Source organism: Lederbergia lenta NBRC 16444, from assembly GCF_001591545.1.
Lineage (GTDB): Bacteria > Bacillota > Bacilli > Bacillales > Bacillaceae_C > Lederbergia > Lederbergia lenta.
In genome coordinates this window covers 1,268,768-1,326,438 of the sequence record NZ_BCVC01000001.1, presented here as the reverse complement: position 1 = coordinate 1,326,438, position 57,671 = coordinate 1,268,768, and the positions used below count along the sequence as shown (strand labels likewise).

Genomic DNA, 57,671 nt, shown 5'->3' with positions numbered 1-57,671 from the left:
GCCATTTGCAATCAGTTCTATGCCATATAACGCTAAATTGACTCTATCAAAGTTCTCCACATTTAGTGATCCTTCAATTTTTGTCATCGTTGGTGTTGCTATAATTGATTTGAATGTAATCTTTCCTTTGTCCACTTGTAATGTCTTTTTGATCGACTGCTTAATCTCCGTTTGCATTGCTTTGTTTGGGTTATAAGGGATTGAAATACTTTCTTCTATAACTTGATTGTCTTGTTCATTTTGCCAAAGGTGTATTGTTAATTTCTTCGAAAATGGATTAACGGGCTCAAAAGACATTGTACCTTTTACCTCCGTATGATCCTCATTTATTACATACGAGCCACTTTCCTTATGTGAGTTTGTCAAAAAACTAGTAATTCTTGATGGGTTAAAAAGCTCTCCAACATCATCTACTATCCCATTTGGATTCGTTAAAGTGTAATACGTCACCAATTGATTCGCATCTGTCATTATTCCGTTTATGATCAGATCCGTTCCGTCTTCTAGCTCCACCTTTTTTTCTACAATTTGCCCCATCCCTTGGTCATTTAGTTCTTTTAAAGTACCATGGATTACTTCATCAAATCCAAGTAGTTTCTTGCCATAAAAGGCGAGCGCGTTATATTGATAGCCAACAACGACTATAAAAAATAGAGCGATCACTGCTAACTTCCACATTGGTGTAATTCGTTTCGTTCTACTTGGAGAAGTACTATTTAGTGCACTCCTTAATCTATCCTCTAATTCTTCTGGTGCTGTAATGGCGTCTATGCGTTTTTTCTCTTCCATTAATCGTTTCTCGATGTTATTCATTAACATCACCTCTCGTATAATGAACTCTTAGCTTTCTCAAACCTTGAAAGATCCTAGATTTTACGGTCCCGATCGAAACATTTGTTATATTTGCGATCGTTTGATAATCAAGATCATGAAAGTACTTTAATGAAATTGCTTCTTTTTGATGCTCATTTACGTGTACTAATAATGCCTGGATATCCATTCGTTGGTCACTATTAATATAAGGATCACTCATCAACCCCTGATCTGCTTCACTCCCCCAATCATCTAATAACACAAGCTTTTTTTGCTTACGAAGCAAGGTTTTGCACCGATTTACCAAAATAGTTTTACTCCAACTATAAAAAGCCTCTTCTCTCTTTAGTTGATTAATCTTCTCATATACAATAACAACCATTTCCTCCATCACATCCAGCGCATCATGCGAATTACCCATATAGGTGAAAGCAAGCTTATAATAGGCATCTTTTTCAGCCATAATTAATTGTAATAATGCTTCTTTATTTCCCCTTTTTGCCTTTTTCACTAATCGAATTACATTCATGCCTCCACCTCTCTCCCCTATAAGAGTCTTGACTGCGATAAAAAGTTCATTTTATTTTTAAAATATAATATTAGTTTAAAAACATATAAAAAACCGTACCTACATGAATAGATACGGTTCTAAGTGCGTATTAGACTGCTTTTGTTTTCTTGATTTGCTTACTTCTAAGCTGACCACAAGCAGCATCAATATCTGTTCCTTGTTCATGACGAACACCACAGTGGATGCCTTTTTTCATTAAGGTATCGTAAAACGCGAGAATCGCATTTTTTTCACTTCTTTGGTATTGTCCATGTTCATCAACTGGATTATAAGGAATCAAGTTTACATAAGCAAGATGTCGTCTCTTATGGAGAAGTTTAGCAAGTTGCTGTGCCTCTTCTACATGATCGTTCACATCTTTTAATAAAATATATTCAATCGTAATTCGTCGATTTGTCTTTTCAGTGTAATAATCAACTGCTTCCATTAATTTAGCGATCGGATAGGCTCTGTTGATTTTCATCACTTTCGTGCGCAGCTCATCGTTTGGAGCATGTAAAGATAGGGCTAAATTAATACGCATATCTTCATCAGCGAATTTGTACATTTTTGGTACGATACCGCTCGTTGATACGGTAATATGTCTTGCACCAATAGCCAGTCCTTTCGGATCGTTCACGACGCGTAGAAAATTCATCAAGTTATCGTAATTGTCGAATGGTTCTCCAATTCCCATTACGACTATATTACTTACCCGCTCTCCATCTCCTCTTTCATCGAGATGCTGTTGTACCTTCATAATTTGTTCTACAATTTCACCGCCATTTAAATCGCGGTTCTTTTTCAGTAATCCACTTGCACAGAAACTACATCCGATATTACAACCTACTTGTGTCGTCACACAGACGGATAGACCATAATTAAAGCTCATTAACACTGTTTCAATCAAATTACCATCTTGCATTTTGAATAAAAATTTAATGGTACCATCTTCAGACTCTTGCTTTACAGATTGCTCCAAAGTTTGAATAACAAAATGGTCTTCTAATATTTGCAAACACTCTTTATTAATATTTTTCATTTCGGAAAAGTTTGTTACACGTTTTTTATATAGCCAGTCCCAAAGTTGATCAGCGCGGTATTTTTTCTGACCTTGTTCTAACAAAAATTCCGTCAGTTGATCTTTCGTTAAACCATATATCGATTTTTTCATTTTTATAATCCTCATTTCAAAAAAATACAATTTAATTATTATACTACTAGAATAAGGATAATGAAACAACCGGTTTAATTATTTTTCATTAAAGACAATGCTTGAACACCAGACATTAAATATTTTCGCAAGCTTCAAGTGCCAACCTGTCAATGGAAGAAGTTTGTAGAGAACGGCTTAAAACAGCAAAAAATTCGTCAATTTCTGAAGTGGTAGTCTGTTTATGTATAGATATTCTAATAAATCGTCTTGTGTCGTCTGCCTCATAACCAATAGCCGCCATTGCAGATGCAGCTTCCCCAAATCCTATCTTACACGCTGTGCCTGTTGATATCGCAATTTGTTCCCGATTACATTCAAGCATCATCCATTGTCCTTCGATATTAGGTAGCAAAAATCCGTATATAAATGGTGATCTTTCTTCCTTTTTACCTGTCAATTGAAGTGGATATTCTAATGTGCTCATGCGTTCCTCTATATATTGTTCTATTCTTTTTGCATGCATGTAAGATGTTTCTTGTTCTTCGACTGCCAGTTTACAAGCGATTGTTGCCGCCGCTATACTTGGCACATCTACCGTACCTGCCCGAAAACTTGATTGGTGTGTCGTCCCTTCATATAGAGCTTGCCAATGTACAGATGGATCAACATACGCAACCCCTACTCCCTTTGGTCCAAAGCATTTATGCGCGGAGAAGACTGCTGATGTCACGTTCATTTCCTCTACATGAATTGGTAATTTACCAAGCGCTTGAACCGCATCACAGTGAAAAGGAACGCCAACCGACTTTGCCCAATTAGCAAGTGTTTGTATTGGTTGTATAGCACCCATTTCAGAATTAACATACTGAATGACGACAAGTGCCGTCTCCCTGTTTACTATTTTTTTATATTGTTCAACAGAAACGATCCCTTTTTCATCTACTGGGAGATAATGAATAAAGTATCCTTCCTTCTCCAGTTCATTCATTGTGTTTAACACAGAAGCATGTTCCATTTTTATGGTCACAATTTCCTTTAGGTGCATCGGTCTTCCTCTAAGTACTGAACGAATCCCCAATTGATTCGCTTCAGATGCATTTCCCGTAAAATATATCCCTTCTTGACGAGCTCCAATCAGACTCGCGATCATCTGACGACATGATTGGAATAAATCATGTGCATTCGTACCTACATCATGTAAACTCTGCGTATTTCCCCAACATTTATGAGCTGCTTCTGTATAAGCTAACAACGTTTCCTGACGAGGTGGCGTGGTGGCAGCGTAATCCAAATAAATCATCTCAAACTCCCTCCTGCTAAAAAAATATCTTGTTTTAAGTGTAACTATATGGTATTAATAGTGTCAAGATGTATGTAAAGTCATATGTAAAGTAAGGTGTAAACCATGAAGGATTTTTCTGTAAAATTATTTGATGTAATCATTGTCGGTGGTGGAATTGCGGGGAAAATGCTAGCACACAGACTTCCAGCATCGATGAGTATTGCATGTATCACCAAGGAAAAACATGTTAGTAATTCCATTATCGCCCAAGGTGGGATTGCAGCCGCTATTGCTCCTGACGATCATCCCGTGTCCCATTTCGAAGACACCATTGCAGCAGCTAATGCACATGCAGATATCGACCGAGTGAATCTACTCGTGACGGAAGGATCAAAATCTGTGCAAGCGTTGATCGAGGAAGGTTTGTTATTTGATCGTGATCCATTTGGGAATTGGTCTTTCGGCCAAGAAGCTGCACATTCAAAACGAAGAATTCTGCATGCAGGTGGAGATGCAACAGGTAAAGGTATCATGGATTTTTTGGAAGCGAAAACAGATGACAAATTGTCACTTCTCACAAATCTGGTAGTTGTAGAGTTAATCATGATTGATGGTAAGTGTGCTGGTGTTATCGTGTTAGATTCTGTTAGAAAAAAGTCACGTATTTATGGAAAGCATATTGTTTTAGCAACTGGTGGAATTGGTCAGTTATATGAAAATACGTCAAATGCTGTTATCGCATCAGGAGATGGCATTTCACTTGCTTACCATGCGGGAGCTTTACTTGCTGATTTAGAATTCGTGCAATTTCATCCTACGATACTACAGCTTAGCGGAAAATCAGAAGGGTTAATTTCTGAAGCAGTACGTGGGGAAGGTGCCCTGCTGATCGATGAAGATGGCAGACGGATCATGGAAGGCGTTCATCCATCATTAGAGCTTGCTCCCCGTGACATTGTCGCACGTGCCATTGAAGAAAATTATCAAAAGCAGAAAAAAGTGTTTTTAAATGCTCAATCAATCACAGGGTTCAGTGATAAGTTCCCAACGATTTATCGAAACTGTCTTCACCATTCCATTGATCCGCTCACAGAAAATATTCCGGTACGACCAGGCGCTCATTTTCATATGGGTGGGATTCGGACAAATGAGTGGAGTGAAACGAGCATCCCTTATTTATATGCGATTGGTGAAACAGCTTGTACAGGTGTACATGGCGCAAATCGACTAGCAAGTAATTCATTACTAGAATCACTCGTTTTTGCCGAGCGGGCTGCGCAGATGATTCAATCAAAAATAAATAGTAGTTATCATATTGTTAATGATGAACCATTCCAAGAGCGAACGCTATCTTCTCTTCCTTCCATTGAGGAAATGAAAAAAATGATGACGACTTTTGCGGGTATCATCCGTGATCAAGCTGGTTTAGAAAGATTACTAGATAGATTAAGACCTAGTTTTGAACAATTATCAGCAACCAATTTTTCCGATCTAGCTTTCCCTATGCTGAAGATTGCTCATTTTTTAACAAGTTCTTATTTAATTGCTCAATCTGCTTTATTACGCACAGAAAGCAGAGGTGCTCATTATCGATCAGATGTTGAAAATCCGGATGATAAATGGAGTGGAAAAGTAATCATTATTAGTAAAGATGGTTGCTATCAAACTAATCGACGTACAAACAATTATCAAGAAAAAGAGGTATCCGTCAAATGAATTCAATCAAAATAAAGAAAACGTTGGAACATTTTTTACTTGAAGATATTGGGGATCGCGATCTATCTGCGACAATATTCTCCCCTTCGCAACAAAGTAATGCGTTGATTCGAGTGAAGGAAGCTGGTGTAATTAGTGGGCTCTCCCTTCTATCATTTGGCTATGGGCTCCTTGATCCGAGAATAAAGGTGGTGCTTGGAAAACAAGATGGAGATTTGGTTGAAGCTGGAGATCTTATTGCGGAGATTAGCGGGCCAACAAGTGTATTGCTGTCTGGTGAGCGCGTGTTATTAAATTTATTGCAACGCATGAGTGGAATTGCCACATTAACAAGCCAATGTGTCACAGCATTAGAAGGTTCATCAACCAAAATCACTGATACACGTAAAACAACTCCTGGTCTACGTATCTTTGAGAAATATGCAGTCCGTTGTGGAGGTGGCTATAATCATCGCAATGGCTTATATGATGCTGTGATGTTAAAGGATAACCATATTGCTGCTTCCGGTTCGATTCTGGAAGCTGTGAAAGCAGTAAGAGAACATGTTGGCCATATGACTGCAATCGAAGTGGAAGTAGAAACGAAAGAACAGCTGCTGGAAGCAATTGAAGCGAAACCACATGTAATTATGTTAGATAATCAAATTCCAGAAACAATCTCAGAATGGGTACAGCTTGTTCCTGATTTTATTCATACAGAAGCTTCGGGAGGAATTACAATCGACGAGTTATATGCATATGGTCAAACTGGCGTTGACTATATTTCACTCGGCATGCTAACACATTCCGTAAAAAGTTTAGATATTAGTTTAAACCTATCGATTTCTCAGAAAGAGGTGGAAGTATAGTGACTACAATGCTTGAACAATTAATATTGACCGATGCCATGCCCGAAAGTTATTTGCAAGCAAATATGGATGAATTATACGAAAGAGCACGGGCAGCCAAAACCAAGCTAGGTTCCCGTTTGTTTATTCTCGGCCATCATTATCAGAAAGATGAAGTGATTCAGTTTGCTGACGCAACGGGGGATTCGTTACAATTAGCACAAGTGGCTGCACAACAATCCGCTGATTATCTCGTCTTCTGTGGTGTACATTTCATGGCAGAAACAGCTGATATTTTATCGACGGAAAAACAAGCAGTGGTGCTCCCTGATATGCGTGCTGGTTGCTCGATGGCAGATATGGCTGATATTGATCAGACAGAGCGAGCTTGGAGTGAGTTACAACGTGTATTTGGAGAAACAATTATTCCACTGACATATGTGAATTCAACGGCAGCGATTAAAGCCTTTGTCGGCAGATATGGTGGCGCAACAGTGACGTCTTCCAATGCGGAAAAAATGGTGCGCTGGGCTTTGACGCAAAAAGAAAGATTGCTATTTTTACCTGACCAACATCTTGGTAGGAATACTACGGTAAAACTGGGGATTAAATTAGAGGAAATGGCCATTTGGGATCCTATTCGTAATCAGTTAGAGCTAAACTGCCCAGCTGATGATGTGAAAGTGATCTTGTGGAAAGGACATTGCTCTGTTCATATGAATTTTTTACCGAAGCATATTGAGAATTTGCGTATGAAAGAACCTGATCGTCGAATTCTTGTTCACCCTGAATGTACGTATGAAGTAGTGCACGCCTCTGATGATGCTGGGTCAACGAAATATATTATCGATACGATTGCTGCTTCTACACCTGGCTCTAAATGGGCAATTGGTACAGAAATGAATCTCGTGAATCGCTTGATTAAAGATTATCCTGATCGTGATATTGTTTCGTTAAATCCATATATGTGCCCTTGTTTAACGATGAATCGGATTGACTTACCACATTTAACATGGGTGCTCGAGTCACTTGTGGAAGGAAGAGTCCCGAACCAGATTACAGTGGATACGAAGAGGACTAAGGAAGCGAAAATGGCATTGGAGAAAATGTTGTAAGTGAGCGAGTTAACTAATGAGATAATATGAAACTTAGATTATAGCTAGATTACTTTTCTATGTAGTCTAGCTATATGAATTAATTTTATAGTAGAGAAACTCATATGAAAGGAAATCCGAACAAAGTTATCCCTGCGGAATCATCGTTGATTTCCGCTTCAGGATGGCGCTTTCCGGGGGGCGTGCGGTGAGGTTGCTTTTTTAATTGAGCATAATAATCTACGATCGTATTTTTATTTTTTTGTACGCAAGGAATAAAACTATTCATCTCTTTTTTTAAAACTATTCAAAATCATATATCCTAATATAACACCGGATATAGTCACTATTGTTTGAGTTTCCATAAGTTTAACCCTATAACTATGTGGAAGAATATTTGTTGTTAATGTTGTATTCAATATATAATAACTAAATGAGATGAAAAGAAACGGAAGACTGGTCGAAAAGAGTTTAACCCAGTCAAAGGAAAAACGATTTTTATGAAATAAATTGATTGCTATACGTGGTAAATGAATGGCCATCCCTGCGAGAATAGGAAATAAAATAGTAAAAAGCATATAAGGTACAACTATTCCAGTTTCATTTTGATATTTATATAACATTAATTCAACATCCATTCCCACATATAATAACAGAATAATAGCTAATGACCGTATAAAATATTTCATGAATCGACGTTTGATCACTCCTTTCGCCTCCTTCCTTTTATGCATTTGGTTTTATCGTACTGAACTTTGCAATATTCTATTCGGAAAACTCTCACAACATTAACGGATGATCATCTATCTCCCCCCAATCGCGCATATGATAACTAGACGATTCACAATTGATTTTGGTTCTATTTAATATCAAAATACTTTTTAATATTAGTTTACTATTTTCTAACAGCACATTATTTACCTCCCATAGTACAATTAGATGGAGGTATTAAAAAATGCTAAATGAAAGGTGAGTATTATGTGCGTTAATTCTGAATGTTTAGGATGTAACTTAGCTAATAAAAATGCGCAAGTTAATGTGGTTTATGAGAACGATTTCGTTTGTTGTATTTTAGACCATGATCCATTTAATGAAGGCCATGTGATGATACTCCCGAAAGAGCATGTGGAAGATATGGACGAACTAGACGCGGATACCGCAAATGCTATCATACAGGCATCAAGGCTCATTTCAAGAGCTATAAAAGCACTGTATAAACCGGATGGGATAACAATATGCCAAAATGGAGGAATATTTAGTGAATTAAACCATTTTCATATGCACGTTGTGCCAAGGTACAGGGATCAATCATTTGCTGCCTTTTATTTGGATGATGATTTGAACAATGAAGCAATTAAGTATAATTTAAAAGAAACACAAACAGAACTACTGAGGCATATCAGAGGAATAAAGTAAGTGGTATACTTCAAATAAGAAAAGGATCAATGAGATGAATAAGCTTTTTAATATATTATTTCTGTTTTCAAACCACTTTTCTCTATATTTAACTCATAATAAAGCCACTCCTATAATAGAAGTGGCTGAAAACTCGTTTTATATTAATGTGTTTCTCCCTGTTCGTTACGACGATTCGGTGGAGTACCACTGTCTACTTTTCTCGGATAGTCTGTCCATCCTTCAGAAACTGCACCACCCTCTGCAATCATTCTCTCTATTGCCAATTTTACACGAAGCTGTTTATCATTTAACTCTTCTTCCTTTTGATAATTGTTATTCACAATAATCAACTCCTTAATTTTATTTACCCTATTTTTGTTCATTTAAACTATCCTTACTCCATTTGTTAAAAGCTACTGTGTTAAAATAAATAGGTAATCACGAAAAATTTATCTATAAACATAAAAGAACTTTTTAATCTATATAAAAATTGGGAGAGATTCCTATGGCAAATATTAGTGATATAGCAAGGATGGCTGGTGTATCTGTTTCGACAGTATCAAGGGTTTTAAACAATCATAAATATGTATCAGAAGAAAAGAGAGCAGCAGTTCAAAAAATAATGAATGAAATGAACTATACGCCCAATAAAAATGCAGTCGATTTAATCCGTGGTGAAACTAAAATGATTGGCGTAATCATTCCTTATAATAATAACCAAGCATTTGATCAAATGTTACATGGTGTGCTTAATAAGTCTGTAGAAAGAGATTACTCTATTACTGTACTGCCTACTAAATATAATAAAGCGAAAGAAATAGAATATCTTGCTATGCTTAAAAATAAATTGCTTGATGGGATCATTATTACCTCTAGATCAAATAATTGGGAGAAAATCATCCCTTATACGAATTACGGATCTGTCGTTTCTTGTGAATATACTGACCATCCCGACATAGGCTGCTCTTATATCGATAGATATGCTTCCTACCTTGATGTTTTTCAATATATCAAAAGTAAAGGCCATGTAAACGTAGCTTTTACTACAGCCAGGGGTATAGAGAGTATTAGCACGCAACAAACGATAGGTGCTTATAAGGAGATCTTCGGAGAAATCAATTCAGGTTATCACATATCGCATTGTTATAGTATGGATGATGGATATGACGCTGGACAAAAGCTTCTAAGTTTAAGAGAGAGACCAACAGCCATATACGCAAATGGCGATGAAGTTGCTGGTGGTATTTATCAATATGCCCGCTCTATCGATTATGAAATACCGAAAGACGTAGCTATTATAGGACAAGAAAATCAACCAATTGGTATAGGACTTGGCCTTTCTTCTATCGATCATCAGTTAATTAAGGTTGGCGAACAAGCTTTTGACCTAGCCGTTAACAAATCAAAACAAAAAATGAAAATCCCTTATCATATAATTCATCGTTTATCCATTTAGCTATTGACCTGAAATCCATTTCATCCCCTACCATATTATTAGAAGATAAATTATAGGGAGGATGGATTTTATGTATCGTACTTTTATCTTTGATTTAGATGGAACAATTATTGATTCTGAAATGATTGGGCTTTACGCTTTACAGGCAACATTAAAGGAAAAAGGTATTAACAAAAGCATTGATGAACTTCATTTTTCTGTTGGTATTCCAGGTTTAAGAACGTTGGAGATATTAAATATAGCAGATATTCCAACGACACTTGAATCATGGCTTGAAAAGGAAAAGCCACTTATGAAAAACGTTCCTCTATTTGAGAATATTATCGAAGTAATTGCTCAACTTCCTAAAGCTGGAATCGTAACATCTCAAACTGCCGCAGAGATGAATAATAGTTTTTATTTATTAAATATTGATCATTATTTTTCATCTATTGTTTGTGCTTGTGATACAGAAAAACATAAGCCAAATCCAGAGCCTTTGCAATTAGGATTAAAAAGGTTAGGTTGTAAGGCGCACGAAGCTATTTATATTGGCGATTCAAAATACGATATGGCATGTGCTCAATCAGCTGGAGTCGACTTTGGTTTAGCTTTTTGGGGAGCAAAAACATTAACTGGATTTGAAGGTGCAGATTATATCTTTGAAACGCCTAATGATATTCTAAAATTGATAACTAACAATAAACTAGATCACAAGGTTTGAAAGATCCTGTAAATCAAAAATACGCAAGAAATTCAAAGAATCCATTTTGCAAAAGATTGCGCAAAATGGATTCTTGAGTTTCGAAGAAAAATAGTTTATTATAAGAATTTTTGATTATTCTATGGTATGTTTGTTGTACATTAACACCCGATTATTCAACATGTCGAAACCTTATTCGTCCATGTATAATAAACAAATCTTAATTTTTTGCCATTCATTTCAAATTCTTTATCACTGGTTTCGATATGCTGAAATCCGTTTTTCTCTAATATTTTTTGGGACGCTATGTTATTAGTTGTTGTTTTCGCTTTAATCTGCATGATGTCTTGATCTATTACTGTTTCTAATAATAAACTCAAGGCTTTATTTGCAACACCTTTTCCGGTATGTACTTGCCCCACTCTATAGCCTAGATAACCGATTCTTTGAGATATATTAATATCAATTAGATTTATTCTTCCGAGAATAGAATCATTTTCATCCTTAATTAAATAGAAATATGAACTTCCTTCAGCTTGTTCATCTAGTAACTCTTCAACCCTTTTTCTGAAAATTTCAGGTTTAAAATAGTCGTCTCCACGGGTCGGTACCATTTCTTCGAAAAAAATTCTGTTAGTAAGTTCAAACTTATACAAGTCCTCAGCATCTGTGATCTGCAATTTTTCAATTAATATATCCATGCATATTATCCACCAATCAAATTTATAATCCCTACATTATAAATTATAACAGACACTCTCTCTAAATCTAATCTCCCTTCAACGTTATCTAGATTTACTCTAAATACTTCCGAAACGCCACTGCTGCATCGTAAGGATTTTTTGACTTCATGATCGCCGATACGACCGCTACACCTGCAATCTTATTATTTGGCAGTAATTTCATATTATCAAGTCCAATGCCACCAATAGCTACAACTGGGATCGACACTGCTTCTGCAATTTTTTCTAAATCCCCTTTTGGCAGTAATGAAGCATCTGCTTTTGATTTCGTTGTGAAAACAGAGCCAACGCCAATATATGAAGCTCCATTTTTTTCTGCTTCTTTCGCTTCTTCCATTGTTGAAGTTGATATTCCAACTATCATCGATGATGGTAACATTTTTCTAATTGCTACAAGTGGGAGATCGTCTTGTCCAACATGAACACCTGCTGCCCCAACCGCTAAAGCAATATCAACACGGTCATTAATAATGAGTGGAACATCATAGCGATCGAGCAAAGCTTTTACACTTTTTGCTTTTTCATAAAAGCATTTGCCTGTACTCCTTTTCTCACGAAGTTGGACAATCGTCACCCCTCCTTTAACAGCCTCTTCAATGATTGGGAGTAATTTTTCTAAAGGGACAGATTCCTCTGTTACCAAATTCAAAGCATATGTATTCCTCATTTAAAACGCACACCTTTCTCCCAAACGGCTTCATTCATTAAAAAAATTTCATCCATTAGCTTACTTCGGTAAGTTCCAATGCCATCATTAGCCTGTAGCGAGTTTTTAGCATTTTCTCCCGCTAAGCTCATAACAGACATTCCAGCAATAGCGGCTGAAAACCAATCATCTGTAATTCCTGCAAAGCAAGCTATCAATGAAGCTGTCATACAACCGGTTCCCGTTATTCTCGTTAACCAAATATCGCCATTTTCTATTTGCACACTACTTATCCCGTTTGATATGACATCGGTTTCTCCACTAATTACGGTTACGGCTTGTAACTTATCTGCTGCTTCTAAAGCTAGTTTCTCTTTTGAAATAGATAGTTCTCCAGCATCTACACCACGAGTGATCGCTTTTCCACCAATCAAAGCATATACTTCCGTCGCATTCCCTCTTATAATATTAACTTTCACTTTATTAAGGAAATTGCTAGCTCTTTCTGTCCGAAAAGGAGTTGCACCAACGCCAACAGGATCAAATATGACGGGTATCCCTTTCGTATTAGCAGCCTGACCAGCTATAACCATTGCCTCATACATCTGATCATCAATTGTTCCAAAATTAATCACTAGCGCATCTGCTAGCTGAACCATGTCAGCAACTTCCTCTATACTCGTTGACATGACAGGTGATCCACCTATTGCCAGAGTGGCATTTGCACAATCATTGATCGTCACATTGTTTGTCAGATGATGAACAAGAGGCCCATGACCTTTTATATTTGAAAATAAACCGATGATCACATCTTTATTCATGTATATTATCCTCCTTATTCACGAAACGGAAAAATTAATTCTAATTTCTATTGTTAAATAGATGATAGTTTAGCATGCTTATATAATTCATAAAAATGATGTACTGGTCCATGACCGTGACCAATATCAAGACTATGTGCAATCGCAGTAGTGATATAGTCTTTAGCCATGCGAATCGCTTCAAACGATGCGGCACCTTTTGCTAAATTTGCTGCAATCGCCGATGATAATGTACATCCGGTCCCATGCGTATTTTGGGTATGAATTCTTTTTCCATTCAACCAATAAAAGTCCGTCCCATCGAAATATAAATCATTTGGATCTCCGTTTAGATGGCCGCCTTTCAATAAAACTGACTTCGCACCCATCTCCCTCATCTTCATACATGCATGTTCCATATCGGCTTCTGTCTTTATTTGGCTATTTGTTAAAACTTCCGCTTCAGGAATATTGGGAGTAATGATTGTAGCCAACGGGATCATTTTATCTTTTAATGCTAAGATTGCTTCCTCCTGTAGCAAATGATGACCTGCCTTCGACACCATGACAGGATCCAAAACAATGAATCTAGGTTTATATATTTCAAAGGCCTGAGCAATAATCTCCACTGTATCTGATGATGAAAGCATCCCAATTTTTACGGCATCGACTTGAATGTCATCAAATACCGCTTCGATTTGATCTTTAATGATGGAGGTCTTTATGTTTTGTACTGAGCGAACTTCGGTTGTGTTTTGGGCAGTAATAGCAGTGATTACCGACATCCCGTATACCCCCTGAGCTGCAAATGCTTTTAAGTCTGCTTGAATTCCTGCTCCACCACCAGAATCAGATCCGGCGATTGTTAGTGCTGTTTTCAAAAGATATTCCCCCTATCGCATTATTTTTCATCATTACTTTAAGAAGCGCGTAACCCAATAAAGCTCCGGTAAAAGAACTGATCGTAAATGCCGGAATGAGACCAAGCAACGTTGCTTCTTTGCCTAATATTAAAATGGCGATCGGATACGTTGCCATCGCACCTAGTATGCCAGTCCCGATCACTTCACCAAGCGCTGCGTAAATTAATTTCTTTGTTTTTGCATACATAAATGCCGCAAATAAGGCGCCGATCATACTGCCTGGATAGGCGAAAAGACTACCGGTCCCAAGCATATTCCTTAGTGTGGAGGAGATAAGTGCTTGTGCAAGTGCATACCATGGCCCAAGTAATACCGCTGATAACACACTAGCAAAATGCTGAATCGGAAATATTTTCGCGAAACCTATAGGGATATAAATAAATCCACTTGTAAATGTTGTAATGGCCGCTATTAATGCAGTAACGGTGAGCTTTTTTGTTTTCTGCATTTTTTCATTCCTTTCTCATTGAAGTTGTTTATGCCCTACCGAACTGTACTTCTAATTATTGTTTTGCTTTGGGACAATATTTTTGACGAGTTCATCGGTATCTACTTGTTCCGTGATAATATTCATGTCGTATAGCCAATCTGCTACACTTTTCCAAGATGCTTCTTCTTGAAAACCAAATGGTAGATCTGCCTCCTCCATAAGGGGTAATAAAATGTGTAAACCTTCCATTTCCGCCTCTTCGTCTAAAGGAAAACTATCATTTTCATGATCTAACAATACTTGTAGTCCTTCTTCAGGATTTTTCTTTACCGTTTCCTGTCCTTTGGTGACTGCACGCCAAAATCTTTCAATCGCTGCTTGCTTCTTTTCTAGTGTTTTTTCTCCAGTTACGACGATGAGCTCGTATGTATCTGGCACACCGTACTCAGAAGGATCCGTTACCTTTACGTCATACCCTTCTTTATTGAGCAGGACTAACTCATGATTAACATATGCACCAACAATCGCATCTACGCGATCTGTAGACAAAGCAGGCATCAAATCCCAGCCTACATCTGCAAATTTAACTTTGCTTATATCCCCGCCGTCTTTTTCTACCATTGTTGCAATGATAGCCTCACTTACCGATGATGATGGATAACCAACTAGTTTTCCCTCTAAATCTTTCGGTCTAGTAATTCCACTTGCTTGTTTATACATCATCCCATCTAATGAATGCCTTACGAGTGTTGCCACCGATACGATAGGAATATCTTCCGCTTTTGCGACTAATACCTCTGTTTGATAGCTAATAGCCAAATCAACTTTTCCAGTCGCAGCAAGCTTTAATGGATCATTTGTATCTGCGGGCATTTCTATATCGACATTAAGTCCTTCTTCCGCAAAAAAGCCTTTTTCGTCCGCAACATAAATAGCTGAGTGTACTGCATTCGGATACCAATCAAGCATAATACTAATATCTTCAAGCTCACTCTCTCCTTCACTATTACTACTTTTTGCATTTTGCGAACAGCCAACCAACATGCACACAACAGATATGATGAGTAATCGGTGTATCCATTTGTTTCTAATCATTTGATATCCAACTCCATATATTTTTTGATAAATACAAACTCATGCTTCATTTTTCCAATGTAATACTCGCTTTTCAATCGATGAAACAAGTGTGAATAATAAAATGCCAAGGACAGTAAGAATGGTGATAGCAGCAAAAACCCCTTCCGCATTTAAATTTCCGGACATCCGCCGACTGTAATAACCAAGGCCTTCACTCGCTCCTAACCATTCTCCAATCGTCGCTCCAACTAGGGCAAAAACAATGGCTAATTTTAAGCCGGAGAAAAAGGATGGAAGTGCCATCGGAATATGTAATTTTAATAAAGTCTGCCGTCTAGTTGCACCCATAGAGCGTAATAATTCGCTGTACTCACTTTCACTAGATTTAAGCCCATCATATGTTCCAACTACAATTGGAAAAAAAGAGATGAGAAAAGTAACAGCAACTTTGCTCCATATTGTATAACCAAACCAAAGGACGAAAATAGGTGACAACGCAATAATCGGAATCATTTGTGAAATTAATACAGCTGGATACAATACTTTTTCTATTATTTTTGAATAAAACATTGCGATCGCTACCGAAATACCAAAGACAAGGGAAATGGTAAATCCCACTAAAAACTCAAGCATCGTCGCACGAAGATGTTCGAATAATAAAGCTTTCCAATGAGTAATTATCATTACTATTACACTAGAAGGCGCTGGTATGATAAAAGCTGGAATGACTTTCGTGTGAACAAGCCATTCGATAAACAAGAGTACCAATACAGCCATTAGCATAAATAGTGCGTACGTTCTAAACCAATTTTTCACATGTATCATAGGCAATCTTTTTCTCCAATTCCTGTCGTAGCGATATAAGTGCTGATGAATACAGCAACTCTTTTGCTCGAGGCCGTGGCAATTCTACTAGTATTTCTTCTAATGATTTATGTGGATGTAATAAAATAATCCGATCACTTAAAAAACAAGCTTCTTCCAAATCGTGCGTAATAAAAAGGATCGTTTTATCTAGCTCTTGCCATATCGATAATAGCCATGTTTGCATTTCTTTTTTCGTTAATGCATCAAGCGCACCAAATGGTTCATCCAACAACATCACATCTTTACCAGTTAACATTGCGCGCAAAAAAGCTGCGCGTTGCCTCATTCCTCCAGATAATTGATTAGGAAGGGCATTTTCATAAGCGAGTAAGCCAACACGATCAAGCCAAGTCCTCACTTCTTCCAGTGTAACGTGAGTATTTTTTTGAATTTCAGTACCAAGCATAATGTTATCGATAATGGTTCGCCAAGGGAGCAGGAGATCCCGCTGGGGCATGTAACCAACATCCCCCAGCGAGATTGCTTGACCATTTATACCTATTTCTCCTTCATCTTGCGTTAATAGACCAGTGATTAACTTTAAAATGGTACTTTTACCGGTTCCGCTTTTTCCAATTAATGTAACAAATTCACCTTTATTTACCGTTAAATTTAATTCAGATATTACTTTGTGTTTTTGTTTCGCTTTATTTGTATATGAGTAGGAAACATTCTTTAATAGGAGTGTCATCTTTTCACCTGCTTACACTTAAATCGGCCAATCTTGCTTGTGATAATTCATATCCCAAAATAAATATTCATATTTAGAAGTCATTTGGAAATGTTCCTCCAGGACAGCAAGCTCTCGTTCTGGTTTTCCTTCCGCAAGCTGATCCATCAGTTTAATTAACCATTTAGCCCCATCGCCAAATGTTTCGGAATCGTATGTTTCTATCCATTTTGCATAAGGATTTGTTTCGATTTGATTGCCATATTGTTTTCTCAATAATTTACCAATCTCCCAATAATCCCATGCACATGGGAGCAAACAAGCTACAACCTCCGCCAAACTACCGTTTTGCGCCACATTTAACATATATCTTGTATAAGCAATATTGACTGGAGTTGGCTTTGTTGCAGCAAGTTCTTCCCGTGTAATACCGAATTCTTCTGCGAATTTCCGATGCAATTCCATTTCAAAATGCAATGTCTCATGTAAGATTTGCGAAAACCTTTCCATCGTTTGTAAATCTTGCGCTTTCAATACCCCTACAGCAAAAAGCTTAGAATAATCAATTAAATAAACATAATCTTGTTTCATATAATAAATAAACTTTTCTCTATTTAAAGTGCCTTTTCCAATCTCTTGTACGAATGGATGATGATGATTTTTTTCCCAAATAGGTTGTACATTTTCAAATAATCTATCAGTGAATTTTTTTGTTTTAATAAGTGTCATCTTTATTCCCCCTGTTTGAAATATAATTAAAACGTAAAAAAACCACTTTTCTCGTTCGGAAAGTGGTTTAGTGAATACGAATCAAAACTCGTCATTCATCCAAACTACTTCCCTACGCTAGTACAAACTAGATCAGGTTCAAAGGGTTACTTCTCAGCCATAAGGCGCCCCTAGTAGATAATAGATTTCATATTCAATTTAAATAAAATAACCCCCACTAAAATAAATTTTAAGTGGGGGGTTGATCATTAACAATCGTTGTTCAACCTTTTACCACTTCCCTACGCCAGTATTAACCAGATCAGGTTCAAAGGGTTTAGAACGGCCGTTCAATCTCAGTCTTATTAAGACACCCCTAGTGTGAATATTCATACATATCATAGCATGTATATTTATTAATGCAAGTAAAATATAGTATTATTTCAAAAAATGTGAAAGATAACAGGTCAAGCCGGCAAGAAGGTTAAATCCACCTTCTTGCCGGCTTGACTCCTTAACGTCTTTCGCTTTTCTATGTTGTCTAGCTACAGAAGCTCAGGAACTAGCAAACTTCGGGATGCTTCCTACGATAAGTCAACATCGACTCGCCCTTTAGGCTTACCGTGTTTCCTTTATCTCGTATTAATAAGTAATAAGGTTCCTCAACTAAAGTCGCCACGTCCTGTGGCAACGTCGAGGGACCCGCGTCATGCGGGCCTAGTTTGTACGTAGCTAACTAGGACTTTTCGCTTTTCTATGTTAATTGATTTCTTCGTCGACTAGCATTTCTTCAAAGGCTGCGGTAACTTTTTCGAATTCTTCGTCGCTTTCAATGGCTGCTAAGTCTCCCTCTTGATCTACTTTGAGAAAGAATACATCAATTTCTTCATCATTTTCCTGTTGCAGGTCTTCAACAAAGCTAACGGCTGCATATTCTGTTCCATCCATTGCAGTCGTTGCTAATACCTCTACTTCATGTTCTTGTTCTTCATCTTCACTAATTGTGAATATCTCGCCTACTTCGATTTTTTCCATGTGATCGACTCCTTTTTAATTTAAATAGAAAGCATAAGTTTTTTCAGAGAGTCTAGCTCCAACGCCTATCGACTAGCAGACTTCAGAACTTCTCCCTACGATTAGTCAACATCGATTCGCCTTTGGGCTTATCGTGATTTCCTTTATCTCGTACAGAAGTTCCTCCACTCTGTTCGTCGATGACCAAGACGCTTGCACTTTTGTTCTGATATATACTATTTTCCCATTATGAACCAACTTCATGCCGAAAGATACAAACTTCTTCTTATTGATACAAACTTTTGTGATGATATTTATATTATAATGAGGTTAGGCTGTATAAAAGGAGAGTTAATGATGGATCATAAAATGTTAGAAGATAAAATAATTGAAAACTATCGACAAGAAGAAAATATGATGATTCTTGTCTTCGCTCAGTGGTGTATTAACAATGAGCTGGATCCGGAAGCAATATATTTACGCGCACATCCTGATCAAGGCTCCAATCCAGCACTACGAGAAGCACTTGAACTGACTGTCCCAAAAGCGGAAGCTGGAGCAATCGCTGATGAAACATTATTAGGTGTTTTATCTCTATTTGGAAACGATGATCTTGCGTTTATAGTGAATGAAGAAATGAATAAACGACAAATACAATGAACGTAGCGAAGAGTTAATCTAAATGCTCCATAGTAAAAAATCAGCTATTTTTGTAGTTGAAAATATGTAATAATTCTAAACTTCTAATACAAAAACACCAAGTTGAAAGTTCCTCCTTGGTGTTTTTGCTTATTTAAACCAACCTTTTTTTCTAGATTGTGTAATAGCTTCAATCCGATTCGTAACATGTAACTTATCCATTATTTGAGAAATATAGTTCCGAACCGTTCCAGCTTTAATATTAAGTTGAGTAGCAATTTCTTTAGTGTTTTTCCCATCAGCTATTAGTTCAAGCACAGCTCTTTCCCTCTCTGTCAAAGGATTTTCCTCACTGTACACGTCATCCATCAATTCTGGAGCATAAATACGCCTGCCCGCCATTACACTACGAATCGTGTTGGCTAATTCATCACTTGGACTATCTTTAAGTAGATATGCTCTTACACCTGCTTTAATCGCTCTCTGAAAATAACCTGAACGAGCAAATGTTGTTAAAATAATGACCTTACAATCGCTTCTTTTTAATTCTTCAGCAGCTTCAAGTCCACTTTTTTCTGGCATTTCAATATCCATAATACAAATGTCAGGTTGATATTTATTGACAAGAGATACAGCTTCTTTTCCGTTGCTAGCCTGTCCAACAACCTCTATATCATCTTCCAAATTAAGTAGTGAGCCTAACGCACCTAACATCATTTGCTGATCCTCAGCAATGACAATTCGAATCAATTTTGTTCCTCCTTTACAACACTCGGTACCCTCATCATAATGGTAGTTCCATTGTTTACAACGATATCGAGGTTACCATTCACAAATTCGAGTCTTTCTTTTATCCCTGCTAATCCACTGCCTTCTACAGGCCCATCATTTTCAGTGATGCCAACCCCATCATCTGTAACAGTAATACAAATTTCATTCTTTGTCTGCTCGACTGTCACTTGGCAAAATGTCGCTTGACTATGTTTAACGACATTTGTCACTGCCTCTTTCATACACATACTTAAAAGATTTTCTAGAAATAAAGATATATTGCTCGTATGTATTTCTCGCTCGCCTCGAAACTCAATTTGTGCCGCCTTAAGTATTTGCCTTACACGAATAATTTCTTCTTTTAATCTAATTCCTCGCATTTGCGATACCATTTTCCTCACTTCATTTAAAGCTGTTCTAGCAGTTTGTTGAACATCTTTTAATTCACTTTTTGCTTGTTCTGGATCTTTGTAAATTAACTTTCGTGCCAAATCACTTTTCAAGCCAATGAGGGAGAGTTTTTGACCTAATGTATCGTGCAAATCCCTTGCGATTCTTTGTCGCTCTTCTTGTTTCACTAATTCCGAAATTTTAATATTTGCATGTTCTAACTGTTCTTCTAGACGATCTTGCTTTTTTCGATTATACAGATTAAATGGTAGTAAAATAACGCCGATCCACACGATAATAATAAAGGGTAATTGTTGTAAAAATAGATCACTTTGCAACAATACAAGATAATTTATGGAAAGTGTCGTAAAAACCAAATGAATAATATATAACGTTAAGAAAGCCGCTCGATTTTTGATATTTCCATTATAATACGCAATATAAAAGGAAAAATAAACAAATTGAAAAATGATCGTCATTGTAATTGAAATCGCAATCAATATACCTGTCCATAAATAGACAGGCCATCTTGTTGAAGCGAAAGCAAATCGGAAAGAAATGAAAAAACAGATAGTTAGAACGAGCCCAACAATAATTGCAATGGTTGAAGAAGATTGAAAGATAAAATAAAACGGTAAAATGCTAAAAACACTCCATATATAAGGAGTAATTCCAGAGCTTTTTAAATATTTTAGATTCCATTTACGCATATAGCTACCTCATTTACTTAAGAAAAAATCAATTCCTTTGTAAGTATATCACAAAGAAATTGATTTTGATTTTTGTAATGCACACAAGTTAAAAACAAGTTGTTTCTGTTACGCTAATCTTTCTTCATTCCATTTTATCCCTATCCTTTTTCTCTAATAAATCTATTATCTCATCCAACTTACGTTCAATATCCGTGTTTTCTGTAGCTTTTCCCTTTGTTTGACCAGTTTCTAATGAATAACGCCAAGAAAACAAAAAATAACACCACAAAAATAATATCACCAGTATTTAAGTTAGTCATTTATTCCTCCTATCAATCTAACATGAAGGACGTAATCACTTACAAAGTAGAAATAAGTTTTGGTAATTCACTATAAATCTCGGTTATTTCATCTATTTTCATTCTAACAAGTCCACTTGTTGAAGGTGCCACAAAGTCTAGCGTTCCAGGTACGATCGATTTTTGTTGTTTTCCCCATGGGATATTCTTTATTCCACTAAATTGCTGATACACTCCTTTTCCGACAAAACAAACAATTTTTGGTTTAGAGAAGGAGATTTTTAATTTCAATTGCTCTTTTCCTATGCGATATTCATCCTTTGTAATTTCTTGCGCATTTTTCGTTGGTCGTGGGACAATATTTGTGAAACCATAGCCAAGGTCTAGTAGTTTACTATCCTCTGAGGGATGGTACTTCCTATCTGTAATCCCTGCTTTATGTAAAATTGTCCAAAAACGGTTTGTTGGATTCGCATAATGATGCCCAGTTTCACTAGAACGAATGCTTGGGTTAAACCCTACAAATAATACATCTAAATATTCAGTTATATGATCTGGAATTTCTTTTAATGTATTCATTTTAATATTAAAAAACCTATGTTATTTTTCGGGAATCGGTGCTTATTATCAGCGTATGCGCTCATTTTCTTTATATAAATGTACGACATATTCAGCCTCCTGTAATATGGGTTAATGAGCTACCATTACATTCAATAGCTGCTCATCTCTATTATATAGGGGGCGTCAGTGATATGTCATCCATTCTACTTATTGAGTTCCTGCTTGTACTGAACCCACGAGAAATGGGAGCGATTTAGTTAATGGCTACTCCCTTTTCACATTTCTGAAATGTATTTTCCAAATCAGTGATTAAATCATCCGTATGCTCAATCCCTACTGAAACCCTTAAAAGACGATTACAAAGTCCATATTTTTTGCGTATTTCTTCAGGAATATCTGCATGGGTTTGTGTGGTTGGATAGGTGATTAGGCTTTCCACCCCACCTAAACTTTCAGCAAAAGTAAATAACTGAATAGTTTCTAAAAATGGTGATACCCATTCTTCTTTTAAAATTTTAAAACTGAGCATTCCTCCTCTACCTGGATAAAAAACTTCCTCAACAAACGGACTTTCTAGTAAGTAGTTAGTTATTTTCCGTGCGTTCTCTTCATGTTGTCTCATCCGTAATGCGAGTGTTTTCATTCCTCTTATTAAAAGCCAACAGTCAAATGGTGCTAAAACTGCCCCAACTGCATTATGAAATAAAAACAATTGATCGCTTATTTCTTTTTCACTTGAGACAACAAGACCGGCAAGCAAATCATTGTGCCCACCTAAATACTTTGTTGCACTATGAATGACAATATGTGCACCAAGTTCTATTGGCCTTTGTATATATGGAGTATAAAATGTGTTATCAACTATAAGTAACAGCTGGTGTTTCTCAGCAACTTTCGCTATCTTTCTTATATCTGTTTCCTTCATTAGTGGATTCGTTGGTGTCTCTATAAAAAATGCCTTTGTATTGCTTTGAACTAGTTGATCTATTTCTCCATCTGTTTCCTCATGCCAATATGAAAAGCTAATCTTATACTTTTTTTCTAACCATTCAAATAAACGATAGGAACCTCCATATATATCGCGCGAAGCAATAATATGGTCACCATATTCAAATAATGAGAACACTAATTGGATGGCACTCATGCCGGAACTGCAAGCGAAACCCCGATCTCCTTTTTCCTGCTGGGCAATTGCCTTTTCAAGTACATCCCGTGTGGGGTTTCCTGTTCTACTATAATCATATCCTTTATTCATGCCAATTCCTTGATGACGAAAAGCTGTGGACAAATATAACGGCGTATTGATCGCACCTACAGATTCCTGTTTTTCATTTCCTATTTGGGCTAATAATGTTTCCTGTTGATATATCATATTATCCTTCTTCCCTTCTACAATTGATAGAAAGCCCCTTTGTCTCCTCTTATGGGCTTTTAGCTAAACAAAAAGAGCCTTCCTCGACAAGAAGAAGACCCTAAAAATTTATAGGATTTCTTCTTATCTTCCAAGTTGATTTTCAACTCGTTGGATGTAGCACCTTTCCGCATAACGGTGGTTGCTGAGGCGTCATTGGACCAATCCCTCGACCTCTCTTGATAAGAATAAAATATTTGTATTCAATTATATCTACACTGAATAATCGATTTGCAAATGAACATAAATAAACAGCCGGAAATACACCCTTATAGAAAGGAAGTATCTCCGGCTGTCCGGTCGGTACTTAATATCTGATTGTTCATTTATGTCTTCAATTATTAAATAGATTATATGCATTATAGGCAAATATTGAAAAAACGTCAATAGCTTTTTAATTTATAATTAACAAAGACAGCATCTTAAGATACCTGTTCTTGTTAACACACTGAGTAAAAATTTTTTCTGTTTCTAAGTTTCTCTACCGTATATTTCACTTCACCCTCAATTTTAAGTTTTGAATATGATTTAAGGAACTTCTTGTTTGAAGATGAATATATTTACACTTTATTTAAAAAAGTGATAACTATTCTTGATCATAATTTCATGTCCATATGCAGAGTATTCCAAATGAGGTCCTCTTCAGCTAACCTATCTTCAAAACCTTTAGCTTTCCAAAATGGGATTGCTCCAGGTAGAAATGGATGAGTATGTAAATAAAGTTTTTGATACCCAACATCACAACAGAAACCCAAGGCTTTATTAAATAACGCTGTCCCAATTCCTAATCGTCTATAATTCGAATCAATATAGCATTTGACAATTTCCGCCGTGTTAATTTGATGATAGAACTTCTTCAACTGACTAAACCTTCCATCATATATCTGGATACCGATTGTTCCTAACACCTTTTCATCTGGAGAAAAGGCTGCATACACTACTGCATTTTCCCGGTGAATATAATGTTGTTCAAAGTGTAGAAGATCAGTAGGAAGTGGATCTTGGGATAACATAGGGAAAATTTCTTTCCGTATCTTCATCATGAATGCTACTACTTGATGACTATTATCTACTTGCACCTTTTTAATGGTATATGACTGGTGTCTATTCATCTCTACCATCCATTTCATAGTAATCTATTTCGTTTCCACAACTTTGCTTTCTCTCTCAATGATTGTTCTTACTAAACATATATTTCCGAATAATCCAATTGGACTTATAACTAACAATAAATGATATACCCTCTCTATATTGTCCAATTTTATGGAGTCCTTCCTAAATGACCGAGAATCTTATGTCGTAACACGTTATTAACAATGCGTAACACGAATGGACGTATTAAAACCATGGAATATTTTAAACACACTATTTATAGTATAATCCACTCAAATAATATTCAAGTGTAACGCTAATTTTTTTAATAATAATTAGATCTATCAGAAGGATATTGTTTGGTAGCATTTTACACTCCTACTGGAAGCAAGGATAGATGGGTAAGTTTTTTCTTTTTCCCCATCAGTCTTGTGGAAGTAAGCGTTTATACTATAAATCTGAAATAACCGTTTCCATGTCTTCAAGGTTTCCTATTGCATAAGGGGGAAAAGGATAGGAAATTTATGCTAATATATAAATATAGAAAAAGTTAAAGAGCATATTTAGATTACAAAAGAAAGAAGGTAGCATTTAATGAAAAATAATCGTAAATTTTTAACGGTATTGTTAACAGTACTATTTGTTACATTGGCTGCTTGTGGAAACTCATCTGAGGAGTCAGGTGTCCCGGTGGACAACCAATCACAAAGTGATAACTCTACTCAAAACACAAACGACGATTCTTCCAATGTAGATTCAACTGAAAATCCTTCAAGCAACGACAACACTGATACAGATGCCAATGATGTAGACAATAATAATGCAAACGAGAAAGTGGATACATCAAACAATGTACCCACAAAAGAAGAAGACCCGTCTGCTAAAACTACAGCTGGTCTGAAGGAAGAGTATCTCAAAAAATTAAATGATACTGAAATAGCAGTGGAAGAAATACGAAAAAAGTATTCAGATGATACTTCAACATACGCTATGAAAAAGGTGGAAGGAGATAGATATGATCTTTGGGATGCATTATTAAATGAAATCTACGGAGTACTAAAAGAACAACTTCCTTCTGAAGAGATGGTTCAATTGAAAGAAGAACAACGGAACTGGATAAAGCACAGAGATGAGACTGCAAAAGAGGCATCGCTAAAATATAAAGGCGGTACGGCAGAACAATTAGAATATGTAGCTGTGCTAGCAAACCTTACAGAAGAAAGATGCCATGAATTAGTTGAAGATTATATGAAATAACTTTACATTACCAAAGAGTAATCGATTGTCTATTTCCGTCCTACTCCAGTAACTTGATTTAGTATAAAGATGAAGTAGTTTTGATTTTTGAAAGAACGCAATAACCGAATAACTTTCATACAATAGTGAAGCTCAGAGTCAAAAATACTCTGAGCTTTTTTGTGTGGTTATTTACTGTGTGAATTAATCTGGGAATTCAAATGTTATTTAGATAAAACTATTAGATCGATAACCTTACTAAATAAAAACGCACAATATCATGAATATTGGAACAACGGAATAAAACATACCAGCTCATCGGTACAATCGCGTTTTGTAGGTTTCATTTGTTCCTTTTTTTGGAATAAACGCTAAACCTATCACTTATAAATTATAGTATCCGGTAGATAAGATTGAAACTCTATAAAATTTAACTATGGAGACGGCGGCAGTCAAACCCGCGTATCCCCCTTCCAACAACGATCATTACCCAAAAAACCGGGCATCTTTTTTGCCCGGTTCGCCCTAGTTAATCATGAAAATCAAGACCTGATTGTACTTCTTTAACATAATCTGCACGGATCACAAAATCTCCGAATCGTTCTCCATCCAGTCTGTCTTTTGCATAATGTTGAATAATTGGTTTTAATTCATCCAGAATGGCCTGTTCCCCAATGTTTTCACGGTAAAGCTTATTTAAACGATCACCTGCAAAACCAGCCCCAAGGTATAAATTATATTTTCCCGGAGCTTTACCAATAAAGGCAATTTCGGCCAGCGATGGTCTAGAACATCCGTTAGGGCAACCTGACATACGAATGACAATTTCCTCGTCCCGAAGGCCAACTTCCTCCAATATTACCTCTATTTTATCTAAGAGAGAAGGTAAGTAACGCTCTGACTCCGCCATTGCCAACCCACAAGTAGGGAATGCTACACATGCCATCGAATTTCTACGTAATGCTGAATGATATTTACCATCTGTCAGCTTATATTCCTCTATTAATCTTTCAATTTGATCTTTATGCTCATCCGAAACATTACCGATAATCAAGTTTTGGTTTGGGGTAAGTCGGAAATCACCTTTATGAACATTGGCAATTTCACGCAGCCCTGTCATGAGTTTATAATCATCCCAATCTTGAATACGTCCATTTTGAATGAAAAGGGTGAAATGCCATTTTTCATTATTTCCTTTCACCCAGCCGTAACGATCACCATTATGGTCAAAATGGTATGGCCGTGCTTCCTGTAACTCCCAGCCAAGTCGATCGTTTAACTCACCAATTAACCAATCTAGCCCTCTAGCATCAATCGTATATTTAAAACGAGCATTCTTTCTGACAGAACGGTTTCCGAAATCACGCTGAATAGTGACTATCTTTTCAGCGACATCAATAATGCGTTCAACAGGACAGAATCCAATAATTCGTCCTAATTGTGGGTAGGTTTTCGTATCACCATGGGTCATCCCCATCCCGCCTCCTACAGCGATATTAAATCCAAGTAGATGTTTATTTTCGAATATAGCAATTAAGCCTAGATCTTGCGAAAAAACATCTACATCGTTAGATGGAGGAACTGCAATACCAATTTTAAATTTCCGTGGAAGGTATACAGGTCCATAAATAGGCTCTGTTTCTTCCTGATTATCCAAGCTATTTATTACTTTTTCACCATCTAACCAAATTTCATGATAGGCACGTGTTTTAGGAGAAAGATGCTCGCTTAATTTTTGCGCCCACTCATAAACTTCTGAATGAACTTCTGATTGATATGGATTTGGATTACACATAACATTTCGATTTACGTCACCACAGGCAGCAAGGGTATCTAAAAGTGCATCATTTATTTCCTGAATGCTCTTCTTCATACTCCACTTTAAAATTCCATGCATTTGGAATGATTGTCTAGTAGTCAGTCGTATACTATCATTCGCATATTTTTGTGCAATTTTATCCATCGCTATCCATTGATCAGCTGTAACTACACCTCCAGGTGCCCGTACGCGTACCATGAATTGATAAGCTGGTTCTAGTTTCTGCTTTTGGCGCTCATTACGTAGATCTCTATCATCTTGTAGATAGCTACCATGGAATTTCATCAAACGATTATCATCGTCAGGAATTCCGGCACTCATTTGATCTTCGAGTGTTTCCGCCAATGTTCCTCTCAAATAATTACTTTCCGTCTTGATGCGTTCCACATCACTTGGTGGTCCATCCTGTGTTGGAATAAGTTTGTTTTTTAACAATTCGCTATCACCCTTCTTCTTAATATACATCTCGCTGATAACGCTTCTCTTGTTGCAACTCAGTAAGGAAATCAGCTGCTTCTTCTGCCTCCATCGCACCTTCTTGCTCTAAGATGGCTATGAGTGTGGCATGAACATCATTAGCCATATGTTTTTCATCGCCGCAAATATACACATAGGCTCCTTCGATTAGCCATTGATATAGTTCTTTTCTTTTTTCTATCATTCTGTGCTGAACATAAACTTTATTTTCTGTATCGCGAGAAAAAGCGACATCCATATTCGTTAACACTCCACTTTTTAGCCATCTTTGCCATTCGATTTGATAAAGAAAATCTGTGACATAATGTTGATCGCCGAAGAAGAGCCAACTCTTCCCTTGTGCTCCTATTTCTTCCCTTTCTTCGAGAAAGGCTCTAAATGGTGCAACACCTGTGCCTGGGCCAATCATAATGATCGGTACATTAGGATCAGTAGGAAGCTTAAAGTTTACATTTTTTTGCACATATACGGATAGTGTATCCCCAGGCTCCACACGTTCACTACACTGTACAGAGCAAACCCCATTGCGATTTCGTCCATGTGCTTCATAACGCACAGCACCAATTGTCAGATGAACTTCTTCAGGGTTTGCTTTATAACTGCTGGCAATAGAATAAAGCCGTGCCGGTAACTTGCGTAAATTTTTCACGAATTCACTGGCAGTTATTTCCCAAGGAGCAAAATCGCGCGCTAAATCTAATAGGTCACGCCCAATAAAATATTGTCGAAGCGCTTGCTCATTTTCTGGCTGAAGAAGCTCTGCCAGATCCTTATGGGGATGGATCTCAGATATTTTCTGCAATAATGGCTTTGTCAGAACCGTAATTTCATAATTATTTATAAGTGCATCTCTGAGGGAGCGTTCATCTCCATTTTTGTTCATAGGCACGGAATCTTCTGGATTCAAGCCCATTTCTTTGATGAGCGAGTCTACTAAAATAGCATCATTTTCAGGATAAATACCCAAGCTATCTCCAGGCTCAAATGCTAGATTGGAACCTTCTAGCGATAATTCTAGATGCCGCGTCTCCTTATTTGATCCACGTCCATTTAAATTCAGATTTTCAAATACCTCAGCCTTATATGGATTCGTCCGAGAATAAGATGACTGTTCGACAGTTAAGCTTGACGTATTTGATGTTGTTAGAGATGTGGGTGAATCATCTTCTCCCATGTTTTCATTTAAACTTTGAGTAACTGCCTCAAACCATTCAGCAGCAGGTTCGTCGTAATCTAAATCGCAATCTACCCGAGGACTTAAACGCTTTGCTCCTAATTCCTCAAGACGTGCGTCAAATTGTTTACCAGTTTGGCAGAATAATTCGTAAGAACTATCTCCTAATGAGAGGACTGAAAACTGTAATTCCTCTAATTTAGGCGCCCTTCTACTATGGAGAAATTCATAAAACGGAAGAGCGGTATCAGGCGGATCTCCCTCACCTTGCGTGCTAACAAGTATCAATAAATAAGATACTTTTTTTAGATCGTTTGCCTTGAAATCATTCATTGAGGACAAGGTTACTGTATACCCTTGCCCTTCCAACCGTTTAGATATGTCTTCAGATAATACTTGGCAGTTCCCGGTTTGGGATCCGAAGAGCACGGTCACTTCCTTAGTTACATGATTAGTCTCTGCGGCTACTGCTGTCGGATTTAGAAGCGCGACTTCAGTTGATGTATTACTTTCATAACCGGTAAGATATCCGCTTAACCAATGTTGCTGTCCAACCGATAATGATGGTAGGACACGATTGAGGAGCTCCACTTGCTCCTCATTAAAAGGACTATTTATTACTTTAAGTTGCAACACTATCCACCTCACATGACAAACTCATTTTTTTGTACATTCTCACATCTCGATAATAACCTTCACTATTTCAATCTAATTTTTTCGTTTTTTTCTATTTGAACGACTAAACTGTCTTGAATCACTAATGTAATGGTGCCGTATTTCATCGTGCTAAGATGTGTTTTTACATTTTCGATTGCAAGTTCAGCATTTTGCTTGCGACCTCCCATTGTAAACATCCATCCTTTCAAAGAAATCTTTTCGATCGTTTTTATTAACTTTTATAGTTTCTTTTTTACTGATCTTTGACTCTGAGTTTTTGGGCATATAAAAAGGGCTAACAGTTACTATTGCTCCTACTTAAATATAGATCAACGATTTTCCTATGTACGACTGTCCAATGCCAACTTCAAAGTCACTTTATCTAATTCATGAACTATATTGCTAGCTCTGTTTTTTCAAGCAATTCATTTACTCGTTCCAGTAAGACGGTTTGAAAGTTTGGATGGTATCCTAGCGTCTCACATAGAATTAGCTGTTGATTTTCCCCTTTGATTTGACTGATTTTCTTTTCTATCCCATTCATTAATAAACCAGAGAATAATAAATATGGAATAATAAAAACCTGTTTATGTTTTGCTTTTTGAAGCTTTATTAAAGCTTCATCAAAATGGGGTTTCGCTCCATAAAGAAAGCAAACATCGACTTTTTGAAAATGGTATGTTTCTTTTAAGCAATTTGCAATTTGACTTAAATCCTGTTTTACAAGAGGATCACTGCTTCCTCTACCGACAAGTAAAATCATCGCATCACTAGCAATTTCCACATTTTTTTCGAGTATTCGATCATACAAACTATCAATTAATTTCGGATGAATACCAAATGTTTCTCCATACGTAAATCTGATTTGGGGATATTCCATTTTCGCTTTCGCTATCTCTTTAGGTATATCTTCTTTGGCGTGCCCAGCAGTTAATAATAGGATTGGAATAATGGCAATTTGTGTTGCACCACGTTCCACGCACTGTGTAATACCTTCCATAATATTTGGCTCTGCTAATTCTAAAAAACAAACTTCTTGAATGGAAACATCAATGTGCGCTTTGGCCTTTTCGATGAAGTGAATCGCTTCCCTTACCCCAGCTTTTACTCGGCTGCCATGACCAATGTATAGTACCGCTTGCATCTAGCCCCCTCCTTTGCTGCATCATACATATGCCAATTGCTGAGTTACGCTTGTTTGTTCAAACCACTGAATTTCTTTGCGTAATTTAACAACTTCCCCGACAATAATCATACTTGGATTTTTTATTTCGCTTTTTTTCGCTATTTCTACAATTGTAGTTAGCGTTCCAGTAACTGTTTGCTGCCTTTCCGTTGTTCCCCAGTGAACTAGAGCAACAGGTGTATTTCCTGCACGTCCTCCGTTTATCAATTGTTCGCAAATATATGGTAAATTTCCAACTCCCATATAAATGGCCAACGTGTCTACTCCCTGTGCTAGGTTTTTCCAGCGAATAGTATCATCTTTTCCAGCTTTCATATGACCAGTTACCACTGCAAAACTGGAACTATAATCTCGGTGAGTAACTGGAATACCTGCATAGGCGGGAGCTGCAATCCCAGAAGTAATACCAGGGACAATCTCAAATGAAATTCCATGTTCAGCTAGTACTTGTGCTTCTTCGCCACCTCTTCCAAAAACAAAGGGATCTCCACCTTTTAATCGGGTAACAATTTTACCTTTTTGCGCATGTTTTACTAATAAGTGATTAATTGTCTCTTGTTTTTTTGCGTGAAAGCCGGGAAGCTTCCCAGAATAAATAAGTTCAGCTCCCGGTTTTGCGTATTCCAATAATTCTTTATTAATTAAGCGATCATACAAGATGATATCTGCTTTTTGAATACACTTAACGCCTTTCACTGTAATTAAATCTACATCCCCAGGTCCCGCTCCTACGATGTATACTGTTCCCATCATCTTCTCCCCTCTCGCCTTAGCATTTCTATGCTTGAACGGCTTCTTTTTGCAAACCAGCAATCAATACTTCAATAACCTCTGGGCGGCTAAATGTAGTAGGTAACGTTTCTCCATTTCTTAGTTTCTCTCTCACTTTCGTGCCTGATAATATTTCATGGTGGCTCGAGTCATGAGGGCATGTTTTCGGTGTTGCCATATTGCCGCATTTATTGCAATAAAAACTATGTTCAAAAAATAATAAAGTAATGCCTAGTTCTTCTTGTGTGAAGTTACTAAATATTTTCTGTGCATCATATGTGCCATAGTAATTACCTACACCTGCATGGTCTCGCCCCACAATAAAGTGTGTGCAGCCAAAATTCTTTCTTACCATCGCATGAAAAACTGCTTCTCTCGGTCCTGCATAACGCATTGCTGCGGAAAAGACACCTAAAAATACATGATCATTAGAATAATAGTTTTCGAGTAATACTTTATAACTTTTCAAGCGCACATCTGCTGGGATGTCATCTTTCTTCGTTTCACCAACTAATGGATTCAAAAATAGGCCATCGACAATTTCTAATGCTGATTTTTGAATGTATTCATGGGCTCGATGGACAGGATTTCTCGTTTGAAACCCGACTACAGTGTTCCAGCCTAACGATTGAAACTCCTTGCGTGTTTGAATTGGATCAAATTGATATTCCGAAAACTGATTGGTTGGTAATCGCTTGGTGAGCGTTATCGTTCCTCCGACATACACATTCGGTCGATCAAATAGCTTTTTGACACCAGGATGTTCACGTTCCGTCGTTTGGTAAACGAATTCAGCTTCTTTTTCTTTGTCTGGTGTAAATATATCTGATACTTCCAACACCCCATAGACGGACTGATCTTTCATTAATTTCACTAGACTACCAATTTTAATAGCTTTAGCTTTCTCTTCTGTTATTGGTAAAGTAATCGGGATCGTCCATGGTTCACCTGTAGATAACCTCATATTCTTTAATACAGAATAATAATTTTCTTCGTTAAGAAATCCGTTCAATGGACTATACGCACCCGTCCCAATTAGTTCTAGATCACTGAGCGCCATTTCATCTAGCTCAATTGCATTTCTGATAAAGTCATATTTATAATCAGGATTCCAGCGATTAATTAATGTTCCACCATGTGGTTTGCTTAAACTCATGTCATATTCCCCCTGTTTTTTTATTTAGACTGTCTCGCAAACTTTGTTGCTTTTTACCAAGTAGTGCGGATAGGTTGTTTTCCACAGGGCGGGCGTTGAGACCTCTGCGGCGTAAAGCTTGGGGCTCACCTATCCGGCTGCTCCGTAGGAGTCTCGCGCTTTCTCTCCATTCAATCTTCAACAGTTTTTATTTTAAAAGCAACAATCTCTTGGAAAAGAGCCTTTATTTAAGATGGAGCCCGCATTCTGTTTTCGTTTGGTTTGCCCAACGACCAGATCTTGAGCCTGTAGTCATATCACCTTGAAAAGTACATGGCTGGCATCCAATACTTGGGTAGCCTTGATCATGAAGTGGATTGTACTTTAATTGATGTTTTTCAACATAGTTCCAAATATCCTTCCACGACCAATGAATAAGCGGACAAACTTTGACTGAATGAAATGTTTCATCTTTATTTATAAAATTGGTATTTTTTCTTGACGGTGATTGTTCACGTCTAAGACCAGATAACCAAGCTGTTGCCTCGCCTAATGTTTCTCGCAGCGGGATGACCTTTCTTATATGACAACAACGATCTGGCTGTCTCTCCCATAACTTGTCACCGAACTTTTCCGCTTGTTCAGCCACAGATAAATTTGGTTTCTTCATTTCAATTTTAAGAGAAGGATATCTTTGCTTTACTTCTTCGATTAAGTCATAAGTTTCTTGGAAATGAAGTCCGGTATCGAGAAATACTACTTTAGCATTTGGTTTTATTTTTGAAATTAAATCTATCAATACGATTCCTTCAATACCAAAACTACATGCATACACGAGCTCATCATCATACTCGTTATAGGCCCACTCCAATACGTTTAACGCACCTTTATATTCCTCATCGATGACAAAATTGCCTTTATCTTCTGTCCATAATTCGTACGTTAATTTTTCCACCTTTCCCTTCCTCCTCTCCATTTTCATTATAAAAAGGCAACCTTAATCAAGTATGGGATTAAAGTCGCCTCTATTTTGTATAGTCAGCGAATCGCATTTTTAAAATTATTTGTATATTAACGAATATTAATATAATTAATCCTATGAGTCAACTGTGATTTATAGTTGTTTTTTCCTATTTTTATAATAAATACTTTACTTTCTCTTTATAAATAACCTTTCTCCTTCAGAAATTCCACAATCATTTCGATTGATTCGTCAATACTTAATATATTTGTATCGAGTGTAATTTCTGGTACTATAGGCTCTTCATATGGTGCATCAATTCCTGTGAATCCTTTTATTTCTCCTAAACGGGCTTTTTTATATAAACCTTTAGGATCTCGTGTCTCACATGTTTCTAGACTTGCTTTGACATATATCTCAATAAACTCATCTGCATCCACTAGATCACGGACTAAGGAGCGATCCTCACGATAAGGTGAAATGAAAGCTGTTAATGTAAATAATCCAGCATCCACCATTAATTTCGATACTTCTCCAATCCTCCGGATATTTTCCGTTCGGTCTTCAGGACTAAATCCTAAATTTCTATTTAAACCATGTCGTACGTTATCACCATCTAATCGATATGTGTGAAAACCTTGTATATATAATTCTTTTTCTAATGCTGTGGAAATCGTTGATTTACCTGATCCTGAAAGTCCAGTAAACCAAAGAATAGCGCTTTTATGTTGCTTTAATTCCTGTCTATCCTCCTTTGAAACTTCCGATTCATGCCATACAATATTTGTTGATAATGTCATCGTTCTTCCCTCCTAAAGTATGTTTTACAATTGTGATCCGTTAAGTGATGAATGACTATATTAGTTTAAATCCACTAATTAAAATCATAAGAGCCATAATAGCCCTTAACGGTTTTGCAGGAAATTTAGATGATAAAGTACTGCCCATCATTACTCCTGGTATAGATCCCATCAAAAGGTTTAACATGAGTAAGTAATCAACATTTCCGATTCCGGCGTGCATCAGCCCAGCTGCTGTGACCAACAAAAAGGCATGAGCGATATCGGTTCCGACTAACTCTGATGGTCTAAGCCGATAAAGATAAAGCATTGCAATAGCAAACATGGAGCCTGATCCAATCGAGGTTAAACCAACAATAAATCCTAATATTATCCCAATAAAAATCGTCAATTTTCGTTTTTCGTGCAAAGGCTTCATTTGTAGCTTTGATTCAAATTTATTTTTTTGAAAAGTTTTAATCAGTGTAGTTAATGCTACCAAAATCAATGTATATCCTAATGCATGTTTAATTATTTGCTCTTGATTATGAAAAAAAGAATCAAATAGATGGAGTACTCCCACAGCACATATAGCACTTGGAATACTTCCGATTGCTAGGTACTTAACTAACTTCATATTAATGGTCTTTTGTCTCCAATGCTGAATAGACCCGAATAATTTCGTGATTGAATTATATGCTAGGTCAGTACCTACAGCGATAGATGGGCTAATTCCAAATAAAATTAAAATAGGTGTTAACAAAGCTGCTCCTCCAACACCTGTTAGGCCAACCATAAATCCAATAAAAAGCCCCATTACGATTATGCCAATACTCATTGAACGCACTCCCCAGACTAACCTATAATATATACCCAATTTGTTATATGGGATTTAGCTTTATAACTCCTTTCTCATTGATTTTATACAAAAAAGGCATCTTTTTAATCGACACTTTGGTCGATTAGAAAGATGCCTTTAGTTGACTAATTGGCATGATAATCATATTTCTTTATAAATAATATGCAAACTTTTTAACAGCGATACAACGCCAGTCAAGATTTAGGAGATGATCGAATAAAAAACCCTCTTCTGCATGATAAAGAAGAGGGCAATCAATACGTTCATTTTCTCTTCTTATCTACTAAGCTTTCGCTTTTTGGAATTGGCACAGTACTTTAGAGTCTGTTGCCGAGGATTCATAGGGCCATTCCCTCAACCTCTCTGGATAAGATCTGATTTATTAAGTTGAGATTCATATTACATGATAAAATATTCCATGTCAACGATTTTTCTGATTTTATTTTTAAACATATCTGTTTTATCGGGATTGATCTCCATTCTTTACTATCTTCTCCGTTTATATTTACAAGTCTTTATTTAGGCAGTAATTTCACTTACATAGGTCCAATTCAAAAATAAAGGAATCTCTATCAGAGTATTCATATTAAACAGGTATAGCAATATATATGGCTATTGAAACGTCACTTGATTTAAATAGTGCATTACAAGTTTTAAAGTATTATTATTTATAACTAATTAGGTAATAGTATAGCGAGAACTGTCGAATAAGCTATTGCATAGTATATGTATATGCCTGAATATCAACAAAAAAGGTCAGGCTCCATGTGAGATAGCCTAACCTTCTTTAAGTAAGATCCTCTTATTCGACCTTCATTCTCCAACCAAACGGATCTTCCGCTACTCCTGTTTGAATGCCAGTCAATGAATCATATATTCTTTTTGCTAATGCACCTGTTTCTCCATTATTAATGACCAGTTTCTCTCCTTGCCAAAACAATTCGCCTATTGGTGAAATAACTGCTGCCGTACCGGTGCCAAATGCTTCTTCTAGCAAGCCATCATTGTACGCTCGAAAAATATCTTCCATTGAAATTTTCTTTTCTACAACAGGAATATTCCAATGATTTAAAAGCTCAATTACTGACTTCCTTGTAATTCCTTCTAAAATACTTCCATTTAAAGCTGGCGTTACGACCTCGCCATTGATCTTGAAGAAAACGTTCATACTTCCTACTTCTTCAATGTATTTCTTTTCTTTTCCATCTAGCCATAATACTTGAGCATAGCCTTCTTTATCTGCTGCTTCTTGTGCTTTGAGAGCCCCGGCATAGTTCCCCGCCGTTTTGGCATTACCAGTTCCACCTGCTACCGCACGAACATAGTCTTGTTCAACAGCTATTTTAACAGGGTTAATACCTTCTTTGTAATAAGCCCCAACTGGAGATAAAATAATCATAAAACGATATTTTTTTGACGGTGCCACACCTAAATATGGTTCTGTAGCGATCACAAATGGACGAATATATAACGATGTACCCGCGACATTTGGCACCCATTCTTTATCGATTGATATTAATTTTTTTAATCCAGCAATAGCTAAATCTTCGTCTAATTCAGGCATGCATAAACGTGAATTAGATCTATTAAGCCTTTTCATATTTTGATCAGGTCTGAATAATACAATTTCATCCTCTTTCGTTACATATGCTTTCAACCCTTCGAAAACGGTCTGCCCATAATGAAAAATGATCGCTGCCGGATCTAGAGTAATTGGTTGATATGGAACGATCCTTGCATCATGCCAGCCTTTTCCTTCTGTATAATCTAAGATAAACATATGGTCCGTAAAAACGGTACCGAAAGAAAGTTGATCAAAAGCCGGTTTTTCTTTTTTATTCTTACTTAATTGAACATCAATTTGATAATTTGTCAAAACGCTATCCCCTTTATTAAAAGATTAAGAAAATAAAATGAATGATGAACTATGCGCGGCAGTGTGCGCAATACAAGCATTTTGAACCTCTTGCCACACTACCTTACGCTTTTCTAGTTGCGAATTTGCCCGTTCCCATGGACAATGAACTTGCTAGATGTTAATGCATGTAATCCCATAGGACCCCTAGCATGTAACTTTTGTGTACTTATGCCAATTTCGGCACCATAGCCAAATTCAAATCCATCCGTAAATCTAGTTGAAGCATTATGATAAACTGTCGTCGCATCTATATTTTGCAGAAATAAATTCGCATGCTGATCATTATTTGTGATGATTGCTTCGGAATGTTTTGAACCATATTTGTTTATATGGTGAATCGCGTCTTCCACTGAATGAACCAGTTTAATACTAACAGATAAATCGAGATATTCATTATACCAATCTTCTTCTGTTGCTAATTTCGCATCTGCAAATGATTTACAAACAGCTTCATCTGCATATATTTCTACGCTGTGGTTCTGAAGATTCTTTAACAATGGTACACCGTATTTTTCAAACCACTTTTCGTGAATGACAATAGACTCAATCGCATTACAAACAGAAGGGCGTTGCAATTTCGCATTTAATACAATTGCTTCTGCCATCTTTTGCTCAGCTGTTTCATCTATGAAAATATGACAATTACCAGCGCCAGTTTCAATAACTGGAACGGTTGATTCACGAACGACTGTCTCGATTAAGTTTTTTCCGCCCCTTGGTATGAGAACGTCTAAATAATCGTTTAACTGAAAAAGTTCTTTTGCTGTTTCCCTGCTCGTATCTTCGATTAATTGCACTGCATTAACTGGAAGCGCACTTTTTTCAAGCGCTGTATGAATCGACTGAACGATTGCCATATTCGAAGCCTGTGCAGAGGAACTCCCTCTTAATATGACCGCATTCCCAGTTTTTAATGATAGTGTTGCCGCATCAATGGTGACATTTGGTCTAGCTTCGTAAATCATCCCGATTACACCGATTGGCACCCGTCTTTTTTGGATGAGCAAGCCGTTTTCTTTTTCGATTGTTTCCAAGGATTCGCCAATCGGGTCTTTCAGTTCTACAAGTAAATGGATCGCGTGGACCATATCTTTAATCCTTGTTTCATTTAACATAATTCTGTCAAGAACAGCCTCTGGAAGTCCATTTTCCCTTCCTCGTTCAATGTCCTTCTTATTTTCCTCTAAAATAATCATTTGATCTGCTAATAATTGTTCTGCAATCAATTGCAACGCTTTATTTTTTTCATCTGTTGTTACTCCCGTTAATAAATAACTAGCTGCTTTTGCATCTTGGCCTTTATTTTTTACTTCGCTCATTACTAAACCTCCCCAATTTCTCACATTCAAGCTTTATTTAAACCTTTTCTATGCTTGCACCCAACGATTTCGATGAATGACTTCTACAGACGGTACGATAGAATCTGTACACTTTTGATCTTTCCGTTTTTCTATTACTTTCTTTAATTCATCGGAGGAACAACTAACCTCCCCTTTTCCTAACAAGCCTTTGGTTCCAAAGACTTCTACCACATCACCTTTATGAAACGCCCCTTGCACTTTAAAAACGCCAGCAGGCAATAAGCTCCTGCCATTATATAAGATCGCTTCTTCCGCTCCTTGATCAACAAAGAGTCTTCCTGCTGACTCTGAATGGAATGCAATCCACTGTCGACTTGTATTAATAGTCCCAAGAGATGGGTCAGAAATATATGTACCATCCCCTTTTCCTTTTAATATGTTTAGCAATTTATCCTGGCCTTGACCACGACCGATAAAAACAGGAACACCTAGAGAAAGTGCAGTTTTAGCCGCCGTTAATTTGGACTTCATGCCACCAGTTCCTACTTTTGAGCCTGTTTCATCAGCGACATCCATCATTTCATCCGTAATATCCTCTAGCAAGTCAAACTTTTTGGCAAGCGGATTCGTTCTCGGATTTGCATCATATAGACCATTAATATCGGTTAAAATAATTAGCTGATCTGCGTGGATAAAGCCACTAACAAGCGCGGAAAGCATATCATTATCTCCGAATGTTAATTCTTCAATAGCTACAGTGTCATTTTCATTAATGATCGGTAATATGCCCCGTTCTAAAAGTTCCATGATTGTAGCAAATGCATTTCTATACCTATCTCGATTAGAAAAGTCATTTCGCGTTAGTAATATTTGTGCCGGAATCAGATTGAATTCACTGAATTTTTCAATATAGGATTGAATAAGTAAACTCTGTCCGACTGCCGCAGCAGCTTGTTTTCCTTTAATCGTTACCGGTCTTGATGAATAACCAAGTCTTGCAAAACCTGCTGCCACTGCACCTGATGATACTAATATTACTTCATGATTTGCTTGACGAAGTGCAGCAAGAGCACGAATATGATCAAATAACTTCTCTTGGTCGATTTCACCCTTATCATTTGTTAAGGAACTACTGCCGATTTTCACAACTATTCGTTTCTTCTCCATTTTACATGCTCCTACTTATTTTTTACTATCATTTTTTTGTATTTTATTGGGAATAAAAAAAGCCCTTTTCATCCTGTATTAAAGGACGAAAGAGCTTAACTTCCGCGGTACCACCATTATTGGATGTAAAGACATCCCGCTTTGCTTCATAACGCCGAAGTACGCGCCCAAGGGTTAACATGGGACTCCAGAAGCAGGTTCTGCGGTTTATTGTGGCGAAATCTTTCAGCTTATAAATTTCGCTCTCTAGCACATAAAGGTCCGCATAATAGTCTTCCATCACCGTTCAATCATTTTATAATATTATGACGATTATATCAAAAATTGTCAAGGTATAGATGTGTTATAAACTTTTGCATAACAATAAATTTAGATTAAATATGTTGTTTGCAATAATCAATCACGATATTTTCTTCGTCTTCTTCTAAAGCAAATTCGAGAATACGATTGGTACCTTGTTCAACAAAATTATATTGACTAATACGTGCACCATTCTCATCTACTGCCAAAATGATCCTTAAATCTAAACCATGTTCAGAATACAATTCATCATCTTCTGGTATCTCAATTTGAAGAAAAAATTCATAGCGATCTCCAACCAATATTCCAGTTGGATCATGAAGTTCTTCAACCGTATGTCCTATAATATTCAAAAAAACACTTCCTTTCTACGCTACATGCACATTCTTCGCTTACTAAGTATACATCTTTTCTATACGAATTGCAGGAAATCGAACGTTATTGAAAAGTAATTATTTTGCTCAACCACAAACTATGCTAATTTGTGGTTTACTCTCCATCACTTGTGGCAATGTTTGGCTTTTTAATTTTATCCATTTTATTATATTTAGAATACGCATAAACCACACCTTGATTATAGTTACGTTCTTTACCTCCAACAAATTGGGAGTACTCCATATCTTGCTGAAATTTCTTTATTCTATTTGTATCCTTATCAATCCAAACTTTTATATGTAATAATTCGACAGTCAGATCAGTAGACTGCACATCCTCACCTAATATAATTCCTAAACTCTCATTATATTCCTTTGCAATACCCGTAACCAATTTCAATTGATCCTCTTTGTCTCCAGTGTATGTAAGAATATACTCGTCTTCATTAGATTCCATATCAAATTTCTGATAGAGTTTGTCATCGAATTGCTGTAAATAAGATATTTGATTGTGTTGCTGATTCATTTGATTATCGAATTTCAATTCATAAATAGATTTATTTTGGGGATTTTCCCAACCATTAACGAGTAGAAAAAACTCTTCACTATCTTTATACATTGTTACAGCCAAATTGTCATATGTAAGCGCACCGACATTATTTTTATAATTAAATTGTTCTATCCCTGTATCATTACCATTTGGTTCATACGTTTCGGTAAATTTAATTTCAACAGATTCAATTTTATTATGTGCTTTTTCAACGTTTTTCAGTATATTGCTCGTTGATAAAGTTTTGTTTCCGCAAGCGGTCAAAATAAACAGACCGAATACTAAATAAAAGACTCCTAATTTTTTCATTTTTTTATTCTCCCTTTTCATCACTAATCCTATTTATATCATGTCAGGGAATAAAAAGAATGTGAAATAAGACCCGTGATAATGGGTCTTATAAAAAAATAATCTGCCTTCAATTATGACTTCCATCGAATAATGCCATCATCTTCAATGATACCAATCACCACGTCCGCAACATCTGCATCACGAAGTAATTGATCCTCCACTCTGAATTTAATATCATCCGCATCTGCAAGTGTTAAGCCCTTAGTTAATTCAACAATACTATCAATATGAAACAGTCTTCCTTCTTGAATCACTCGTAATTGGTTAATATCAACTACATCTTTATCATTCAAAATTATATCAGCTACCTTTTTCTCAACATCAGCGGGAGCTGCAACACCAATTAGTCCGATCATATTGTCATAGCCTACCCTAAAGGCAACAAAAAACATTAAAAAGCCAATAAGGATAGATATTGCACCATCTGCCTGTAAGATACCAAATAATTGAGCAAGAATGATTCCAACTATAGCTAGTAGCGCTCCGGATGTAGCGACCAAATCCTCATAAAAAACAAGTCTCGTGGCAGGCGAAGCTTTTCCAGCATGTTTAAAAGCAGAAATAAATATATTCTTACTCTTCTCCGCTTGCGTTTCTTTTAAAATTTCTTTCATAGCTTTTAGTAAAATAAATCCATCTACCAAAAAAGAAACAGCGAGAACAGCAATATTAAGAAAAAAATTGCTGGATTCAGTTGGATAACGAAGAAGATGCCATCCCTCTTTTACCGTTTCATAAGCCATGATTGTGACCACAATCACTGCCACCATACAAAATATATTGACAACACGACCAAATCCGAGTGGAAATCGTTTAGATGGCTTCATTTCTGATAATGCACTACCTAGAAAAACAAACCCCTGGTTCACAGCATCTGCTAAAGAATGCATCGCAGATGCGAACATCGTACCGTTTCCACTGAATGCAGCAGCAAGACCTTTTATAATAGCAAGGCCTGCATTTCCTAACGCTGCGACTCCAGATGAAGTGTTCCCTTTTTTCAACAATAGAAAAAAATTCATAATTACACTCCTTCACGCACAAAAAGCCTATATGCTCAGGCTTCTTTGGGCTAATCTAATGCATAATAATCGCACACAACCTGTCCCACTGCTTTTGCTGCAACAAGCAATGAGTCTTCATCGATATCAAATTTTGGATGATGATTAAAATAAGCTTGTTCGACGCCCTTAGGCTTACAACCAATATAAAAGAAAGTACCTGGAATTTTAGCTGCATAGTAGGAGAAATCTTCAGACCCCGAAAACTTTGGAAATTCAATGACATCTTTAATATCTGGATCATTCATTGATTCAAGACTTGCTACAACAGCTTCGGTTATTTTCGGATCATTGTATAATGGTGGATAATCAGGTGTATAAGTTAACTCACACTTTACACCGAATTCCGCTTCAATTCCGCCTACAATGCGATGAATTTCTTTATCTATTTTTTCCTGCGTCTCGGTAGCCATATAACGAACATCCCCCTCAAGGGTAACGCTATCCTTTATTACATTGAATGCTCCCTTTCCGTCAAATGAGCCAATTGTAACAACCCCTACTTCAAACGGATCTAATCTCCGACTAACAACTGTTTGTACAGCTGTAACAAAATGAGAGCCTGCGACGATTGAATCATTTGCCAAATGAGGGGAAGACCCATGTCCACCAGAACCTTGAATAACTAATTTAAAATAGGTTCTTCCTGCCATTGCATAACCACTTCTGTATCCAATAACCCCCACTGGATCAGTTGGAAAAACGTGTACACCATAGACGGCATTTAAATCATCAAGTATTCCAGATTCAACAATGCTTTTTGCTCCACCTGGAGGAGTTTCTTCCGCATGTTGATGGATGATCTTGATTGTTCCTGGGATCTGCTCTTTAAGCTGTATAAGACAATCAGCAAGTATTAACATATAAGCAGTATGCGCATCGTGCCCACATGCATGCATGACCCCTTCATTTTTCGATTTAAATGGTACATCTGTTTCTTCGACGATTGGTAAAGCATCAAAGTCAGCTCTTAGCCCAATTGTATCTCCAGGCTTTCCACCTTTAATCGTTACAATAATGCCATATCCATTCCCCACATTTGTTTGGACTTCTACATCTTTTCCTTTATAAAAGTCTTCAATATACTGAGCTGTTTTTTCCTCTTGAAAGCTCAGCTCAGGATGTTCATGTAAATAACGCCTTATTTCTATCATTTCATCTTTTCTATCTTGCAACATCCTCATTAATTCCAATTTCAAGTTTAACCTCTCCCTTTTTCTGGTATTAGTGTGTGGTCAGATAATCCTTCTCTAGGTGAAGTATCCTTCTCCCTTTTTCCAGCGTTTATTGGAATCAAAAACATAATTGATAGTAACGCAAGTACGGCGAAGATAACATTTGTAATGAGGCCAGCGGTTGCTGCTATATCCACGCTTCCAACTACAGTAATTGCACTATAAACGGCTGTCGAAATGGCAACACCAAAAGAACCGCCTAATGAGCTGGCCATTTTATAGATTCCAGAAGCAACTCCTATTTTTTCATCTGGCGCATTAGACACCGCTGTATCTGTGGAAGGCGTCGCATACATTCCAAGTCCTAGGCCAAACAGTACAAAACCGATAAAAACGATTACTGTGTATAAAAAACCAGGTAAAAATGTTAAAGCCATAACTCCGACACCAATTCCGGTTAATATTGTACCCCAAATCATTGGTTTTCTCGCGCCTGTTTTTTGTAAAATTTTCTCTCCAACACGAATCATTGCTAGAACAGCTACTAAATAACCGAGCGATAACATTCCTGACTGAAAAGCTGAAAATCCCCTACCTACTTGAACATACGTATTTGCAACTACGAGAGTCCCTGCAACAGCATTCAATAAAAAATTTGAAATGGTAGCACCTGTGTATGGTTTATTTTTAAATAGGGAAAAGTCAATAAACTGGTTTGTTTTCTTTGTTTCAATTTTAAAGAATACTATTACTCCTATAATCGTTATCGCAATTAATACTAATGAAAGTGGACTTATCCAACCAAAATCGCCACCTCGTGTTATGAATAGATTTAAGGCAAGCATCGTGATGATAAATACGATTAACCCACTATAATCAAATTTAGAGGTACTAGCTTGCTCAACTTTACTTTCTGGTACATCTTTAATCAAAAACATGGCGATTATGGCGAAAACAATTGAAAATACAAAAATCCATCTCCAACCCATATACGTTGCAATGGCCCCACCCGCAAAAGAACAAACACCAGAGCCACCCCAAGATCCGATAGACCAGTAACTCAATGCGCGCAGCCTATCGGGACCATCAAAATAAGCTTTAATTAGAGCTATTGTCGCAGGCATAATAGCCGCAGCTGAAAGACCTTGTATAACTCTTCCGATAATTAATAATGCAGCACCATGAGCAAAAATAAGACAGAGCGATCCGAGTATACTTAAGATTAAACCGAAATACGTCATTTTCTTCCGCCCGATTTTATCAGCTAACCCACCAGCAACAACTATAAACATACCCGAAAATAAAGCCGTTAAACTAATAGCCACATTGAGCGAACCCAAAGAGATGCCCAAGTCTTTTTGAACAGCAGGAACAACATTAACCATCGCTTGAGCAAATAGCCAAAACGTAATCACACCGAATACAATACCTGTGATCATTTTATTATTACCTTGATAGGTTGTTGCCATAATAAACCTCCTTGTAAACTTCAAGTTCCATAAAGTCTTTTATATCTTTTGTTCTAAACTACAAAAAATACTGGTTATTTATTTCCCATATAAAAAGACGGCTTCGATGTTAATGATCGAAGCCGTCTTTTGTGGAAAGTGGAACTCAATAATTTTTAAAGGATGGTGGTACTTGAGTTAATTACAAAATAGAAAAGACCACTCTCATATGAGAATGGTCTAAGTTAATTTAGAATTATATGAGCCACATATGCCGTACTCGTTATAAAAAGTTTTAAACCACCACTTTTCCAAGTGGGTGTTCGCAGAAACTTTCCTGTCTTCCTTTCGAGGAAGGCCTGACATTATGGTTTCGATTAAAACTCCCTATTCTAAGGTTAGAGTTAAAACTTAATGTCATACGTACATCGTAGCCTGTACATACATCATAATCTTTTTTCATCGATCAAGCAATAGTAAATTCTAACCATTTCTCAAATCAATGGTTCATACAATTCATTAAATATCTGTATAAACATCATTTCTACATCCGTCAGCTTTTAATGATATACTCTACAAAAGTCAGAAAACTTGGTTTTACTTAGCGGGGAGGATCATATATGGGTCAAATACAAGTAAAAGAATTTAATTGTGAAAAAGAATTAACCCTTGCAGTGATCGGTGGGAAATGGAAAATGCTCATCTTATGGCATTTAGGGAAAGAAGGTACGAAACGATTCAATGAATTAAAGTCACTTATGCCTGGCATATCTCAAAGAATGCTCGTTACACAATTAAGAGAACTTGAGGCGGATTGTATCGTTCACCGTGAAGTCTACCCGGTTGTTCCGCCTAAAGTAGAATATTCATTAACTGATTTAGGAATTACATTAATGCCGATTCTCGAATCAATGTATAGCTGGGGAAAAGAATACCAAACGTTTATTGAAACAAATGAAAACAATACAGCATACGTCTCTACCACTAAATAATTGGATTCATAAGTCATGATTAGTACTGACACTAATCATGACTTTTTATTTTCACAGTATACTTTTCATCACTATGTGATATTAAAGTGCGTACTTCTATTTATGTAAATGAAGTATTAGAATCAATATATGCTTTAAAATATATATCAAAGGGAGCGTTATCATTTATGAAACTACAATTAGCTTTAGATCTCGTGAACATTCCAGAGGCAATCGAACTTATTAAAGAAGTACAAGATCATATTGATGTTGTGGAAATTGGCACACCTGTTATTAATGCGGAAGGTCATAAAGCAGTGAAAGAAGTAAAAGAGGCATTCCCTAATCTAACTGTACTTGCAGATGTTAAGATCATGGATGCTGCTGGTTATGAAGTGATGAAAGCTTCTGAAGCAGGCGCAGATATCGTTACAATCCTTGGCGCAGCAGAAGATGAGTCTATAAAAGGCGCAGTGGCAGAAGCGAAAAAACAAGGAAAACAAATTCTTGCAGATTTGATCGCTGTCAAAGATATTAAAAGTCGTGCAAAAGAATTAGACGAACTAGGTGTGGACTATATTTGCGTACATACTGGCTATGACTTGCAAGCTGTTGGGCAAGACTCTCTCGAAGATTTACGTGCTATCAAAAGCGTGGTCGAAAATGCGAAAACAGCAATTGCTGGCGGAATTAAATTAGAAACACTACCAGAAGTGATTAATGCCCAACCAGATTTAGTGATTGTCGGCGGCGGAATAACAAGCAAAGATAATAAAAAAGCTGCTGCTAGTGAAATACAAAACCTTATTAAAAAAGCTGTGACTATATAATAATGCAGACAACCCAGTATATATCGAGTATTTTACAAGAGCTTGAACGTACTGCTCAGAAACTGAATAATCAAGATGCCGAAAAATTAGTTGATGGCATTTTAGAAGCGAAGAAAGTGCTTGTTGCTGGTGCTGGGCGTTCCGGTTTCATGGTGAAATCATTTGCAATGCGTATGATGCATATGGGGTTAGATTCATATGTCGTAGGTGAGACCGTCACACCTAATTTGGAACATAATGATATCTTTATCATTGGTTCCGGTTCTGGTGAAACAAAAAGCCTTATCTCTATGGCCGAGAAAGCGAAAAGTATTGGCGCAGCAACTGTTGTAGTAACGATCAATCCTACATCAACACTTGGTCAAATGGCGGATATAGTTATTGAAATTCCAGCGCAAACCAAATCGGGAGAAAATTCAAGAGCACAATCTATTCAACCTATGGGCTCGTTATTTGAACAAAGTCTTTTATTGTTTTTTGACGCGGTTATCTTAAGGTTCATGGAGAAAAAAGGATTAGATACGCAAACGATGTATGGAAAGCATGCTAACTTAGAATAAAATGACACAAAGAGTATGTTTTGAAATGATATTTTCAAAACATACTCTTTTTATATTCATTTGTATATCCTTAAAAAAATCCACTTCTCCTGTCCCCCTTCTTTCCAAAGCTAACATCCAAATTTTTTCTACCTTTACTTTATTCAAAAAATATATTATTCCATGCGTCAATTTTACAAATAAGGGTAATATGAAGAATGAGGAGTGTGGGAATATGTATAAAAATCACGAACGAAAATTAATTTGGCTAGCATTTGGTGTCGCAGCTATTATGCTCGTCTCTATCGTTAGAAGGATTATTGTCGGGTAAAAGGAGGAGAATTCCATTTGGTGAATGAAGATGCATTATTTTGGAGTAGAATTTTAACAGAAACTACCCTTTCCTTTCATATTATTTACGCAACAATCGGAGTAGGTGTGCCGCTCATGATCATGATTGCTCAATGGATCGGGATAAAGAAAAATGATGAGCACTATATTTTATTAGCACGAAGATGGACTCGTGGTTTCGTCATAACAGTAGCTGTTGGAGTTGTAACTGGAACGGCTATTGGATTGCAGCTATCTTTATTATGGCCAAACTTTATGGAGCTCGCCGGAAATGTTATTGCCCTGCCTCTCTTTATGGAAACTTTCGCATTCTTTTTTGAAGCGATTTTTCTAGGCATTTATTTATATACCTGGGACAAATTTGAAGATCAGCGCAAACATTTATTGCTCCTCATACCAGTGGCAATTGGTGCCGCTTTTTCCGCTGTATTCATTACAATGGTCAATGCATTTATGAATGCCCCACAAGGTTTTGATATCGTTAATGGAGAGCTCATAAATGTAAATCCAATTATTGCGATGTTCAATCCAGCAATGCCTACTAAAGTAGCACATGTCGTTGTGACAGCATTTATGACAGCAGCATTCTTACTTGCTTCGATTGCTGCCTTTAGATTATTAAAGGGCTCCAACCATGTGTATCACAAAAAGGCATTATTTTTAACAATGAAGTTGGGACTTATATTCTCTATTGCTACAGCTGTAATCGGTGATTTCTCAGGAAAATACTTGGCTGAGTACCAGCCGGAGAAATTAGCCGCTGCGGAGTGGCATTTTGAATCAGAGGAGAATGCACCACTCATTCTGTATGGTGTATTGGATAATGGTGAAGTGAAATATGCAATTAAAGTTCCCTTTGCACTTAGTGTATTAGCACATAATGATCCAACAGCAGAAGTGATCGGATTAGATCAATTTCCAGAAGATGAAATCCCTCCTCTTTATATACATTACTTATTTGATATTATGGTAACGATTGGGATGTGGATGGTTTTATTATCATTCGTTTACTGGATTGGTATGAAACGTGGTTGGCCAATAGTTCATTCGAGATGGTTCAGATGGCTCATTGTTCTCGGTGGTCCGCTTTCTATTATCGCTATAGAAGCTGGTTGGTGGTTGGCCGAGGTAGGAAGACAGCCATGGGTCCTTCGAGGTTTAATGCGAACAGCGGATGCTGCTACTTCGAGTAATCACGTGGACTTAATGCTGATGCTATTTGCTGGACTCTACATCATATTAGGTATTGGTACCATTGTTGTCCTTAGTAGAATGTTCAGGAGAAACCCAGTAGAAAAGGAACTTGATGATTTGGAAAACGAAAAAGGGGGTGTCCGGACATGAATTTAGAAATAGTAGGAATTACAGTGCTCTGGACGTTTCTTTTTGGTTATGTCATCGTCGCATCCATTGATTTTGGGGCTGGTTTTTTCAATGCTTATAGTGTGTTTACAAATAAGCAACATATTCTCACAAAAATCATTCAACGCTACTTATCGCCAGTATGGGAAGTAACTAATGTATTTCTCGTTTTCTTTTTCGTTGGGATCATTGGTTTTTTTCCAAAAACAGCATTTTATTACGGGACAACACTTCTCGTCCCAGCAAGTATTGCGATTATTTTACTAGCCATTCGTGGATCTTATTATGCATTTGAAACATACGGAACAAAAGGGCATAAAGGATATTCATTCATGTATGGATTATCGGGGTTGTTTATTCCTGCCTCATTATCAATTGTACTCACCATCTCTGAAGGTGGTTTTGTATCCCTTGTTAACGGGCATCCCGTTTTAGATTATTGGGCACTATTTACAAGTCCCTTGACATGGAGTATCGTCGTCCTTAGCCTTACGTCTGTGCTATATATTTCAGCTGTTTTTCTTACATGGTATGCCAATAAAGCAAATGATTCTGCCGCTACCAATTTAATGAGAAAATACGCTTTGATTTGGGCATTACCCACAATTGTTACAGCAGGGGGCATCATTTTTGAACTAAGTATGCACAACAAAGAGCATTTTGAACGAATAATGAGCTTTTGGTGGTTATTTGGTTTATCCTTCCTATTATTTATCGGAACGATTTGGTTAATTTGGAAACGTAGAAATTATGGTTTAGCTTTTGGGTTATTGGCCGGGCAATTCGCTTTAGCGTTTTATGGTTATGGCGTTTCACATTATCCATACTTGCTTTACCCTCATTTAACAATCTATGATAGCTTTACAAACCAAGCAATGGCCATCTCACTTATTGTGGCATTTATTGCGGGATTGGGATTACTCATCCCCTCCCTATATTTATTGTTAAGGTTATTTCTTTTTAATAAAGATTATGTAAAAGGTAAAACGAAAAATCACCCCTGAGGAGGTCCGATAATGAGCAACTTTTTGATGTTTTACGCTCCCTTTATTGTGCTATTTGCATCCATAGCAATTGCATTTTGGGCAGCGTTAAAGGATGGGCCCGTTTCTAAATAAAATGTTAAAAAGGCATTCTTTCGGCAGAGTGCCTTTTTTCATTCGTTTTTTAACTATTAACTCTCTTTTGCTACACATAACATATTATATACAAGCTAACCAGATTTTTATTAAATTTTATGTTTGATACATGAATGCAACTACAAATCATCATCAAATAAGTCTAATAACTTAGGCTGATTTAGCCCTCTCTCTACTGTCCTCACCATATGTACATAACGTTAAATGTAATAAGAAGGTAACAACTTGTACGTACCTACAAGGTTCGCATTTTCCTCTTTTGATGACCAGATACTAAAATCGATACCAGTCATTAGAACCAAGTGCTAATCCTATTAAATAAAACACCGCTTATCGAAGCGATGTTTTACTCAAATAATATCTCGATATAATATATAGTTATTCACCCTTGCATTTTTCAATAAATAGTACGAGTAGCTCATGCATTTTATTATTGAACTTACCTAATTCCTCAGGGTGAAACTGTGTACCCATTATTTTTCCATCTTCACTTTCAAACGCTTCTTTAACCCCATCCGGTGCTGTTGCAACGCACCTTAAATCTTTACCAAGATCCCCAAGCGCCTGATGATGAAAGCTATTTACTTCCAGTTCTTCTTTCTGAACTAAATCATACAGGATGCTCTCCTTCTCTATCGTAATCATATGTTTTAATTTTGTTCTATCACCTTTATCAAGATGGTTTAAACTATTCTGGACATTTGTTTCTATATCTTGAAGCATTGTCCCACCTAGCGCTACATTTATTAAATGAGAACCGCGACAAATACCAAAGATCGTTTTATTTTGTTTTCTAGCATGTTTAATAATGAGCATGTCTGATTCATCTAATTTCGGTGTGGTTAATCCTAATTCTGATTGAGGGACATCCCCATAATGTTTTGGATGTACATCGTTCCCACCTGTCAATAATATTCCATCGCACATTGATACCCATGTTTCAGCTAATTCCTCATTACCAAGTGGGAGCACGATTGGAATTCCCCCAGCTTTTTTTATTGCTTCAGGATAGCTCAAATATAAAGTAAAACTGACATTATTTCGAACCATTTCTAAATTACATGTAAGTCCGATGATTGGTTTCGTATTTTTCATTATTTAAAACCCCTATTTCTTCTATAATAAAAGTAAGTTACATGTTACTTTACCCATATTCTATACAAAAACAAACAAGCACCATTTTTGTGCTTGTTTGTTTTTGTACAGGATTAAAATGTATTATACACTGCCTCACATTCTTCTGCGGTTGGTTCGTAAAAACAATGCAATTTATAACGAGCTACAAAAGGTTGATTATACCACGTAGGAGGACAATCCCCAGGCGGCCTAAAATACCATAAGCTAAATTTAGCAGGCCATATACGCTCTCCCTTTATAGAGCGTCTTGCTAAAGATTTCTCCGCTTCTCTCGCTCTCTGATAAAAATAACCGTGAGTTACAGCTTCAAAAGCATGTGGTTGATGAACCATTTGTGGAATGGTGCGGATCCCTTTAAAATCAGAGCAATTTGCTCGAATCCGATTAATTCCTACATTACCAACCATTAGCATGCCTTGTCTTCCTTCCCCTTCCGCCTCGGCCCTTAGCAGTCGTGCCAATAAATCAATATCTGCTTCTCTGGCTTTTACAACAGCCATACCTCCACCTCCATAAATCACTACATCTTTATCATATTTCAAGGAGGCGTGATTGTTGCAGAGGGTTTGTTATTTAATCCGGCTATTAAAATGTGCATGTGCTTTCCGTGTGATATCTTCTGGCGACTTATATGTAAGTGGTTCTTGATGTAATGCTTGGAAAAAATTAATATCACTTGTCTCAAGCTGGCCTATAGTAAGACGTGGAATGAGTCGAACATGAATAGGTTGTTTAGCTTCTGGATCTGTTGATACATGTAAAGATAAATTAAAACTAGCAAATCCTTGATCGTTTAGCGTTGCAAAAATTTTCGTCAAACTTTCCGAAAAACTTAACCAATCTTGTTCAGTAATATTGTGAATATTAGAAGCTTGAGTGAAAATGCCAATAAAGTCATTATGGCTTTTGGGAGCATAAGCGTGTACCCATGCTACACTGTCACACTCGCCGATCCATCTTTCATCAAGTGTTTTTTCTGTTTCATAAAGGTCCGAAAAATACTCTGTACCGTTTTCTTTTTTATATTGATTTTCTTTTTCATTTGTAATCGCTTGATAATTTGTTGGTGATTCTGACGCGATGACATGTAAATGGGGATGGAGGATACTGCCTCCTGATTCTGGAAGGTAGTTCCAGTTAATAGATGCAAATGAAACCTTTGAATCAGTCTTTATTACATTTTGTATGTATGTTTGTGCAGCAATAAAAGCATTTTTTATTAACTGCGTCGTAAATTCTTCTAAGCGAACATAATGTTGACCAGAGAAAACGACTACTCCATTATGCTTGCTATAAGGAAACAGATTTGGAAAAACAATTGCTTCTCCTTGTGTAATGCGATCGTCAAATGTAATTTCTTTTGGAAAGACAGGTGTCATCTTCAAAATATTTTCGGGACAAAACGGACAATTTTTCCCACCACTTTGTTCTGCCGCTTCTGTATAATTAGGTAACACAGGCGACAAACCTGCATCAAACACGAGTCGTGAAGACTCACCTGTTAGTGGATCAAAACGGATTTCTGTTTTTCTTTCTATTAAATTTCCTTGTCCATCATAAAAAGTAAACCATTCTTCTGCTTTTTTGAAATGAATCGTCATTAGCTACTCCCCCTTTATTTTGAATAATAACATGTAACCTTCATTTTGTCTGTATATTCAAACTACTATAACATAAAACGAATAGAATTCTATCTTTTTCGCTTGCGTGGAAATAAAATCAATAACACGAAGCAGACCTCTCATGAATGGAGAGGTCTGCTTCAATATAAGGTATTATTCGTCAAAATCTACATTATGGTACACTTGCGCTACATCTTCTAACTCATCTAAAGCATCTATCATTTTTTCAAATTGCGCTTGTGCGTCTTCTGGCAATGTAATATCATTTTGCGCAATCATTGTTACTTCCGCAACTGTGAAATCAGTAATGCCTGCCTGCTTGAATGCATCTTGCATAGCATGAAATTGGTCAGGCTCAGCATAAACAATTACTGATTCACCTTCTTCTAAAATATCACGCACATCAATATCAGCTTCCATCAATATTTCAAGCACTTCATCTGCTGTTTTTCCTTCAAGACCGATAACAGCTGTAGCATCAAACATATAGGCAACAGATCCACTTACACCCATATTTCCACCATTTTTACCAAATGCAGCGCGCACCTCTGATGCAGTACGATTCACATTATTTGTCAGAGCATCAACGATAACCATAGATCCATTTGGTCCAAAGCCCTCGTAACGTAGTTCATCATAGCTTTCTTCTGAACCACCCTTTGCTTTTTCAATCGCACGGTCAATAATCGTTTTCGGCACACTGTATGTTTTTGCGCGTTCAAGTACAACTTTTAATGCTTGATTTGATTCCGGATCAGGCTCCCCTTGCTTAGCCGCTACATAAATTTCTCGACCAAACTTTGCATATATACGACTCGTATTTGCGTCCTTTGAAGCCTTTTTCTCCTTAATATTATTCCATTTACGTCCCATAATGTACACTCGCTTTCATCTTTGAATCAATACAATAAAACTTGAGGACTTCATTCATGAGATTATATTATAACATTTTTTCCGAATCTCCTATCAAAAAAATAACAATAAAGTTGTATTACTTTCATGATTAAAGCAACTGTTTCTTAAAAATATAAACTATAATAAAATTATTTTTTATCCATACCTAATTTATTTAAAAATATTTTTTCCCACATATTCCATGGGATGATCGATTTCAAGAAGAAGTTAAGTCTTACTCCTTTTCCAATTGGATATCTAAGTTTTTTCCATTGTTTTTGTGAACAGAGATCTGCAATCAATGAAGCAACTACATTCGGATTGCCGTAACTGTTCTGACTCTCCTCTAATTCATTTTCAATCGACTGCATGTAGGATGAATAGGGTGAAGTGTGAAGTTTAGAGCGCTCGGCAATCCTTTTTCCTTGAGACCATATATTTGTTTGAAAAGACCCAGGTTCAATTAAAGCCACATCGATTCCGAATGGTTTCACTTCCAAACGCAAACATTCAGTCCATCCTTCTAACGCATGTTTCGAAGCGACATATGGAGAAAGCCCCGGAAAACCCATCTTCCCGGAAATACTACTGACGTTTATTATCTTGCCATACCCTTGCTTTCTCATACGAGGAAGCACTACTTGTGTTACGGAAATAACTCCAAATAAATTTGTCTCAAATTGCTCCTTATATTCCGAAATACTTATTTCTTCACAAAAGCCTCCAAGTGCAAAGCCGGCATTATTAATAAGAATATCAATCTTCGGTAATTTTCGTAATTGAACCGAAAAATTTTCAACCGACTGAGCACTTGTCACGTCTAGTTGGTAAAAACTTAATTTGTTTTTAATCCCCATCTGTTTACATAATGTTATTATTGTATCCCTATTTTCGAGATTTCTCATTGTCGCTATAACAGAAAAACCGCGTTTGGCTAATTCAAGTGATGCCATTAATCCAAATCCACTGGATGCGCCAGTAATGACTACCGTTTGATTATTCATTTTATTCCCCCGCTTAGTCGAGTTTGAGCTCCAATGTGATTGGGCAATGATCGCTGCCTAACACATGTGCATCAATCGAAGCATCAACTAACTTCTCTTGAAGACGATTTGAAACGATAAAATAATCAATTCTCCAACCGATATTTCTCTCTCTAACCTTGCTCATATAAGACCACCAAGTATATGCGCCCTCTCGTTCAGGATAAAAATAGCGGTATGAATCAATAAATCCTTCTCCGAGTAATTGAGTCATTTTGCCACGTTCTTCATCCGTCACCCCAGAATTCCCTCTATTCGACTTAGCGTTTTTCAAATCAATATCTTGATGTGCTACATTCAAATCGCCGCAGTATACAACTGGTTTTATTTCATCCAATTCAATTAAATGTTCAAGTATTCTATCTTCCCATGATAAGCGATAACCTAATCTAGCTAGATCTCTTTGGGCATTAGGTGTATAAACATTTACTAAGAAGAACTCCTCGAATTCGAGGGTAATAATTCTTCCTTCTATCTCTTCTTCATCTATCCCTACCCCATACTTAATAGATAGGGGCTTTTCCTTTGTGAAGACAGCTGTACCAGAGTAGCCTTTTTTCACAGCGTAGTTCCAGTACTGATAATAGCCCTCTAAATCTAATTCAATCTGCCCCTCTTGGCATTTCGACTCCTGCAAACAAAATATATCTGCATTTACTTCTTGAAAATAATCTAAAAAGCCTTTTTTAACACACGCTCGAATTCCATTTACATTCCATGAAACAAGTTTTAACATTAATCAAATTCCCCTTTACATCCTCATATTATCTATATTTTCCTAGCATTCATTGCTCCAAATTCTATTACTTATCTTATTCTACCACTTTCTCACTACCAAACAAGTGATCGTGTTGTTATACTAGTAAAAGCAACAAGAGTTTTCACAGAAAAGGAGCTTTATTAAATGGATGGAAAGACGCATTTTATTGTAGGTGGTTTAGCCGGAATTGGAGTAGCAAAGTACATAGGGGTAGATTTACAAACAGCCGTTTCTTTCACATTATTAGGTGGATGTGTTGGATTGGTGCCTGATTTAGATGTAAAAGGCACTTTATCAAAGAGGATTTCGTTAAATAAAAAATGGCTTATCTTATTTTTGGGTCTGTTTGGCTTATTATTAATTGCCTATAGTTTCGATAAAAGTTCGGGAATAGAACGTTGGTTGGGAATGGCAGCAGGAATTGCTTTACTTTCTATGCCCTCGATATTTGTGAAGCAAAAAATGATGTTAATGCTGACAGGTCTTACAGTATTATTAGCGGGCATTGCCCAACAAAGTACTTGGCTGATCATGTTGGGCATCTATATCAGTGTTGCATCCCGCCTTCCCCATCGCTCATTAACACATTCTCTCATAGGATTGGCTTACTTCGGGGCAATTGGTTACTACTTGGAGCAGGATTTACAGATTGCCGGACTCATGCTTGTTTGCATCATGAGTTATGCAAGTCATTTAATATTAGACATGAAATGGCTTCCAGGTAACAGAAGAGGAATTAAACTATTCCAACCATTTCTCAAAAAAGAATGTTGAAAATATGCCACTACACTATACAGAAAGAATATTTTTCCCTATAATATTTTCTAAGCGTGTATAATGAATAGATGCTAAACAAAGTTAGGAGGCACAAATAATGCCTGAAGAGCCTAAAAAGGTTTCCTTGCAAGAAGCGATCAAAAAGAAACTCGCTGAAAAACAAGCAGCCCAAAAATCACAAGCTAGTCTAAAAGGTAGCACTTCAACAAAGAAGCTATCAAGTCAGCAAACAAAAAAAGCAAGTAACACAAGACGTAAAATAGGTACATAATCATTTGTACTTATGAAAATGTAACAATAATAGCTTGTAACAAAAAGGCTTATGGATAGTAATACTCCATAAGCTCTTTGTATGCAAAGCTAAATGAATAGAATTAGGTGAGATAATGGATTTTGATATACGTTTTTTATCATTCTACGTGATTCAAGTAGATGGTAAAGATGAGCAAGCTAGTAAGCAATATAAACATTTCCAAACATTGGATACAGACGAATATGATCAACATGCCATTAAGGATTTCTTAGACGGAGAGCTGGCAAAAATTGTGAAGCGTAAAGTAGAGCGCCATCCGAAATCCGAAGCTGCACCAACAAAACTAGGACGTTTTATCGTTGAGCCTGGGCATGAGCTCGATTCCAATCCAAATTATAATCTTTTTGATCGGTTAAGAAACGCCGAAACAAAAACCGATTTTCAAGAAAGCAGTGACGCTTTGGTACAAGCCTACCACGACACTAGCGCTGTGCGTGGTGGTGCATTTCTAGTTGCTGCTGCTCAACCAAAAAAATATTTCGATGACAAATTTCTCTTTATCATGAAATGTGATTTTGAACCAAAAG

At 36.8% G+C, this 57,671-nt stretch carries 62 protein-coding genes, 1 other RNA gene and 4 riboswitches (2 of these 67 running past the window's edge); of the genes, 17 read left to right on the top strand and 46 right to left on the bottom strand.

The window, feature by feature from the left end:
- The 4 genes from BLE01S_RS06205 to BLE01S_RS06190 all read right to left on the bottom strand — a co-directional run.
- Positions 1-813, bottom strand: the 5' portion of a protein-coding gene (locus BLE01S_RS06205) for a DUF4179 domain-containing protein (protein ID WP_066138460.1). It extends 477 nt beyond the left edge of the window; only the first 813 of its 1,290 coding nucleotides appear in the window; its start codon is at positions 811-813; its stop codon lies off the left edge, out of view.
- On the bottom strand, positions 806-1,342 hold the full coding sequence (locus BLE01S_RS06200; protein ID WP_066138459.1) for a sigma-70 family RNA polymerase sigma factor: 537 nt from the start codon (positions 1,340-1,342) through the stop codon (positions 806-808). Before BLE01S_RS06200 ends, BLE01S_RS06205 begins: the two co-directional genes overlap by 8 nt.
- A gap of 130 nt (positions 1,343-1,472) precedes the next feature.
- Positions 1,473-2,537, bottom strand: coding sequence for a dual-specificity RNA methyltransferase RlmN (gene rlmN / locus BLE01S_RS06195; RefSeq protein WP_066138458.1), 1,065 nt, complete (start codon positions 2,535-2,537; stop codon positions 1,473-1,475).
- A gap of 115 nt (positions 2,538-2,652) precedes the next feature.
- Positions 2,653-3,819: an IscS subfamily cysteine desulfurase gene (locus tag BLE01S_RS06190; protein WP_066138457.1), complete on the bottom strand. Its 1,167-nt coding sequence runs from the start codon at positions 3,817-3,819 to the stop codon at positions 2,653-2,655.
- 105 nt (positions 3,820-3,924) lie between these two features.
- Between BLE01S_RS06190 and nadB the strand changes: the two genes are divergently transcribed.
- From nadB to nadA, 3 genes are read left to right on the top strand one after another with little or no spacing between them, the layout of a single operon-like run.
- Complete coding sequence (nadB, locus tag BLE01S_RS06185; protein WP_082788599.1) at positions 3,925-5,517, top strand: L-aspartate oxidase; 1,593 nt, start codon at positions 3,925-3,927, stop codon at positions 5,515-5,517.
- Positions 5,514-6,365: a carboxylating nicotinate-nucleotide diphosphorylase gene (gene nadC, locus BLE01S_RS06180; RefSeq protein WP_066138455.1), complete on the top strand. Its 852-nt coding sequence runs from the start codon at positions 5,514-5,516 to the stop codon at positions 6,363-6,365. The genes nadB and nadC overlap by 4 nt, the downstream gene beginning before the upstream one ends.
- A gap of 8 nt (positions 6,366-6,373) precedes the next feature.
- Positions 6,374-7,459, top strand: a complete 1,086-nt coding sequence (nadA, locus tag BLE01S_RS06175) for a quinolinate synthase NadA (RefSeq protein ID WP_169800026.1) — start codon at positions 6,374-6,376, stop codon at positions 7,457-7,459.
- A 260-nt stretch (positions 7,460-7,719) separates the two neighbouring features.
- Here the strand turns inward: nadA and BLE01S_RS06170 are convergent, their stop codons facing one another.
- Positions 7,720-8,145 carry a hypothetical protein gene (locus tag BLE01S_RS06170; RefSeq protein ID WP_066138453.1) on the bottom strand — a complete coding sequence of 142 codons (426 nt, stop codon included), beginning with the start codon at positions 8,143-8,145 and terminating at the stop codon, positions 7,720-7,722.
- A gap of 271 nt (positions 8,146-8,416) precedes the next feature.
- On the opposite strand from BLE01S_RS06170, the gene BLE01S_RS06165 reads away from it, so the two are divergent.
- The gene (locus BLE01S_RS06165; protein ID WP_066138452.1) at positions 8,417-8,854 is read left to right on the top strand and encodes an HIT family protein; all 438 of its coding nucleotides are present in this window, start codon (positions 8,417-8,419) and stop codon (positions 8,852-8,854) included.
- 143 nt (positions 8,855-8,997) lie between these two features.
- Here BLE01S_RS06165 and BLE01S_RS06160 read toward each other — a convergent pair whose 3' ends face one another.
- Positions 8,998-9,177 carry a hypothetical protein gene (locus BLE01S_RS06160; RefSeq protein ID WP_145981927.1) on the bottom strand — a complete coding sequence of 60 codons (180 nt, stop codon included), beginning with the start codon at positions 9,175-9,177 and terminating at the stop codon, positions 8,998-9,000.
- A gap of 164 nt (positions 9,178-9,341) precedes the next feature.
- Between BLE01S_RS06160 and BLE01S_RS06155 the strand changes: the two genes are divergently transcribed.
- Both BLE01S_RS06155 and BLE01S_RS06150 read left to right on the top strand, forming a co-directional pair.
- A complete protein-coding gene (locus BLE01S_RS06155; protein ID WP_066138447.1) occupies positions 9,342-10,292 on the top strand; it encodes a LacI family DNA-binding transcriptional regulator in 951 nt (316 codons plus the stop codon).
- Between the two features lie 70 nt (positions 10,293-10,362).
- Complete coding sequence (locus tag BLE01S_RS06150; RefSeq protein ID WP_066138444.1) at positions 10,363-10,995, top strand: HAD family hydrolase; 633 nt, start codon at positions 10,363-10,365, stop codon at positions 10,993-10,995.
- A 155-nt stretch (positions 10,996-11,150) separates the two neighbouring features.
- Here BLE01S_RS06150 and BLE01S_RS06145 read toward each other — a convergent pair whose 3' ends face one another.
- The 10 genes from BLE01S_RS06145 to BLE01S_RS06100 all read right to left on the bottom strand — a co-directional run bounded on the left by BLE01S_RS06145 (position 11,151) and on the right by BLE01S_RS06100 (position 18,873).
- Positions 11,151-11,675, bottom strand: coding sequence for a GNAT family N-acetyltransferase (locus BLE01S_RS06145; protein ID WP_066138441.1), 525 nt, complete (start codon positions 11,673-11,675; stop codon positions 11,151-11,153).
- Between the two features lie 94 nt (positions 11,676-11,769).
- Positions 11,770-12,384: a thiamine phosphate synthase gene (gene thiE, locus BLE01S_RS06140; RefSeq protein WP_066138438.1), complete on the bottom strand. Its 615-nt coding sequence runs from the start codon at positions 12,382-12,384 to the stop codon at positions 11,770-11,772.
- On the bottom strand, positions 12,381-13,184 hold the full coding sequence (thiM, locus tag BLE01S_RS06135) for a hydroxyethylthiazole kinase (RefSeq protein ID WP_066138435.1): 804 nt from the start codon (positions 13,182-13,184) through the stop codon (positions 12,381-12,383). Before thiM ends, thiE begins: the two co-directional genes overlap by 4 nt.
- A 53-nt stretch (positions 13,185-13,237) precedes the next feature.
- Positions 13,238-14,044 carry a bifunctional hydroxymethylpyrimidine kinase/phosphomethylpyrimidine kinase gene (gene thiD, locus BLE01S_RS06130; RefSeq protein ID WP_066138431.1) on the bottom strand — a complete coding sequence of 269 codons (807 nt, stop codon included), beginning with the start codon at positions 14,042-14,044 and terminating at the stop codon, positions 13,238-13,240.
- Positions 14,013-14,534, bottom strand: a complete 522-nt coding sequence (gene thiW / locus BLE01S_RS06125; RefSeq protein WP_066138428.1) for an energy coupling factor transporter S component ThiW — start codon at positions 14,532-14,534, stop codon at positions 14,013-14,015. The genes thiD and thiW overlap by 32 nt, the downstream gene beginning before the upstream one ends.
- A 51-nt stretch (positions 14,535-14,585) precedes the next feature.
- The gene (locus BLE01S_RS06120; protein ID WP_066138425.1) at positions 14,586-15,611 is read right to left on the bottom strand and encodes an ABC transporter substrate-binding protein; all 1,026 of its coding nucleotides are present in this window, start codon (positions 15,609-15,611) and stop codon (positions 14,586-14,588) included.
- Between the two features lie 39 nt (positions 15,612-15,650).
- Positions 15,651-16,418, bottom strand: a complete 768-nt coding sequence (locus BLE01S_RS06115; protein WP_066138421.1) for an ABC transporter permease — start codon at positions 16,416-16,418, stop codon at positions 15,651-15,653.
- Positions 16,393-17,151, bottom strand: coding sequence for an ABC transporter ATP-binding protein (locus BLE01S_RS06110; RefSeq protein WP_066138418.1), 759 nt, complete (start codon positions 17,149-17,151; stop codon positions 16,393-16,395). Before BLE01S_RS06110 ends, BLE01S_RS06115 begins: the two co-directional genes overlap by 26 nt.
- 18 nt (positions 17,152-17,169) lie before the next feature.
- Positions 17,170-17,859 carry a thiaminase II gene (gene tenA, locus BLE01S_RS06105; RefSeq protein ID WP_082788598.1) on the bottom strand — a complete coding sequence of 230 codons (690 nt, stop codon included), beginning with the start codon at positions 17,857-17,859 and terminating at the stop codon, positions 17,170-17,172.
- Positions 17,860-17,951: 92 nt separating this feature from the next.
- Positions 17,952-18,041: riboswitch (TPP riboswitch) on the bottom strand.
- Between the two features lie 79 nt (positions 18,042-18,120).
- Positions 18,121-18,226, bottom strand: a riboswitch (TPP riboswitch).
- A gap of 371 nt (positions 18,227-18,597) precedes the next feature.
- The gene (locus BLE01S_RS06100; protein WP_066138413.1) at positions 18,598-18,873 is read right to left on the bottom strand and encodes a DUF1292 domain-containing protein; all 276 of its coding nucleotides are present in this window, start codon (positions 18,871-18,873) and stop codon (positions 18,598-18,600) included.
- A gap of 336 nt (positions 18,874-19,209) precedes the next feature.
- Between BLE01S_RS06100 and yxiS the strand changes: the two genes are divergently transcribed.
- Positions 19,210-19,512, top strand: a complete 303-nt coding sequence (gene yxiS / locus BLE01S_RS06095; RefSeq protein ID WP_066138410.1) for a protein YxiS — start codon at positions 19,210-19,212, stop codon at positions 19,510-19,512.
- A gap of 129 nt (positions 19,513-19,641) precedes the next feature.
- Here the strand turns inward: yxiS and BLE01S_RS06090 are convergent, their stop codons facing one another.
- The 6 genes from BLE01S_RS06090 to BLE01S_RS06070 all read right to left on the bottom strand — a co-directional run bounded on the left by BLE01S_RS06090 (position 19,642) and on the right by BLE01S_RS06070 (position 24,727).
- Complete coding sequence (locus BLE01S_RS06090; protein WP_066138407.1) at positions 19,642-20,241, bottom strand: response regulator transcription factor; 600 nt, start codon at positions 20,239-20,241, stop codon at positions 19,642-19,644.
- Positions 20,238-21,362 carry a sensor histidine kinase gene (locus tag BLE01S_RS06085; RefSeq protein ID WP_066138404.1) on the bottom strand — a complete coding sequence of 375 codons (1,125 nt, stop codon included), beginning with the start codon at positions 21,360-21,362 and terminating at the stop codon, positions 20,238-20,240. The genes BLE01S_RS06090 and BLE01S_RS06085 overlap by 4 nt, the downstream gene beginning before the upstream one ends.
- A gap of 124 nt (positions 21,363-21,486) precedes the next feature.
- Positions 21,487-21,645, bottom strand: coding sequence for a DUF4083 family protein (locus BLE01S_RS20720; protein WP_274379901.1), 159 nt, complete (start codon positions 21,643-21,645; stop codon positions 21,487-21,489).
- A gap of 58 nt (positions 21,646-21,703) precedes the next feature.
- Positions 21,704-22,222, bottom strand: a complete 519-nt coding sequence (locus BLE01S_RS06080; RefSeq protein ID WP_066138401.1) for a mismatch-specific DNA-glycosylase — start codon at positions 22,220-22,222, stop codon at positions 21,704-21,706.
- 235 nt (positions 22,223-22,457) lie between these two features.
- A complete protein-coding gene (locus BLE01S_RS06075) occupies positions 22,458-23,576 on the bottom strand; it encodes a methionine biosynthesis PLP-dependent protein (RefSeq protein ID WP_066138398.1) in 1,119 nt (372 codons plus the stop codon).
- Between the two features lie 120 nt (positions 23,577-23,696).
- Positions 23,697-23,804, bottom strand: a riboswitch (SAM riboswitch).
- Positions 23,805-24,211: 407 nt separating this feature from the next.
- Positions 24,212-24,727 carry a GNAT family N-acetyltransferase gene (locus tag BLE01S_RS06070; RefSeq protein ID WP_066138395.1) on the bottom strand — a complete coding sequence of 172 codons (516 nt, stop codon included), beginning with the start codon at positions 24,725-24,727 and terminating at the stop codon, positions 24,212-24,214.
- 574 nt (positions 24,728-25,301) lie between these two features.
- Here BLE01S_RS06070 and BLE01S_RS06065 point away from each other — a divergent pair.
- Positions 25,302-25,964, top strand: a complete 663-nt coding sequence (locus BLE01S_RS06065) for a lysozyme inhibitor LprI family protein (protein WP_066138392.1) — start codon at positions 25,302-25,304, stop codon at positions 25,962-25,964.
- A 508-nt stretch (positions 25,965-26,472) separates the two neighbouring features.
- Here BLE01S_RS06065 and cysI read toward each other — a convergent pair.
- The 18 genes from cysI to ssrS all read right to left on the bottom strand — a co-directional run bounded on the left by cysI (position 26,473) and on the right by ssrS (position 45,846).
- Complete coding sequence (gene cysI, locus BLE01S_RS06060; protein WP_111703463.1) at positions 26,473-28,227, bottom strand: assimilatory sulfite reductase (NADPH) hemoprotein subunit; 1,755 nt, start codon at positions 28,225-28,227, stop codon at positions 26,473-26,475.
- Positions 28,217-30,046: an assimilatory sulfite reductase (NADPH) flavoprotein subunit gene (locus BLE01S_RS06055; RefSeq protein WP_066138389.1), complete on the bottom strand. Its 1,830-nt coding sequence runs from the start codon at positions 30,044-30,046 to the stop codon at positions 28,217-28,219. The genes cysI and BLE01S_RS06055 overlap by 11 nt, the downstream gene beginning before the upstream one ends.
- A 65-nt stretch (positions 30,047-30,111) precedes the next feature.
- Complete coding sequence (locus tag BLE01S_RS20365; protein ID WP_082788597.1) at positions 30,112-30,258, bottom strand: YezD family protein; 147 nt, start codon at positions 30,256-30,258, stop codon at positions 30,112-30,114.
- A gap of 206 nt (positions 30,259-30,464) precedes the next feature.
- Entirely contained in the window at positions 30,465-31,214 is a 750-nt protein-coding gene (locus tag BLE01S_RS06050) for a sirohydrochlorin chelatase (RefSeq protein WP_066138386.1), read from the bottom strand.
- Between the two features lie 21 nt (positions 31,215-31,235).
- The gene (gene cobA / locus BLE01S_RS06045) at positions 31,236-32,009 is read right to left on the bottom strand and encodes a uroporphyrinogen-III C-methyltransferase (RefSeq protein ID WP_174521705.1); all 774 of its coding nucleotides are present in this window, start codon (positions 32,007-32,009) and stop codon (positions 31,236-31,238) included.
- 25 nt (positions 32,010-32,034) lie between these two features.
- A complete protein-coding gene (sat, locus tag BLE01S_RS06040; protein WP_066138381.1) occupies positions 32,035-33,183 on the bottom strand; it encodes a sulfate adenylyltransferase in 1,149 nt (382 codons plus the stop codon).
- 223 nt (positions 33,184-33,406) lie between these two features.
- Positions 33,407-34,138: a phosphoadenylyl-sulfate reductase gene (locus BLE01S_RS06035; RefSeq protein WP_066140960.1), complete on the bottom strand. Its 732-nt coding sequence runs from the start codon at positions 34,136-34,138 to the stop codon at positions 33,407-33,409.
- 185 nt (positions 34,139-34,323) lie between these two features.
- A complete protein-coding gene (cysC, locus tag BLE01S_RS06030; RefSeq protein ID WP_066138378.1) occupies positions 34,324-34,923 on the bottom strand; it encodes an adenylyl-sulfate kinase in 600 nt (199 codons plus the stop codon).
- Positions 34,924-34,978: 55 nt separating this feature from the next.
- On the bottom strand, positions 34,979-35,740 hold the full coding sequence (locus BLE01S_RS06025) for a sulfite exporter TauE/SafE family protein (RefSeq protein ID WP_066138375.1): 762 nt from the start codon (positions 35,738-35,740) through the stop codon (positions 34,979-34,981).
- Positions 35,741-36,034: 294 nt separating this feature from the next.
- Positions 36,035-36,135: riboswitch (SAM riboswitch) on the bottom strand.
- Between the two features lie 428 nt (positions 36,136-36,563).
- A complete protein-coding gene (locus tag BLE01S_RS06020; protein ID WP_066138372.1) occupies positions 36,564-37,637 on the bottom strand; it encodes a branched-chain amino acid aminotransferase in 1,074 nt (357 codons plus the stop codon).
- A 113-nt stretch (positions 37,638-37,750) separates the two neighbouring features.
- Entirely contained in the window at positions 37,751-38,998 is a 1,248-nt protein-coding gene (locus tag BLE01S_RS06015) for a glutamate-5-semialdehyde dehydrogenase (protein WP_066138369.1), read from the bottom strand.
- 48 nt (positions 38,999-39,046) lie between these two features.
- Complete coding sequence (gene proB / locus BLE01S_RS06010) at positions 39,047-40,147, bottom strand: glutamate 5-kinase (RefSeq protein ID WP_066138366.1); 1,101 nt, start codon at positions 40,145-40,147, stop codon at positions 39,047-39,049.
- 374 nt (positions 40,148-40,521) lie between these two features.
- Entirely contained in the window at positions 40,522-40,800 is a 279-nt protein-coding gene (locus BLE01S_RS06005; protein WP_066138363.1) for a DUF6509 family protein, read from the bottom strand.
- A 136-nt stretch (positions 40,801-40,936) separates the two neighbouring features.
- A complete protein-coding gene (locus BLE01S_RS06000; protein ID WP_066138360.1) occupies positions 40,937-41,680 on the bottom strand; it encodes a DUF6612 family protein in 744 nt (247 codons plus the stop codon).
- 113 nt (positions 41,681-41,793) lie between these two features.
- Positions 41,794-42,744 (bottom strand): cation diffusion facilitator family transporter, encoded by a 951-nt coding sequence (locus BLE01S_RS05995; protein ID WP_111703461.1) that lies wholly within the window; start codon positions 42,742-42,744, stop codon positions 41,794-41,796.
- 50 nt (positions 42,745-42,794) lie between these two features.
- A complete protein-coding gene (locus BLE01S_RS05990; protein ID WP_411825157.1) occupies positions 42,795-43,967 on the bottom strand; it encodes a M20 family metallopeptidase in 1,173 nt (390 codons plus the stop codon).
- 17 nt (positions 43,968-43,984) lie between these two features.
- Positions 43,985-45,427 (bottom strand): MFS transporter, encoded by a 1,443-nt coding sequence (locus BLE01S_RS05985; protein WP_066138352.1) that lies wholly within the window; start codon positions 45,425-45,427, stop codon positions 43,985-43,987.
- Between the two features lie 237 nt (positions 45,428-45,664).
- A non-coding RNA gene (gene ssrS / locus BLE01S_RS05980) (6S RNA) lies at positions 45,665-45,846 on the bottom strand.
- A gap of 180 nt (positions 45,847-46,026) precedes the next feature.
- On the opposite strand from ssrS, the gene hxlR reads away from it, so the two are divergent.
- The 6 genes from hxlR (at position 46,027) to cydS (ending at position 50,577) form a co-directional block, all read left to right on the top strand.
- Positions 46,027-46,398, top strand: coding sequence for a transcriptional activator HxlR (hxlR, locus tag BLE01S_RS05975; protein ID WP_066138348.1), 372 nt, complete (start codon positions 46,027-46,029; stop codon positions 46,396-46,398).
- Between the two features lie 167 nt (positions 46,399-46,565).
- Positions 46,566-47,207: a 3-hexulose-6-phosphate synthase gene (gene hxlA / locus BLE01S_RS05970; protein ID WP_066140957.1), complete on the top strand. Its 642-nt coding sequence runs from the start codon at positions 46,566-46,568 to the stop codon at positions 47,205-47,207.
- A gap of 2 nt (positions 47,208-47,209) precedes the next feature.
- The gene (gene hxlB, locus BLE01S_RS05965) at positions 47,210-47,767 is read left to right on the top strand and encodes a 6-phospho-3-hexuloisomerase (RefSeq protein ID WP_066138345.1); all 558 of its coding nucleotides are present in this window, start codon (positions 47,210-47,212) and stop codon (positions 47,765-47,767) included.
- A gap of 327 nt (positions 47,768-48,094) precedes the next feature.
- Positions 48,095-49,441 carry a cytochrome ubiquinol oxidase subunit I gene (locus tag BLE01S_RS05960; protein WP_066138342.1) on the top strand — a complete coding sequence of 449 codons (1,347 nt, stop codon included), beginning with the start codon at positions 48,095-48,097 and terminating at the stop codon, positions 49,439-49,441.
- Positions 49,438-50,463, top strand: coding sequence for a cytochrome d ubiquinol oxidase subunit II (locus tag BLE01S_RS05955; RefSeq protein ID WP_066138339.1), 1,026 nt, complete (start codon positions 49,438-49,440; stop codon positions 50,461-50,463). The genes BLE01S_RS05960 and BLE01S_RS05955 overlap by 4 nt, the downstream gene beginning before the upstream one ends.
- 12 nt (positions 50,464-50,475) lie before the next feature.
- On the top strand, positions 50,476-50,577 hold the full coding sequence (gene cydS / locus BLE01S_RS21470) for a cytochrome bd oxidase small subunit CydS family protein (protein ID WP_411825149.1): 102 nt from the start codon (positions 50,476-50,478) through the stop codon (positions 50,575-50,577).
- A gap of 399 nt (positions 50,578-50,976) precedes the next feature.
- Here cydS and BLE01S_RS05950 read toward each other — a convergent pair whose 3' ends face one another.
- The 6 genes from BLE01S_RS05950 to BLE01S_RS05925 form a co-directional block, all read right to left on the bottom strand.
- A complete protein-coding gene (locus BLE01S_RS05950; RefSeq protein WP_066138336.1) occupies positions 50,977-51,693 on the bottom strand; it encodes a gamma-glutamyl-gamma-aminobutyrate hydrolase family protein in 717 nt (238 codons plus the stop codon).
- A 113-nt stretch (positions 51,694-51,806) separates the two neighbouring features.
- Positions 51,807-52,235, bottom strand: coding sequence for a cell wall hydrolase (locus BLE01S_RS05945; RefSeq protein ID WP_066138333.1), 429 nt, complete (start codon positions 52,233-52,235; stop codon positions 51,807-51,809).
- Positions 52,236-52,304: 69 nt separating this feature from the next.
- Complete coding sequence (locus BLE01S_RS05940; protein ID WP_066138330.1) at positions 52,305-53,336, bottom strand: hypothetical protein; 1,032 nt, start codon at positions 53,334-53,336, stop codon at positions 52,305-52,307.
- A gap of 174 nt (positions 53,337-53,510) precedes the next feature.
- On the bottom strand, positions 53,511-54,230 hold the full coding sequence (locus BLE01S_RS05935; protein WP_066138327.1) for a YebC/PmpR family DNA-binding transcriptional regulator: 720 nt from the start codon (positions 54,228-54,230) through the stop codon (positions 53,511-53,513).
- Positions 54,231-54,400: 170 nt separating this feature from the next.
- Positions 54,401-55,255, bottom strand: a complete 855-nt coding sequence (locus BLE01S_RS05930; protein ID WP_066138324.1) for an SDR family oxidoreductase — start codon at positions 55,253-55,255, stop codon at positions 54,401-54,403.
- 13 nt (positions 55,256-55,268) lie between these two features.
- Positions 55,269-56,030 (bottom strand): exodeoxyribonuclease III, encoded by a 762-nt coding sequence (locus BLE01S_RS05925; protein ID WP_066138321.1) that lies wholly within the window; start codon positions 56,028-56,030, stop codon positions 55,269-55,271.
- Between the two features lie 168 nt (positions 56,031-56,198).
- Here BLE01S_RS05925 and BLE01S_RS05920 point away from each other — a divergent pair, with 168 nt between their 5' ends.
- The 3 genes from BLE01S_RS05920 to BLE01S_RS05915 form a co-directional block, all read left to right on the top strand.
- Positions 56,199-56,828 carry a metal-dependent hydrolase gene (locus BLE01S_RS05920; protein WP_066138318.1) on the top strand — a complete coding sequence of 210 codons (630 nt, stop codon included), beginning with the start codon at positions 56,199-56,201 and terminating at the stop codon, positions 56,826-56,828.
- A gap of 100 nt (positions 56,829-56,928) precedes the next feature.
- Positions 56,929-57,102, top strand: a complete 174-nt coding sequence (locus tag BLE01S_RS20955) for a hypothetical protein (RefSeq protein ID WP_169800016.1) — start codon at positions 56,929-56,931, stop codon at positions 57,100-57,102.
- 115 nt (positions 57,103-57,217) lie between these two features.
- A protein-coding gene (locus BLE01S_RS05915; RefSeq protein WP_066138316.1) for a DUF3900 domain-containing protein crosses the window boundary here: on the top strand, positions 57,218-57,671 show its beginning. 617 nt of this gene lie beyond the right edge of the window; only the first 454 of its 1,071 coding nucleotides appear in the window; the start codon lies at positions 57,218-57,220; its stop codon lies off the right edge, out of view.

Bases quoted from the DNA above. Each gene is read 5' to 3' on its own strand.
- BLE01S_RS06015 (WP_066138369.1), bottom strand. From the start codon at position 38,998: ATGAGCGAAGTAAAAAATAAAGGCCAAGATGCAAAAGCAGCTAGTTAT.
- BLE01S_RS06065 (WP_066138392.1), top strand. From the start codon at position 25,302: ATGAAAAATAATCGTAAATTTTTAACGGTATTGTTAACAGTACTATTT.
- BLE01S_RS05920 (WP_066138318.1), top strand. From the start codon at position 56,199: ATGGATGGAAAGACGCATTTTATTGTAGGTGGTTTAGCCGGAATTGGA.
- BLE01S_RS20365 (WP_082788597.1), bottom strand. From the start codon at position 30,258: ATGGGAGGTCGCAAGCAAAATGCTGAACTTGCAATCGAAAATGTAAAA.
- hxlR (WP_066138348.1), top strand. From the start codon at position 46,027: ATGGGTCAAATACAAGTAAAAGAATTTAATTGTGAAAAAGAATTAACC.
- rlmN (WP_066138458.1), bottom strand. From the start codon at position 2,537: ATGAAAAAATCGATATATGGTTTAACGAAAGATCAACTGACGGAATTT.
- BLE01S_RS06190 (WP_066138457.1), bottom strand. From the start codon at position 3,819: ATGATTTATTTGGATTACGCTGCCACCACGCCACCTCGTCAGGAAACG.
- yxiS (WP_066138410.1), top strand. From the start codon at position 19,210: ATGGATCATAAAATGTTAGAAGATAAAATAATTGAAAACTATCGACAA.
- BLE01S_RS06165 (WP_066138452.1), top strand. From the start codon at position 8,417: ATGTGCGTTAATTCTGAATGTTTAGGATGTAACTTAGCTAATAAAAAT.
- BLE01S_RS20955 (WP_169800016.1), top strand. From the start codon at position 56,929: ATGCCTGAAGAGCCTAAAAAGGTTTCCTTGCAAGAAGCGATCAAAAAG.
- BLE01S_RS06085 (WP_066138404.1), bottom strand. From the start codon at position 21,362: ATGCGTAAATGGAATCTAAAATATTTAAAAAGCTCTGGAATTACTCCT.
- hxlB (WP_066138345.1), top strand. From the start codon at position 47,210: ATGCAGACAACCCAGTATATATCGAGTATTTTACAAGAGCTTGAACGT.
- BLE01S_RS06080 (WP_066138401.1), bottom strand. From the start codon at position 22,222: ATGAATACATTAAAAGAAATTCCAGATCATATAACTGAATATTTAGAT.
- nadB (WP_082788599.1), top strand. From the start codon at position 3,925: ATGAAGGATTTTTCTGTAAAATTATTTGATGTAATCATTGTCGGTGGT.
- BLE01S_RS06200 (WP_066138459.1), bottom strand. From the start codon at position 1,342: ATGAATGTAATTCGATTAGTGAAAAAGGCAAAAAGGGGAAATAAAGAA.
- BLE01S_RS05940 (WP_066138330.1), bottom strand. From the start codon at position 53,336: ATGACGATTCATTTCAAAAAAGCAGAAGAATGGTTTACTTTTTATGAT.
- BLE01S_RS06050 (WP_066138386.1), bottom strand. From the start codon at position 31,214: ATGCAAGCGGTACTATACATTGGTCATGGCAGCCGAGTAAAAGCTGGG.
- proB (WP_066138366.1), bottom strand. From the start codon at position 40,147: ATGGAGAAGAAACGAATAGTTGTGAAAATCGGCAGTAGTTCCTTAACA.
- thiM (WP_066138435.1), bottom strand. From the start codon at position 13,184: ATGAATAAAGATGTGATCATCGGTTTATTTTCAAATATAAAAGGTCAT.
- BLE01S_RS05985 (WP_066138352.1), bottom strand. From the start codon at position 45,427: ATGGCAACAACCTATCAAGGTAATAATAAAATGATCACAGGTATTGTA.
- BLE01S_RS05995 (WP_111703461.1), bottom strand. From the start codon at position 42,744: ATGAATTTTTTTCTATTGTTGAAAAAAGGGAACACTTCATCTGGAGTC.
- nadC (WP_066138455.1), top strand. From the start codon at position 5,514: ATGAATTCAATCAAAATAAAGAAAACGTTGGAACATTTTTTACTTGAA.
- BLE01S_RS06115 (WP_066138421.1), bottom strand. From the start codon at position 16,418: ATGATACATGTGAAAAATTGGTTTAGAACGTACGCACTATTTATGCTA.
- cysI (WP_111703463.1), bottom strand. From the start codon at position 28,227: ATGTATATTAAGAAGAAGGGTGATAGCGAATTGTTAAAAAACAAACTT.
- BLE01S_RS06075 (WP_066138398.1), bottom strand. From the start codon at position 23,576: ATGATATATCAACAGGAAACATTATTAGCCCAAATAGGAAATGAAAAA.
- BLE01S_RS06100 (WP_066138413.1), bottom strand. From the start codon at position 18,873: ATGGAAAAAATCGAAGTAGGCGAGATATTCACAATTAGTGAAGATGAA.
- BLE01S_RS06150 (WP_066138444.1), top strand. From the start codon at position 10,363: ATGTATCGTACTTTTATCTTTGATTTAGATGGAACAATTATTGATTCT.
- BLE01S_RS05930 (WP_066138324.1), bottom strand. From the start codon at position 55,255: ATGAATAATCAAACGGTAGTCATTACTGGCGCATCCAGTGGATTTGGA.
- BLE01S_RS06120 (WP_066138425.1), bottom strand. From the start codon at position 15,611: ATGATTAGAAACAAATGGATACACCGATTACTCATCATATCTGTTGTG.
- hxlA (WP_066140957.1), top strand. From the start codon at position 46,566: ATGAAACTACAATTAGCTTTAGATCTCGTGAACATTCCAGAGGCAATC.
- BLE01S_RS05925 (WP_066138321.1), bottom strand. From the start codon at position 56,030: ATGTTAAAACTTGTTTCATGGAATGTAAATGGAATTCGAGCGTGTGTT.
- thiW (WP_066138428.1), bottom strand. From the start codon at position 14,534: ATGCAGAAAACAAAAAAGCTCACCGTTACTGCATTAATAGCGGCCATT.
- tenA (WP_082788598.1), bottom strand. From the start codon at position 17,859: ATGACACTTATTAAAACAAAAAAATTCACTGATAGATTATTTGAAAAT.
- BLE01S_RS06000 (WP_066138360.1), bottom strand. From the start codon at position 41,680: ATGAAAAAATTAGGAGTCTTTTATTTAGTATTCGGTCTGTTTATTTTG.
- BLE01S_RS05945 (WP_066138333.1), bottom strand. From the start codon at position 52,235: ATGGCTGTTGTAAAAGCCAGAGAAGCAGATATTGATTTATTGGCACGA.
- cobA (WP_174521705.1), bottom strand. From the start codon at position 32,009: ATGATGGGAACAGTATACATCGTAGGAGCGGGACCTGGGGATGTAGAT.
- BLE01S_RS06110 (WP_066138418.1), bottom strand. From the start codon at position 17,151: ATGACACTCCTATTAAAGAATGTTTCCTACTCATATACAAATAAAGCG.
- cysC (WP_066138378.1), bottom strand. From the start codon at position 34,923: ATGACATTATCAACAAATATTGTATGGCATGAATCGGAAGTTTCAAAG.
- nadA (WP_169800026.1), top strand. From the start codon at position 6,374: ATGCTTGAACAATTAATATTGACCGATGCCATGCCCGAAAGTTATTTG.
- BLE01S_RS06025 (WP_066138375.1), bottom strand. From the start codon at position 35,740: ATGAGTATTGGCATAATCGTAATGGGGCTTTTTATTGGATTTATGGTT.
- BLE01S_RS05935 (WP_066138327.1), bottom strand. From the start codon at position 54,230: ATGGGACGTAAATGGAATAATATTAAGGAGAAAAAGGCTTCAAAGGAC.
- thiE (WP_066138438.1), bottom strand. From the start codon at position 12,384: ATGAGGAATACATATGCTTTGAATTTGGTAACAGAGGAATCTGTCCCT.
- BLE01S_RS06070 (WP_066138395.1), bottom strand. From the start codon at position 24,727: ATGAATAGACACCAGTCATATACCATTAAAAAGGTGCAAGTAGATAAT.
- BLE01S_RS05990 (WP_411825157.1), bottom strand. From the start codon at position 43,967: ATGAGGATGTTGCAAGATAGAAAAGATGAAATGATAGAAATAAGGCGT.
- cydS (WP_411825149.1), top strand. From the start codon at position 50,476: ATGAGCAACTTTTTGATGTTTTACGCTCCCTTTATTGTGCTATTTGCA.
- BLE01S_RS06145 (WP_066138441.1), bottom strand. From the start codon at position 11,675: ATGGATATATTAATTGAAAAATTGCAGATCACAGATGCTGAGGACTTG.
- sat (WP_066138381.1), bottom strand. From the start codon at position 33,183: ATGAGTTTAAGCAAACCACATGGTGGAACATTAATTAATCGCTGGAAT.
- BLE01S_RS05950 (WP_066138336.1), bottom strand. From the start codon at position 51,693: ATGAAAAATACGAAACCAATCATCGGACTTACATGTAATTTAGAAATG.
- BLE01S_RS06035 (WP_066140960.1), bottom strand. From the start codon at position 34,138: ATGGAGAGGAGGAAGGGAAAGGTGGAAAAATTAACGTACGAATTATGG.
- BLE01S_RS06155 (WP_066138447.1), top strand. From the start codon at position 9,342: ATGGCAAATATTAGTGATATAGCAAGGATGGCTGGTGTATCTGTTTCG.
- BLE01S_RS05955 (WP_066138339.1), top strand. From the start codon at position 49,438: ATGAATTTAGAAATAGTAGGAATTACAGTGCTCTGGACGTTTCTTTTT.